Genomic DNA, 57,671 nt, shown 5'->3' with positions numbered 1-57,671 from the left:
GTTGCGCTGATTGCACAGCAGCATCCACCAGAGCGGCATCGGCCTGCTCAACCTGATACAAAACGGCACCCGTCGCCGGGTTGACGACCGGAAAGGTTTCACCGGATTGGCTGGGGCGATAGGCGCCATCGATAAAAGACTGCAACAAAGTAGATGTGGCCGGGGCTGTCATTTCAGGCAGACTCCTTCAATACATTGGGTTTGGATGGAATCGAGGCGATCATCTGGTTGACATGATGACGGCACACCGCGATGCACTGCTCGGCGTCGATGCCTTCCTGTGTAAGGGCACCGCGTAACCACAAGCCGTCAATCAGAGCCGCCAGCGAGGTAGCTGCCAGATGCGGATTGTCGTGACCGAGCGCCTTGAAACTGACTCGCAGATTGCTGTGTAAACGCGATTTGTTGATTTGCTGCAACCGGGCAAAGGCCGGTTCATGCATGGCACTGCTCCAGAACGCCAGCCAGGTTTTGGCCGAGAGGCTGTCGGTCTGAGTTTTTGAAAAGTTGGTGGCAATGATCGCCGCCAAACGATCTTGAGGGGTCGGGTTCTCTGGCAACCGGGTCAGCAGGTCCACTTTGAGCTGCTGCAGCAAGTCCAGCATGGTGGCTTCCAGCAACCCCAGCTTGTTCCCGAAATAATGCGCGATGATGCCGGCCGATACGCCGGCCCGGCGAGCAATGCTCTGCACCGTTGTTGCGCTATAGCCCACCTCACCGATCGACTCGAGCGTCGCGTCGATCAGTTGTTTGCGCCTTATGGGTTCCATTCCGACCTTTGGCATAACGTTTCACTCGTCCTGTCTCAATGAAAAGAATCTCAATTGACCGGATTTTACCACCAAATGATCACCGTTCTTTTTTTGATTGATCGTTCAATATAAAACAAGGTAATGCAACGACCCCTAAAGTTCAAGGACGAAGTTGACACTTTCTTTAATGTTGAAAGAGGTTGTTCGGCGGGAAACAGAGACTCAACCGGCTCGAACATCGTTTCGTGATCGAAACGAATAGTTGAGCCGGAGCACTAGAAGACTGTCAAAGTCAGGAGGGTTGTCGGATGAGGATCAATCTTTTTCCAAATTCAGCGAGGCTGAGTTAATGCAGTAGCGCAACCCGGTTGGTGCCGGACCATCCGGGAATACGTGGCCCAGGTGAGCTTCGCACTGAGCGCAGAGCACCTCGATGCGAGTCATGCCATGCGAACGGTCTTCCCGCTCGATGATGGCATCCCGGTTCAGGGATTCGTAAAAGCTGGGCCAGCCGCAGCCGGCATCGAATTTAGTATCGGACCGGAACAGTTCTGCGCCACAGCACACGCAGCGGTACAACCCCGGGGTTGTGGTGTCCCAGTAGGTGCCGGTAAAGGGGCGTTCAGTGCCGGCATGCCGGGTTACCCGATATTGCTCTGGCGTGAGTTCCGCACGCCATTGGTCATCAGTTTTCACAATTTTATCCGTCATGCGGGTCTCCCATAGGAAAGTGTCTGGCGTCGCCTTATACTCAGCGCAATGAAACAGGTTTTGAGCCCTCAGGGAGGCCGTGGCCGCCGAGGGCAGTACAACAAAGCCCAGTGTACGCTATTCATCCTATTCCGGCTTTCATCCCCGGTTCGATTCAACGCATCCTCAGGAGTGCCATGAAAACGCTGCATAAATCTCACAAGCTGGCCAATGTGTTTTACGACATTCGCGGGCCCGTTCTCGACGAAGCGCGGCGCATGGAGGATGAAGGCCACCGTATTTTAAAGCTGAACATCGGCAATCCCAAACCCTTCGGCTTTGATGCGCCGGACGAGATCATCACCGATGTTATCCGCAACCTGCCTCAGGGTGAGGGCTACAGCGATTCAAAAGGCCTCTACTCAGCGCGCAAGGCGGTGATGCAATACTACCAGCAGCGTGATGTTCAGGGCGTCGAGATCGACGACATTTACCTCGGTAACGGGGTCAGCGAACTGATCCAGCTGGCTTGCATGGGCTTGCTCAATACCGACGACGAAGTACTGGTACCGGCACCCGATTACCCGCTGTGGACCGGCGCCGTTACGCTTTCCGGCGGCAAAGCCGTGCATTACCACTGTGATGAAGGCGCCGACTGGTTTCCGGATCTGGAGGACATTCGCAGCAAGATCACCGAGCGCACCAAGGCAATTGTGCTGATTAACCCGAACAACCCAACCGGAGCGGTCTATTCCAAACAGCTATTGCTGGATGTTGTGGAACTGGCACGCCAGCACAGCCTGGTGATTCTGGCCGATGAGATCTACGACAAAATTCTGTATGACGAGGTCGAACACCACTGCCTCGCAGCCCTGTCTCAGGATGTACTAACGCTGACCTTCAACGGCTTGTCGAAGTCCTACCGACTGGCCGGGTTTCGCTCCGGCTGGCTGGTTGTCAGCGGCCCGAAGCACAAAGCCAGCGACTTTATTGAAGGGCTGAACATGCTCGCCAGTATGCGGCTCTGTGCGAACGTTCCGGCCCAGCATGCCATTCAGACGGCTTTGGGCGGCTACCAGAGTATTAACGACCTGATCATTCCCGGTGGGCGCATGCGCGATCAGCGGGATCTATGCTATGAACGCATTGAAGCCATTCCCGGTCTCAGCTGTGTGCAGCCCAAGGGCGCGCTTTATATGTTTGTTAAAATGGATAAACAGAAATTCAAGCTGACCGACGATGAACGCCTGGTGCTCGACCTGGTGCGTCAGGAAAAAATGCTGGTGGTGCACGGCCGCGGCTTTAACTGGCCTGACGTCGATCACTTCCGGCTGGTGTTCCTGCCGCCGCGCGAAGTGCTGAACGACGCCATGAACCGGCTTGAACGCTTTTTCAGCCACTACACCCAGGCCTGACTCATAAACTCAGGCCTCTTGAATTTGAGCCAGGGGAAATCCGATGCTGGATATTCACATCACGGAATTCTACAACGACATGGCGCGCATTCTGGCGACGCTGTACCGCCATTTCCCGCGTCAGGTGTCGATCTACATAGAAGACATCAGCGGTCCGGACACCCCGGATGAATACGGTCTGCACAGCGACCGCCATATAGCCTGCTTCAATACCGTACTGTGGCTGACCGAAGAAGGCCTGATGCGCTTCAGCGATCACGAACGAACGCTGGCGGTGAACCATTGTGTACTGACGCTCGATGGCTTTCGATTGCTCAGCCACATCGACCCGGTCGAAGGCGGCGTATCGCGCATCGACGAATTGCGCGTTGCGTTACAGGAAGGCTCATCCGACATGACCGAAGCCGTCTTACGCCAGTTGCTAATGGAACACCGGCCCAACCGGTAATTCAGGGTTCTTTTAGCCAGCGCTTTCGGTAGGAACCGTCGGCATCAAACTGGCTAACCTGTTTGTCAAGATTGAACACCCGCCCACCGCGAGGGTCGGCCCCCACCCCGGCTATGTACTGCCAGTTGCCATAGTTGCTGGCGACATCGTAATCCACCAGAAAGTGCTCAAACCAGGCTGCACCCAATCGCCAGTCAAAACGGCCGTCATAAATACAGGCGCTGGCGATGATCTGTCGCATCCGATTCGACAGATAGCCGGTACTTTCCAATTGCACCCGGCCTGCACGCACCAAAGCATGGGTGTCGGCATTCTGCAGCCAGCGTTCGAATTCACCCGCATCTGTGGACCCGCTATGCTGACCTTGACGACCCGGCGAGATGAACAACTCTCGCCCCCGATGTCGGCTGTACCATTGAAAATATTCTCGCCAGAGGAGCTCGAAATACAGCCAGTAGGTCGACTCGTTACGGTCAACCTCCCTCTCGAACCGGGCAATCTCAGCCGCTAACCGCCGGACCGATAAGGCTCCGGCGGATAACCAGGGAGACACCTTGCTGGAGGCAGACACATCATCCAGCGCATTGCGCGTAACCTTGTAGGTCAGGATGGACTGGTCTTTCCAGAGATAACGCGCCAAATGGTCAACACCACTGACCTCCCCGCCCGCAAACGGGGTTTCGGACTGGCCGGTCCCAGGGCCAAATTGTTGCTGATCCGCATCGAATTTGCTCGGTGCAGCGGGTAAAGCGGCGGGCTTGTTGAGTGGCGTTACGGGTGTGAGGCCCGGCTTTTCGATAGCACGCCGGAACTTGGAAAAGGTTTCGGGCAAAGCGTCGAGCCTGAATGGCAGGCCGACTTCATCGAAGAGCGTCAGCGTTTCAACCAGGTCACAGCGGACTAATGGCAAGGCAGCCTCAATAGCCTGCCATTGTCGCATTTCATCAAACGCAGTTGGCCGACTGGTCACCAGCCGCTGAGCGCCCAGGGAGTTTACCACCTCCGGCACACCTTCTTCAGGCCGTTGCCAGCGAATCACGAGCGAATGCCCCAGAGTGTTCAGTGCAGCTTCAAGCGATACTAAGCTGCGCCGGGTAAACGCCCAGCGGTGAGGCCCCATCGGCGACCACCCGAAGGGCCCGGGCTCGAACCAGCGCGGATCGATCATGTACACACACACCAGTGCCGAACCCTTGGCAGCTTCATGCAACGCCGGGTTATCATCAAGACGCAGGTCACGCGTCAGCCAGTAAACGGTGGTCATGCCAGTGCCTTTGGAGAGAGCTTCACAAGCAATACGATGGCAAAACGAATCAGGATGGGTGCCAGATCATTGAGAGCGATGCGACTGCATCACAGACCCCGCAGTCAAACACGACGGTCACTTTTTATGGGTGTGGTACAGATCATCGATCGAGTAATCGAACAATTGCTTCACATAGGTTTTTGCTTCTGCGAGTGACACTTCGTCGACAGTTTTAGAAACTGACTTGCGCCCAACAATCCCCAGAAACCCTTTTTTGGCGATAATGTTGAGTTCCAGAAACCCTTTGTCCACCTCGATCGGCACGAGTTGAAGGCTGACCTGCGCTCCGTTTTCACCCGTTCGTGAAAAGAACAATCCGCCGCCCTCACCCAGCTCTTCGGTCAGCGCGATTTCCGAAGCCCAGGGGTACTGATCGATGAGTTCACGTGCGTCTCCCGCCCCTTTCAGCCGCCGATGGTGTTCGACCAGCTCAGGGCCCTCGATCCGATGTGAGTAAAATACTTCGACCATGCTCAGTCCCTGTTTCTTTGGGTTCAAAGACCCGGTTGGTAAATCCTTCATTAGGTACTGATTATGACATGCAGGGCTTCAAGTTGAAGCCCTGCCCTCGAAACGATGTGTTCAGAAGTGGCTCTTATTTCAGTTCAAATTCAAACTCTAGGCCGACGGCATCACGTTGTTTGAAACCCTTCCAGGTGGTGCCTGCTTCTTCGTCACCGTCCTGTGCCAGAGGGATCAGGTCGAAGTAGGCGCTGCGATCTTCACCTTTCAGGTACTGCTCAAAAAACGCCGTGGCGAAATGCTGCGCGATGTTATTCATCCGGGTATTGTCCCAGACGGCATCGGCATAGTGGTCAAACCCGTCTCCGGTGGCATACACCTCCTGAGGGGCAGGCATGGGGGCCGCCGCATTGTGGTTCGCGTTCTGAAAGGTCAGCAGGTATTTATCGATACCCGACAATCCCTGGTAAAGCGGTTTTATTCCGCCGTCATAATTTGAGACATCGTCGACACTGCCACCGATCACCATCACCGGCACATCGATATTGGCCAATCCAGCCGCATCCCAAAGTCCATATTGATTACCCCACGGACCAATGGCAATAGCAGCCTTAAACCTTGAATCCACGGTATCCTGATACCCCGGATCGCTTAACTGTCGCTGACTCAGCAAGCCCAACTGTGTCGGCGTGCCGCCAAATGGCAAGGACGTAGCACTCTCACTTAGCCCGCCCCCAACAGTATTGATCGCACCATAACCACCCATTGAATACCCGATGATGCCTGCGTTACTGGCATCAACCAGTCCACCGAAAACACTTGAACTGTCATCATTGAGCCGCGCCATTTCCTGGAGCACATAGTTTTGGTCCAGAGACCTGTTGAGCAGGGTACTGGCGAAAACAGACTGGTCTGAATAGGTACTCTCCATATGATCAATCGAGACCACCACAAACCCTTTGGAAGAAAGGTTTTCGCCAAAATGAGACATCAGATACCGGTTACCGGGATACCCATGTGAAACCAGTATCAGTGGAAACGGGCCGCCTGAATACAAGGGTGTGGCATCCCTGGCGGCTCGACCACGCAGTGTGGCGATTGTCTGACCGTCCCGGGTTATGGCTTTCGATGTACGATCGGCAACGTCGTCACTGACGGCTTCAGCCGGGTACCAGATCTCCAATGTCAACGAACGATCATAGGTAGCAAGACCGTCTTCAGAGGAGCTGGCCAAGTCTGTCTGGTTTTCATTGACCACCGTCAGGGTGGTCACCCCGGTTTCATAGCTACCCAGTGCTGCAAGCTCCGGCGCGTCACCTCGAACCACGTCAGTAGGGTTGATACGAGCTTCATGGCTCATGGGTGCGCTGTCACCCTCTGAACTGCTGGTATTACAACCGGTAAGCATCAGCGTTGCGACCGCAAGCGGAAGAAAGAGTGTCTTCATGATTTTCCCTTTTGTTTGGTTTTTTTCTTATTGGAGCCAGAAATCTAGAGAACGCTTTCAGGCTTTACAATAATTTCGCACCATTTGTGCCTTTTTTGAACTAATTAGCAGCTTATATCCGAAGTATTACAATTTAGCGAAAGAAAACGTTTTCATATTAATGTCACACGCTGACTTAAAAAGAAAAAATAAGAACACACCAACACAACATTACGATCACTGTGTTCAGGCGTGAAAGCCACCGCCCCCTTTTCGGACGATTTTCCATTATCATCAGACCGCTCACTCACCGATCAAACCGATCACCACACTGAACACCCGGGAACCCAAATGGCTCCTTACTCTGCACGCGGCCTTTGGCTGAAAGCGACACCTATCCTGTTTGTGGTGCTCTGGAGCACCGGCTTTATCGGCGCCAAATACGGGCTGCCCTACGCCGAGCCATACACCTTTCTGTTTGTACGATTTATCGGCGTACTCGCCGTCTTATTTGTACTGATACAATGTCTGAACGAGCACTGGCCGCAGACACCCCGGCTCTGGGTGCATATTGGCGTTGCTGGCATGCTCGTTCACGGGCTGTATCTCGGTGCAGTGTTTACCGCTATTGGTCTTGGCATGCCCGCCGGGGTGACGGCGCTGATCGTCGGATTGCAGCCACTGGTTACCGCTGTTTTGGCCCGGTTCTGGCTGAATGAGACCATTCGACGCCGGCAATGGCTGGGCATTTTACTGGGGCTTATTGGTATTATTCTGGTGTTATCCGAGCAACTGGATTTGAATAATCCCGGACATATCTTTATCGGTTTTGGCTGGGTCGCCGTGCTGAGTGCCTTGTCAGCCCTACTGGGTATCTCGGTAGGAACCCTCTATCAAAAGCGATACTGCACCGACATGCCGCTGGTTACCGGCACCTTTATCCAGTATCTCGGGGCTTGTTTCATACTCGGCCTTGGTGCCTGGTTGTTTGAAACGCGCATCATCGACTGGACGCCCACCTTCACACTGGCACTGCTCTGGTTGATTTTCGGACTGTCGATAGCGGCCATATTGTTATTGATGACACTGATTCGGCGCGGAGCGGCCTCCCGCGTTGCCAGTCTGTTTTACCTGGTGCCACCCGTCACCGCCATAGAAGCCTGGGTGCTGTTTGGTGAAACCCTGGGGCTCGTTGCACTGGCCGGCATCGCAATAGCGGTCCTAGGCGTGGCCCTGGCAGTGAAGCCACCCAATTAGAGACGATTAACTTACGCGAACACCAAAGGGAAGTTATACTCCCTCGAACAGAGTTTTATCTGGGGGATCCCATCCTCTACTGGGAGGTAGAATGCGGAGTAGATGCAGTAGGCAAGGTTCGGTCATTACCCTGTGTACTGCCACGCTAGTTTGGGCGTTCATTGGCATCGCGACCGCCGCCGTCATTCCAGCCAACGACCTGCCCGGGGATCTTGCGGGCCGGGTAGAGCTGCTTCAGGAACCGGCTGACGCATCGGCATGGGGCCTGAGCACGGCCCTCAACGCCCCCGAGTCAGAGTGGGTACCCATTTCCAACTCCGTTTTAAACTTCAGTTTCAATGCTTCAGCCTACTGGGTTCGGTTTACCCTTTACAACCCGACTGACGCCAATATTCGACTGATATTCGATGTCGCCCAGCCACTGCAAGATTATATTGACGCCTGGCTGGTGGATGAAAACAACACAGCCTTCCGAACCTGGCAAACCGGTGACCGACGTCCAACCTCAGGCCGACCTTTCCCCTACCGGGCGTTTGCGTTTCCAATCAGTATCGAACCCGATCAACGGATTCAATTTATCGCCCGGTTCGATACCCACGACGGCCTCTATGACGCCCTGCCCCTGTCGCTGGTCAGCCAGGGAACCTTTTTCATGCAAAAAGACAGGGAAGCACTCTGGTTTGGATTTTACTACGGCGCAATAACGATATTACTGCTGTACAACCTGCTCGTCGGTATAGCCACTCGCGAACGGGATTTTCTCTTGTATAGCCTGTATTTGGGATGTTTCTTGCTCTGGAATCTGGCATTCCGAGGCTACCTTGCACTGGGCCCACTGGCGAATGCGCCCATCATGAACAACATGGCGACCGCAGTGTTCGGCGGCACCATCTTTATCTCGCTGATTGTTTTCACACGCCGGTTTCTATCGTTGAACACGCGCATGCCACGCACCGACATCACGCTGATGATACTGGCAGCGGCCATGACCATACCGATTACGCTGGCGATGCTGGACCACTACGCCCTGGTCTTCCAACTGATCATTCCGCTGGCACTGATCATCATGCTGGGCGTACTGGCCGTCTCTACCTATCTATCAATAAAGCGTATTCGCACAGCACGCATCTACCTGCTCGCCTGGGTATTGCTGATCGCCTCTGCATTTGCTTATTACGGGCGCGTGCTGTCACTGGTGCCTTCTACCTGGCTTACCGAGAATGCCTTGAACATCGGTTCGTTGATTGAACTGCTGGTTTTGTCTCTCGCTATGGCAGATCGCATTCGAGTACTTAAGCAGGAACGACTGGAAGATCAGACCTACCTGATCGACCGGGAACGCGAGATGAATCAGGAATTGAAAGAGCAAGTTGCACTCAAGACCAGGGAATTAAAGCAACTTGCCGATCGCTTTGAGCAAGAGTCGATTACCGACGCGCTCACCGGCCTGAAAAATCGCAGAACGTTTGAGTCGACTCTGGAGCAGTCAGTCCGCCAGCAAGACCGTGACAACCCATGGCTTTGCCTGGCATTGATCGACCTTGATTACTTCAAGAACTTCAACGACCAGTACGGACATCCGCAAGGTGATAAGCTGCTGGAACAACTTGGCCAGGTGTTATTGCACACCTTTCAGCGCAGTGACGACTGTGTTTTCCGAATGGGTGGAGAAGAGTTTGGGGTTGTGTTCCGAACCGATTCGACCGAGGCGATTACCGCCATGTTGCAGGAATTCCAGAAGGAACTGGCCTCCATTTCTACCCAGGCCAGCACCGAGCCGGTAACGGCCTCCGTTGGCGTTGCCTGTGTGCCCAACGGCAGCGGGGTTTCCCCAAACGAGCTTTACGTACGCGCCGATGAATTGCTGTATCGATGCAAGTCGGAGGGGCGTAACCAGTACCGTATTGAGCAACTTGACGGACCTGCCACAGGAAAAGACTTTGCCCGCTGCTAATTCCTAGCCAGCGGCTAAACTGCCTTATTGAGTTTTCAACAGCACCTTGAATTCTGCTAAACCCAATCAGGAGAGCAACCATGGAGACGATTAACCGATTGCTACTGAACGTGCTGTCAGACAACTTGGAAGCCAGCAAGGCGTTTTATACGACCCTGTTCGATTTCGAGGTGGACTACGACAGCGACTGGTTTGTGCATCTGATCTCAACCAGCCACCGGCTTGAGCTCGGTATCATGAGCGTCAATAGCGACATTCTGCCTACGGGCATTCAGCCGCAGCCCAGGGGGTTCTACGCGACCTTGGTCGTGGGTGATGTGGATGCGGTGTTCGAGACGGCGAAGAACACAGGATTAACCGTGCTCAGCGAACCGGAAGATACCTTCTACGGCCAGCGTCGCCTGGTGCTCGAAAGCCCCGAAGGCAGCATCATCGACGTATCGGCGCCCATACCGGATTTTTCACCGGAACACCTTCAGTGAAATGAACCTTACTTGTGGTCTGGAAAAAATACAGAAAAGTCGACCCATAGCAGCGATGTCGCCCGGCTAAAGTACGAAACCCAGTTTACTTAGCCATTCCCGCGATTCATCAGGCACATTAGCAAGCCTGGACGCTGCCAGTTCGCGACGTTTTGGGTAATGTTTGCGCAGACTGTCGAACGTAGTCGGCTGAATCTGGCCGTTGTCCAGGGCGTAATGCATGGCCACCGTGTCGCGGGCAGGGTCATGCAAAGCCTGAATCAGTTCACTGCCTAGCTGTTCGGGGGTGTCGGCGTCAAAAAAGTGGACGTCGAGCATTGGGCCTTCCGGTAAATCCGGCCCTGACGGTAACCGCTGGCTGGCCCACGGATACAGAGCCTCTGCCAACATGCGAGTACCGGTCCATTTGCCTTCCTGGCTGTAGCCAGCCACATGGGGGCTGGCCTGATAGACCGCACTGAGTAAGGCTTCACTTACCCGGGGTTCGTCTGGCCAGACGTCGAGCACCGCCTTTATCTTGCCAGCCTCAAGCGCCGCTTGCAGCGGGGGTTCCTGGATCACCGGGCCACGGCCGGCGTTGATCAGCCACGCACCCGGCTTTAGCCAGGCAAGCTGTTCCTCACCGATCATGCCTTCGGTCGCATGATCGCCCACCCGGGTCAGGGGGGCGTGCATACAGACAATGTCGGAGGCTTGCAACAGGGTACGCAAGTCCACGAAACCGCCCTGCCCGCCCTGTTCAGCCCGCGGTGGATCACACACCAGCGTGCGAACCCCCAAAGTCTGCAAACGCTCAACCAGCTTGCCGCCGACGTTACCTGCGCCGACGACGCCAATGGTCTGTTGCCACCAGGGCAATTCCAGATTGAGATGCAGACGGGAAAAGACAGACAACACCCAATCGACGACAGACTGAGCATTGCAGCCGGGGGCATGGTGAAACGCGATACCCTGCTCTGCCAACCAGTCCTGATCGATGTGATCGGTACCAATGGTGGCACTGCCCACAAACCGGACGGGCGTACCCTCGAGTAACTCGGCGTTAACCCTGGTAACGGAACGCACCAGCAAAACGTCGGCGTTCATCAGATCTGATCGGGAGACTGTGCGACCCGGCAGCCGGGTCAGGGAAGCAGCGAGCCCTGAGAACCAGGGCTCAACGTGGGGCATGTTCTCGTCTGCTACGATGCGCAGCCCCGGTCGGTCTTGAGCCACTTAGGCAGAACCGTCTTTACGGTTGCCCCGATTATCGTCTTCTTCAACCGGGTCAGCATCGTCGGCGTCTGCCACTGCAGCCGCTTCAGATGTCTGGGCCTCAGCGGTTTCTGCCGTCGGTTCCGTGTCGGAATTTTTGTCATCTGTTTCTTGCTGATCAGCGTTGTCTTTTGCCTGTTCAGCGTCTTCGTCGGCTTTCGACAAGGGAGTCGTCTCGCCAATTTCAGCCAACCACTCTACGGGTGGCTGTTCCAGCTCGATCTTGCGTTTGATGTAGTCTTCAATCGCCGGAATCTGGAAAGAGTCGTCTTCACAGGCAAAGCTGATCGAAACACCCTTGGCGCCAGCACGGCCGGTACGGCCAATGCGGTGCACGTAATCTTCGGCATCTTCCGGCAGGGTGTAGTTGACCACGTGCGAGACGCCTTCAACATGAATGCCCCGGCCGGCGACATCTGTCGCGACCAGCACGGGCACCTTGCCTTCCTTGAAGTTATCGAGCGTTTTGATGCGCTTGGCCTGGGGAACTTCGCCCGACAACACTTCGCACTGAATACCGTCTTTGCCAAGGCGTTCGCTCAGGTCCCGAACGATGTCTCGACGGTTGGCGAATACCATTACCCGGTCGGCGTTTGGCTGACGCAGGACGTGCCGCAACAGGGGGTATTTTTCAGCAGTGGTCACCAGATAAACGTGCTGCTCGACATCTTCAGCGGTTTTCACCGTGGGCTCAACTTCAACCCGAACCGGCTCACGCGTCCAGCGCTCGGCCAGATTGAGGATGTCGTACGAGAACGTCGCCGAGAACAGCAATGTCTGGCGCTCTTCGGTTTTCGGCGTGGCCCGCACAATGGTCTTGATGTCCGGAATAAAGCCCATGTCGAGCATGCGGTCGGCTTCATCGATGACCAGCGTTTCCACCTGATCCAGAAAGACCTGCTTGCGATTCATGAAGTCGATCAGTCGGCCCGGCGTGGCAACGAGGATGTCGAGTCGGCTTTCTTCCAGCTGCTTGCGCTGTTTGTCCATGTCCATGCCACCGACCAGAGCAGCCACTTTCAGGCGGCTGTGCTTGGTCAGGGCTTTGGCATCTTCGGCGATCTGCAGCGCCAGCTCGCGCGTTGGCGCAAGAATCAGAGCGCGGGGCTCACCGGCGTACTGCTCCGGCAAGCGGTGCTCCATCAGATCGGTAATGACGGTGATCAGGAACGCCGCTGTTTTACCGGTACCGGTTTGCGCCTTGCCGATGCAGTCGTGACCGGCCAGCGTATACGGCAGCGTCATCGCCTGAATGGGGCTGCAATACTGGTAGTTCATTTCATGAATGGCGCGCATCAGGGCGATGGGCAAAAACAGATCGTGGAAACGAACTTTGCCGGGTTCTTCGGGGACTTTGAATTGAGAGATGTGCCAACGGGGTTTACGAGGTTTTCTAGCTTGACTTGTCACAGATTCACACAGACCAATATAGTTGGAGGCACTCGGCGATTCACCGGCCGGGCACCTGTTGGTTTTACGGCAACTGACCCGTCCGCCCTGTCAGGACCGGCAATATGGATCGTTACCCTTCGTTTTCCGAAGACCACCCGGTTCTCATACGTCGGGGATGGCAAACTTCGGCGGTAAAGCCTTACTAAAGAACTCAACAAGGGCCACTGGCTCACTCGTTGTTTACACACTTGCCAGCATCAGTCGGGTTTGCCACCCGGGCGTGGCGACGGGCTTCATCGGCCTGTCATACACGGCATCGGTGGCAGGGGCTGGGCCCGCGACACCGATTTCAGACAGGGTGTCACTCCCGCGGCTGCGCAAGCGGTGCCGATTGTAGCGCACTTTTTATGCACTCTCGACTTTTTCAGCTCCGCCGACCCGTTTCTGCGGAAACACTTGGCCAACGGACGGGCGGGCCGCTCACTTAGAGGACCAGTCCGGCGCAAGCCGGCGAATCAGCACCGAGGTATCGCATCGGTTCATGCCCGCATCCTGCAATTGCTGATAGTAGCCATTCACTTCGGTCGCAATGGGCAGATCCAGGCCCAGGCGACCCGCTTCAGCCAGGGCATAGTTCAGGTCCTTGCGCATCCAGTCGATGGCGAAGCCAAAATCGAATTTGTCTTCAGCCATGGTGAGTGCCCGATTGTTCAATTGCCAGCTCTGCGCTGCACCGCCGCCTAATACCTGCTGCACGTCTTCGATATTTAGCCCGGCCGCTTTGGCAAGCGAAATGCCTTCAGCCAGACCTTGCAAAATGCCGGCAATACACACCTGGTTAACCATTTTACACAGCTGGCCACTGCCTGCCGGTCCCAGCAATCGGGATTGCTTGCCCGTGGCATCAAACAAGGGCTGGGCCCGTTCAAAAGCCTCAGACTCGCCGCCGCACATAATACTCAACTGACCGTTTTCAGCCCCAGCCTGACCACCTGACACCGGCGCATCGATAAACCAAAGGCCTTTACCGCGACACGCTGCATCCAGCTCACGCGCCAAATCCGCCGAGGTGGTGGTATGGTCGATGACCAGCGTGCCCGGCCTGGTCTGGCCGAGCGCTCCGTCGTCGCCGAGCAGTACCGACCGAACATCGTCATCGTTTCCCACGCAGACTAAAATGGCATCGGCGTCTTTGGCGGCTGCAGCGGGCGTATCAGCCCGGCGACCACCGTAGGTATCAACCCACTGTGCCGTTTTGCTGGCGGTTCGGTTGTAAACACAGACATCAAACCCGGCTTGCTGCAGATGCCCGGCCATGGGAAACCCCATGACCCCCAGACCCAAAAAGCTGACGCGCTTAATTGCAGCCATTTATTCGCCCTCATTCTTCGTTCAGATTTATCCGACCATAAGCGACGCCTGGTGCGCACGTCCAGTCATAGAATGGTAGGACTAGCGGGGAAGCTCAACAAAACAACAGGCCGACGGCCAGGGCTGGTGAAACTGATCACACAGTTGCTTCACCGCCTCATGTGCCCGAGCGGGCAATCCATCGGTCAGATACCGGGCAGCCTGTCGCTGCACAGCCTGGCGAAAAGGCTGGTTGTCGGTCGGAGTGCCGTTCAGGTTATCGGTACTGGTGCGGAACGACCGGCCCGTCGCCAATGCCAGCCACCACTCAATGGCCTGGGGTTTTACTTCAACCTGCTCAAAGGCCGCCTGCTGCAGGGCATCGCGACCATCCGGGCAGTACCAGTAACCATAATCTTCCTGCAGGCGGCGCTTGGCACCAGCCAGGCACCAGTGAGCCAACTCGTGCAACGCACTGTTGAAGTAGCCATGAGCGAAAACGATACGATTCAGGTCGTTGGCTACGGCTGCCGGCAGGTAAACCGGCTCACCGGAACCGGGCACCAGGTGCGTTTGCCAGTCTCGCGCCAGCCAAGGGTTCAGGCAATCGAGCAGTTCTTTGACACCGGCTTCCCATAGCGCAACCGGCAGCGCATTAACGCTACTGCGTGCGCCGGGCTGGGTGCTTGGGGTATCTGCCTGCATGGGTTCGCCTTCGAATCGTTCGCCGGGCAGTTTACTGTTTGCGAAACACTACGCAAGTCAGGCCTTGCCGATTAGACCCCGCATGGCGAAACGCCCCAAAAGTGCGCATACTGTTGCGCTTTAAAAAACAGCGCCTCTTAAACAACGAACGTCACGTCAAGGATTCCGCAGTGGACCAGAGCCATCAACCCAAACCCATCCGTCAGGCCAGCCTGGTCAGTCGTACACTGAGCGAATGGAAGACACTGGCTTTACTGGGCGGACCCATTCTGGTGGCGCAACTGGCACAGATGGCAAATGGAGTCATCGACACCATCATGGCCGGCCATGCCAGTGCTGAAGATCTCTCAGGCGTGGCAATTGGCACCAGCCTCTGGGTACCCCTGTTCCTGTTTTTCATGGGGGCACTCAGTGCCCTGCAACCCATCATTTCCGGGTACCGGGGCAGTAATTCGCTGAACCGCATCATGCCCATTACCTGGCAAGGACTATACATCGCCGCCGGTGCGGCGGTGCTGATTGTCCTGTTTCTGGTTAATGTGCGCCCCATTCTGGATGCGCTGCAACTGGAAACCAACACGGCCCGCATCACTCAGGGCTATTTATCAGCCTTTGCCTGGGGCATACCCGCCATTCTGGTGTTCGCCGCCCTGCGCGGCCTGACCGACGGCCTTGGCCACACCAAGGCGTTTATGGCCTTTTCCCTGCTCGGCACCGGCATGAACCTGCCGCTGAACTACATTCTGATCTACGGCAAACTCGGCATGCCCGAGCTAGGCGGCATCGGCTGTGGCTGGGCCACGGCAATCTCCAACTGGGTCGCCGTTACTGGCTTCATCATCTACCTGAACCGCAGCCGGCATTACAGCCGCTTTCATTTGATCGACGACTGGGTCAAACCCCACTGGGCCGACATCAAATACGTGCTGAAACTGGGCGTTCCCATTGGCTTTACCATCTTCATCGAAGCCAGCGTCTTCTCGGTAATCGCCCTGTTCCTGGCGCCGCTCGGACCGGTGGTGGTGGCTGGTCATCAGATCGCGTTGAATGTTGTGTCACTGGTGTTCATGGTGCCGTTGAGTCTCGGCATGGCTCTGACCCTGCGCATCAGTTTCCTGATTGGCGCCAAAGCGACAGATGCCGCCCGACTGAATGCCCGCAGCTCCCTGGTTCTGGTCATGGCGATCGCCGCCGTCTACGCAACCCTGTTCTTCCTGGGGTCAGACCTGATCGCCCGCCTGTACACCAGCGATCCGGAGGTGCAAGCTGTTGCCGGGCTCTTGCTAGCCTACGCCGCCATCTTCCAGATCGCCGACGTCATGCAGGTCACCTGCATCAGCGCCCTGCGGGGTTATCGCGACACCCGCATTCCGATGTACATCATGATGCTGTCATTCTGGGCCATTTGCCTGCCCCTGGGCTATGTTCTGACCTTCACCGACTGGATTGTACCGGCCATGGGCGCCGCCGGTTTCTGGATCGGCCTGATTGCCGGTCTGACCAGCGCGGCGACGCTGCTGGTAATACGCCTGTTCTGGTTCAGCCGGCAACCACTGGCCAATCTGGACGTGCCGGCCACCGCTTAAGGGCGCTCAGCGCCCGGCCTTCTGCACCCAGTACCGGTATTCATCGTCCAGCTTGGAATGCTGGACCAGGGTATGATTCAGAAATTCACAAAACTGGGGAATATCGCGCTCGGTTGCCGGATCCGTGGCAACCACACACACCACCTCATCCACCGCCATCTTCCGAATCTGACGATGCAACATCATCACCGGTTCAGGGCAACGCAGTCCGCGCGTATCCAGCAAATGATCAAATTCCGGGTCTGTCATGGGGGCTCCTGGTTTATGACTGTGGCTTGGCCTCGGTTGAATTAGCCCTGTGACTTGGGTTCGGTGGTCAATTAGCCTCTAAAAAAACTGAATACAATGTGACCACCAATATAAGTGCTGGGTACCGGGTAAGCCTGTCTGGGGAAGTCCGCAGCATGGATGCTGCGGTCTAGGCCCCATGGATGGGTTCACGCCGGCCCCAGAGAGGCTTACCCGGTGCCGAGCACGAACCCCTTAGCAGTCGTAGCCCAAGCAACCAACGACCTCGATTATAAAACCGGGCCGCCGGTTTTATAACTTGCTGTTTCCAAACAACCCCGGGCAAACGCCAGTGCCCGGTACTCTGACCAGAGTGACTGATTCAGACGCCAGCGCATAAAGCCAACATGGCCGCCGCGCAGCGGTGTTTCCAGCAGTAAATTGGGGGAAGCATTACTGGGACGGCGGTAACAGGGGCTGGCCAGAAACGGATCGTCGAGCGCATTGACCACCAGGGTTGGGCGGCGCAGCCGGTCGAGCACCTTTCCGCTGGAACAGCGGTGCCAGTAATCTTCCGCGTCTCGATAGCCGTGCAATGGGCCGGTGTAGCGGTCGTCGAACTGTTTGAAGTTTCGAATTTCGTCGTAGCCTGCCAGGCTGATCTGGTCGGGAAAGCGTTCGGCTTTATCGGCAATCTTCCCTTTCAGATCGCGCAGAAAACGGCGCATGTAGATGCCCTGGGCTGGGCGCGCCAGGGCATGGGCGCAGGCCTCCAGATCCAGAGGCACACTAAAGGCAGCGCCACCGATCACTGCTGCAGCCAGATCCGGCTCAGCCAGGGTTAGTACTGTTTGATTGCCGCCCATACTGAAACCGACCAGAAAAACCTTGTCGGCACCCCCAGCCATGCCATGGGCAATCACCGCTTTCAGGTCAGAGATAGCCCCGCTGTGATAAAAGCGCGGCAACCGATTCATTTCGCCACTGCAACTGCGAAAGTTCCAGGCAATGACGCGCCAGCCCGCGTCATGAAAATGGCGCGCCATGCCCTGAACATAAGCACGATGGCTGTTGCCTTCAAGACCATGACTGATGATGACCAGGGGGGCATCCGCAGATTGTGCTGGCAGTTCATCCAAATCCAGAAAGTCGCCGTCCTCCAGCTCCAGTCGTGTGCGCTGGTAGGGTACAGAGACCCGGCGGAAAACCGACGGCACAATGGATTGCAAATGACCGTTGGCCATGCCCCACCCGGCTACATAGGGCGGGAATTCAAGATCGTTGTGAGTCACGGAAATTTATATCGACCCTGGCTGGCGAAGTAAGGGCGGCATTCTACTGAAACAGGCCAGGCAGTGCGAGCTTGCGGGCGCTAATGTGGCCAGAAACCTGGGGTGCACCGGCCTTCAGGTCGTGGCTTTCAGCAACCCGTAAGCCAGTAACAACATGATGACAATCACAAACCCGGAATAGCGGACTTGCTGACAACGCTTGCAGGGCTTTTTGGCCATCAGGCGGCCCGGCGCGGCATATAGCGAGTACTCAGGGCGTCAAAAAAGCTTTCTCGCAACTGGGCAATCTCGCGCTTGACTTCATCGAGGGTGTGCAGCTCCTCGCCACTGAACTGATGCTTGTCGGCGTGGACCTGGCGGCGCAGATTCACGATCTTGGCCCCGTAGATGCGCAAGGCGCGCTCCAGCTTTTTCTCGCCCAGCAGCAGCAATGTACTTTCCGCTTCGGTCAGGTCATGAAACACCGTTACCAGCTCCTGCCCGACTCGGGTGAGCTCATCACGGCGGCTTCTCGGCCATTGCTGGCCGTAGCGGGCAAATTCAGTGGCCAGTGAGAGGTACTGCTGATAGACGTGGTGAACACGGCCCACGTTATTGGCAACCTGCTCCATCAATTCCCGGCGTTTGCGAAGGTCTTCTACCACTTTCTGATCCAGCGACGTATGCCGGCGCAGATACCACCAGAAGAAAAGACCACTGACCAGCATGCCGGTTGCGACTTTGACACCAGCATCGACCATTTCCAATGTGACCATGGGGTACCTCGTTAAATTTTTGACGGTTATCCAGCGATAGTCTCAAATTAGCAAGTTTCGTACCCAAACACCGGACACCCTGAAATGCGCGATTCAGTTGCCGCCAGAAGGCCACTGAATAACCGGCTCAGTTGCAAAAAACCTAAAAAAAACAACGCATTAGTGTTGACACATCAGACCGAATCACTAGAATACAACGCCGTTGCTCCTCGATAGCTCAGTTGGTAGAGCAGTAGACTGTTAATCTATTGGTCGCAGGTTCGAGTCCTGCTCGAGGAGCCAAAAATTTAACACTGGCGTCAAACCACCCAAAAGGGTGTGACGTCAGTTCGAGCTTATTCCTCGATAGCTCAGTTGGTAGAGCAGTAGACTGTTAATCTATTGGTCGCAGGTTCGAGTCCTGCTCGAGGAGCCATATATAAAAAAAGGCGTACCCTGGGGTACGCCTTTTTTTATGCCTGACCGAGTGGTAACGGAAAACCTCGCTCTGGCTGTCAGCCGTTGCCTTCAACTACCCCGAAGACAACGGCCGCCGGACTTACATAACTTCCAGTAATTCGACCTCGAACATCAGCACAGAGCCAGCCGGAATGGTCGGGCTCGGGCTATTGTCGCCATAGGCCAATTCTGCGGGGATGTAGAACTTGTACTTATCGCCTTCGGTCATCAGCTGAACGCCTTCGGTCCAGCCTGCGATGACGCCGCTGAGCGGGAATTCAATGGGCTCGCCACGATCAACGGAGCTGTCGAACACAGTGCCGTCCATCAGCGTGCCGTGATAATGCACACGAACCGTGTCTTCCGCCGTTGGTGATGCCCCGTCGTCAGTTGAGGACATGACTTCGTACTGCAATCCGGAATCGGTTACGGTTACTTCATCACGTTCCGCGTTGTCGGCCAAAAAGGCTTCGCCAGCGGCTTTGTTTTCAGCGACCTGACCTTGTTGCTCGGCTTGCAGCTCAGCCATGGCGGCTTGCTGCTTTTCCTGCAATGCCTGGATAGCGGCATTGATCTCAGTCTGACTCAGCGCTGTTTCAGAGCCGCTCATGGCGGCTTCAATACCGGCAACCAAGGCGTCGGTATCCAGATCCAACCCCTGTGTTTGTTGCATCAGGTTCGATGCAAAGCCAAAGCCAATGCCATAAGACGCTTTCTGCTCATCGGTGTTCAGCTCTTCGGCCATAACCGACCCCACAAAACCCAGCGCGATCGCACCGGCCAACAAACCTTTTTTCAAATGCATTAATATGCCTGCCTTTTCTTGTGTTGAGCGCCGGGTTATACCCGACTCACTATGTATTGCCAGGGTGGGCCATGCCCTTCCCGAGAGTTCCTTTCGACGCCTGCCTCATATCAACACCTGTGTTTGGTATCCGGGTTTTTGTTACCCGGTCAACCGAAGACACTGGCCCCAACACTCCGGGACGCACCCGGCGTGCCCGCTCAGGCACCGTCGAAAGACAAACCCCAGTCTAACTGGGGGCTAGAGCAGAAACCACAGCGTTTACCGGTAATTGACCGGAAATGGGGGCTGTTAGCACCACACCCACTGCAGCGCTACCACTACACCGGCTTACGAATTTCCGCCGCAGCCTCCTGATGCTCCACGGCCTTGGCAGACCTTGGTCTGAGTCTCGAAGCGGCCCATAAGGGCAAGCCAATAAAGACATCGTACACGGCCTGGACGGCACGGTTCAGGTACCACAACCAACCGGCCGTCAACCGCAACACCCAGGCCAACAGCCGCAATGCCAGTGACAGGGCAACCACCACGACAATACGCAAACTGTGCATCAGCCGCTCAAACGGTACCGCAAAGAAAATCAGGATAAAGGGCAGTACAAACGCCAGCATCATGCGTGCGCCCAGAACCAGACCCTGATCCAGCAGTGGCGCCTCATAGACGATGACCGGGTATTGAATCAGTCGCTCAAGCTCGGTTGCCGGCAAGCCTGCTCGTTGGTGCAGGTAGACCAGCCCGGCCTGAGTGAGGGCCAGTACAAGCAGCAACGCCGTTAATGCCCAGACCAGACGGCGCCTGACCAGTGCATCCAGCCCATAAAGACCGTCGAACACACGGGTTATGCGCAGCAACTCCATCAGTACCCAGCCCAGCACAACACTTGCCCCAATCAGCATCAAGCCGGCCCAGTCGGTCATTGACAGACCAACCAGGGATTCGCCGGGCGCCATCAGGGTTTGCAGCGGTGCATTCATCAGGTCAAAGCTGAGCCAGGCAACACCCCCCCATAACGCCATCAGCACTGCAGACAACAGCCCCTCAACCAACAGGGAAACCTGCAGGCCCCGGCTGGCTTGGTCTCCGGCGGTCACCAGGCGCTGATATTGATCCATGTGACGGTCAATGTCGCGTGCCATGTCGAGCAAACCACGGATGCCCGACCTCACCCGTTCGATGGCGTGACTGAGCTTACGCCACTGCGGCATCATGCTGTGCAGCAGCCGATGCCTGTGACTCATGCTCTTTCGATAATCATGCAACGCCTGCTCATGCTGCCGGTTCAGGTTCGATTCGAGATCCTTCAGCACGCCGGAGAACGCCGGATTGCCACTCTGCGTTTCTTTCAGGCGCACAACAGCGGCAATGGAATCCAGCCAATCCGGGGCTGGCGGCGGTGTCTCAGCCGTCTTGTGATAATCCTCTTCAAGCTGGCTGATGTGCTGACTGATCTGACGCTGCCAGTGCGGGAACTGGGCAAGATCCCGGTCGATCAGGTGCCATACCTGGTGAAACTCACGGTCCAGCCGTCGCTCCAGCCGCTGCTGGCCCATTTCGAACAACACAACCCGGTTACGGCGGTCCAGCTGATCCGCTGCGGCCACCAGCGCTTTCGCGTGGGCACGCAGTAGCAGCCGCACAGATCCGGTCAGAGCGTTTAACAGGCGCATTACCGAGGCCCGCGCTACATAGCCCGCCACCATGGCAATCGCCACCCACACCATCGCTGACAGCAATGGCTGGTTGGGTATAATGATCCAACTCACATTATTCTCACTGTTTTGATTGCGCGCTCAAGTTCGTTCACGCGGGGTGTTGCCAGCATAGCCTTAACCCGGTCATCCGCAAACTCAGGCTCAAGCGACGCAGTTTAGCGAAAAAGCGGTTTCAGGTCAGCGACCCTCAAGTTCCGGGCTGCGCGTCCGATGTATTAACGACCACCTGGTGGCTGCCTGATCCGGAGTTTTCTGTGCCCCGACACCTTACGCTGATCCTAACTGTCGCCCTGCTTTGCCTGGCGCTGTCCGCTTGCAGCCAGTCAGGCGACGATGGCCAGGGCCACTCTGAAAGCACCACCCAACTGTATCGGCTGACCGGAACCGTGGCGATAGGCCGGCCAGGCGCCTGGGCAGAGGTCTGTATTGAAACCGATTGCAGCCGGGCGAACCAGGAAGGCGTCTATCGATTATTATCGGAGCGTCAACGCTCAGCCCTGATACAGGCAACGATTGAAAACGCCGATCAGTCCGTCACCGAACTGACGAGTCTGTACCGCCACGAACCGGAGCAGACCGTCGCTCTGGTTAATATTAACCCGACCACCGACGCCCTGCTCGATAGCTGGAGCCGGTATCAACTGGGCCAGACGCTGGATGTTTGCACCACCAACCCCGGGTGCCGCAACGACCTGATCAGCCGTTTTACACCGGACCGTCAGCAAGCCGCCCAGCAACAGCTGCAAACTTGGCTGGCGCCTGAGTGGCAAACCGCTCGCAACCCTTTCTCCGACCCTTATATTGCCGACCCCGGCCTGGATTGGCTTGATGACCTCCACGACCATGTGCAACTGGAAGCAACGCCCACCGGCTTGAACGCCCTGGACAACGAAGGCGACATACTCGACACGCTCAACTACGCGACGCTGTTTGATGAAAACACCGCGCTCATTGCCATAGGGGGTGATGCACTTACCGCCACTTTCGAGATCCCGCCACCGGTACCAGCAAGCAACAACCCGATCGCCATCGATTATCAGGCCATTCCCTCGTCTCCCTTTACCGTGCCGCTTGACTGGCAAGTCGATGTCAGTGGTACTCGCTCCGACTTCCAGGGTGCGCTGTCGTTTCAGCACACCCTGGTGGGCCCCACCGGACGCATCACAACCGGCAGCGGCGCGCTGTTTGCCGCATCGCTGACAGACCCCGGCCCCTACACTTGGGTCGTTGTGGCGACCGACAGCGAAGGCAACCAGGCAACCGATGGCCTGGCCCTGCAAGCCAGTGCCAATGATGTGATCAGCCAGCCCAGCTTTGGCGCCGAGGGCAGCTGCAGCACCTCACCATTAACCGCCAATGCCAGCAATATCTGTATCAGCACCGTTGACGGGGGCTCTCTGGGCGCTTGTGAGGCGAGTGACAGCGGCAGCACCCAAACGCAGTTCAGCCCGGCGCCCTGCTCTCCGGCATCGCAACAGGGCGGTGTGTTTCTGGGCTCCTGCACCTCGGTACTGAACCAGGTTCGGGTTTACCACTACGACAATCCACAACGCAACACAGGTGAAACCCTAACCGAGCAACGCGCCCGTTTGCGCAACCAATGCGTCAATGATCTCGGGCGGGACTGGTCGGCTGAGCCGCCTGAATAAGGGGTAACAGGTCGGTCGCCAGCACAATACGCTGCTGGCTCGCCAGTGACTGCGCCAGGGCAGCATGCCACCAGGTGGCCGATTGAGCCGCTTGCAGGGGTGAAAAGCCCTGGGCCATCAGTCCGCCTATCCACCCGGCCAGGGTATCGCCCATGCCCGGGGTTGCCATGGCTACTGTACCCGGGTGACTGAACCAGAGCTGCCCTGCTTCTGCGATGACACTTCCTGCCCCTTTCAGCACAACCACTGCCTGATAGCGTTTGCTCAGCGTCAGCGCTGCCGCGCAGCGATCCGCCTGCACCTCTGCGGCAGAGAGCCCCAATAGCGCACCGGCTTCGCCCGGATGGGGTGTCAGCACCCAGCCTGGCACGGCTCGGGGGTGTGCCGCCAGCCAGGCCAGACCATCGGCATCGAGCACTCCGGATGGGCACCTCCCAGTCAAGGCGTTGCAACAAGCCTGCGCTTGCGAACCACGGCCCAACCCCGGCCCCAACACAAGGATGGCTGAGTCGGATACGGCACTGGCGTCCGGCGCTGCCGTCATCAGTTCAGGCTGCACTGCCAACGCCGCCTGCGCATGCTCCGGCGTGGTATGCCAGACCACCTTACCGGCCCCGGCCGCCAACGCTGCCCGGGCCGACAGCAGCCCAGCACCGCCCATACCTTGCGAACCGGCGACAACGCTGACCTGCCCAAAACGCCCCTTGTGGTAATTGGCGAGACGCGCTGGCCAGGCTGGCGCTGCCTCCAGGTACCCATGCAACGCCAGATCCATCGACGTTGCCCGGCGAGTTGCATCGACGCCGAGCGTCTCCAACCTCAGACTCCCGACACAGCCAGGGCCATCGCCGGTCAATAAGCCGGGCTTGAACGCAATGAAACTCAGGGTTTGATCAGCCTGAAAGACAACGCCCTCAGTAACACCAGTATCAGCGTTTAAACCAGTAGGGACATCAACAGCAAGGCGATAGGTGGCCTGTTGATTGACGGCGGCCACCATGCCGGCCAGCGGCTCTGCAAGAGCTCCTCGCTGACCTGACCCCAGCAATGCATCGACGACCACGACAGGGGCTGTCTCTGGCAAAACCGCCTGTTCGCTACCTACACTGAGCCACCGCTGCCGGGCTCGCTCGGCATCCGAACCCGGTCGCGAGGACCCCAGGGGCGCTATGACACAGACATCGAACCCCATCTGATCAAGGTGCCAGGCGGCTACATAGCCGTCCCCACCATTATTACCCTTGCCTGCCAGCACCCAGATAACACCCTGGGATACCAGCGCTTCCAGTTCACGCGCAATGGCTTTGCCGGCAGCCTCCATTAACGGCCAGGTACCCCGGTCACCGCCCTGATCCGATGCCCAGGCTTTTTCAACGGTCGCCACATCAGCTGCGGCTAAAACAGGATTCATTGTCGGCTTTCTCGATCCATTGGCCTGCTGCACAGACTAACCCAGTCAGGCTAAAACAAAAAAGCCTCCGCAGGGAGGCTTTCGAGGGTCTCTTGGTGTCAGACACTGGCTAAGTCAGATTAGAAGCTCAGCGCGGCACCGGCAAAGAAACCGGAATAGTTCACGTCAGAGGCAAAATCTGACGTATCGGCACCCAGTGTTGATTCACCAATGGTCAGTCCGTAGTTACGGTAGCCTGCTTCAACGCCCAGCTTGACCAGCATGTTGGTCGGCAGCGGTGCAAACCAGGTACCCTTCAATTCCAGATCAGTGATGTTGGTATCGCCGATCGGCAAGGTTTTCAGCTCACCACCCAGGCGAACATCGGCGACGGGGATGTCAAAGTGACCTCCCAGATACAGCATGGGTACGATAATCGGTGTGCCACCAACTTCAAAAGCGGTATCAATTGACTGATTGGTGCCATCAACTTCTGCACTAAAGCCACCGATTAAAGATCGGAAGTTGAGACCAAAATCTACTGAAGCTGAAGGCAGAGGGATTCCATAGGTCAATGACAGGTCAAAATAGCTCAGATCAAATTCTGACTCCAACTCACCGGTAAACGTCTGAGTCTCCCCACCGTATTCGACGGTTTGTGCAACCGTGTTTGTACCAGTGCTGTACAGATTCTGATATTTCAATCCAACATCAGGAAAAATAGGCACTGATATTTTAGTCCAGGCATAAAGGCCATTTTCAGCATCCTGATTCAACCCGACTGGTTCGGTTGCACTGTTGGTTCCCTGCAGGTCAATCGAATCATTTGCCAGCGACCCTTCATTCAGAGAGTTAAAGCTGTACCCCAACCCGCCATCAATATCGATCAGCACCTTGGCAGACGCCAGAGGCGCAAACAAAACAGTAGCCGCAGCAGCGGTGGCCATCCAAATTTTCATAGTGATTCCTCATGTGCATGTTTCACAGACAGAGTCTGCACCAACAATTGACTATTCTTGAGTTTTAAAACCTGACGCTGGCACCTGATAGAGTGCCAGGTGCCGGGTGTGCCTATCCGGGGCAGTCCGCAACAAGGATGTTGCGGTCTAGGCCCCATGGATGGGTTCACGCCGACCCCGGATAGGCACACCCGGTGCCTGGCACGGACTCAAGGCACCGAATAAAACGGAGCCTAGGCTTAAGTCCCAGCCTAGTTCAAGACTGAAACTCGATGCCAATACGGCGACCGACTTCTTCATAGCTTTCGATAACATTACCTAAATTCTGGCGAAAACGGTCTTTATCCATCTTTTCGCCGGTACCGGCATCCCACAGGCGGCAGCCATCCGGTGAAAATTCGTCGCCGAGTACGATCTTGCCTTCGAAACGCCCGAATTCGAGCTTATAGTCAACCAGCACCAGCCCACCATCGGCAAACAATTTCGTCAGCACTTCGTTGACCTGCAGTGTCAGCGTTTTCATGGCCTCAACTTCAGCTTCCGTCGCCCAGCCAAAGGTCGCAATGTGCGAATCGTTGATCATCGGATCGTGCAGGGCGTCGTTCTTAAGGAAGAACTCGAACACAGCCGGTGTCAGCTCCTGACCCTCAGTCACACCCAGACGACGCACCAGACTGCCTGCCGCACGGTTACGCACCACACACTCTACCGGAATCATGTCGAGGTTGCGTACCAGGCTTTCATTGATTGAGAGCTGGTCTACAAAATGGGTCGCAATGCCCGCCTGTTCCAGCGCTTTCATGATGAAGGCATTGAACTGGTTGTTCACCTGGCCCTTGCGCTCCAATTGCTCCATTTTTTCACCGTCGAACGCCGAGGTGTCGTTGCGAAACGCCAACACCAGCAGTGAGGGATCGTCGGTGGTATAAACGGTTTTTGCCTTGCCGGCGTAGAGCTCACCCGTTTTTTTCATTGCTTGGCCTCGTCAGTTAGGCGGGTTGTAATGGGATCCAGGGGCAGCCTTCGTCCTGGGTCAGGGTATGGACTTGCAACGCTTTGTTGCTTTGCAGCACGGGGGCCAGTGCTGCCATGGCCAGATCAGGGTGGTTATTATGCTCACTGATGTGCGAAATCATTAAATGCTGCAAGCCTCCCAGTTCGATGCTCGATAGCAACTGCGCCGCTTGCTGGTTGCTCAAATGCCCCCAATCACCCCCAACGCGACGCTTCAGACTGGCCGGATAGGGCCCGTTTGCCAGCATCTCCGGGTCATGGTTGCATTCTAGCAGTAATGCCTGGCAACGTTGATAGCTGCGAGTAACCAGGGGGGTAATGCTGCCGAGGTCCGTTAATACGCCCATGCAGTATTGCTGAAACGTGAAAACGAATTGTACGGGCTCGCGCGCATCGTGAGGCACCGTGACTGGCTCTATCTCAACATCACCAATTCGAAACGGCCGGTGCACATTAATGGGTTTGAACAGGGGAACAGGCGTTTTGAACGACCGGGCGGTACCCGGTGTCGTGTACACCGGCACTCCATGCTTGCGGCTGAGCATCGGCGCGCCGCGCAGGTGATCGCCATGTTCGTGCGTTACCATGATCGCCGTCAACTGCGCCGGGTCGATGCCCCGGGCCTGCAAGCGTGCTTCCGCTTCTTTCAGGCCAAAGCCACAGTCTACCAGCAGCGTGGTCTCGCCCGCCTGGATCAGCGTGGCGTTGCCCTTACTGCCGCTGCCCAGAGAGGTAAACCGCATTACCGTTACTCCTGAACAGCAGATTGACCACTGGTTGACGCCCGGCCTTCGAGCAGAGCGTCTCGAAGCTCGTTCATGAGCCGACGGTTCTCCTCCGCACTCAGCACCAGATCATCCGGGTATTCGGCGGCAATGCCGGTACCACTGACTCTGGGAACCAGTATCAGATAAACCGTCTGGCGCTCACCGCTAAAAAAGGCGCCTATGCGCCCAAACAGATTGCGCCCGGCGACATCGGCATCTTCCAGCTCCAGGCGGTACTGACTGCGATTCCGGTCGGCCACCGGCCAACCCAGCTCTGCCACTGCGCCTTCCAGCAACTCCCAGGTCAGGCTGGCGCTGCGATTCACTTGCAACGACACATTGCCAAAACTGTCAGTGTTGTCAGTGATGATCAGATCGGTGGTGGCACTGCGTTCAAACAGGGAATCGTCGATCGTCACCGGCGGGCGGGCGACGGCCCGGTTAGCATTGGTAACGGTGCGAGGCTCTTCGACCGGTATCGGGTACCAGTCTGAAGGGGCTTCCGCTTCGGGGTTATAGTCGATGTTGATCTCGCGCTGGCCGCAAGCGGCCAGCGCGAGCGTGGCACTCAGTAGAAGCAGAAGAAGTCTCACGTCAGACAACACCCGATTCCATCAGCGCCTTGCGGACGATGTCGTGCATGGGTTCGGACAACGGCGTTAATGGCAACCGAATGCCCGCCGGAATCAGACCCATTAAATTCAGAGCCCATTTCACCGGAATCGGGTTCGCTTCAACGAACAGGTTGGTATGCAAGGGCATCAGCAAATCGTTCAGCCGAGTCGCCAGCTCCCGGTCGCCGCCCATCGCAGCAGCGCACAGGCTCGACATGGCTTTGGGAGAGACATTGGCGGTTACTGAGATATCACCATGGCCACCCATCAGCATCAGTTCCATGGCCGTGGCGTCATCACCACTGTAAATGGCAAAGCCCTCGGGGGCGTTATCGATCAGGAAGCGAGCGCGTTCGAGATCACCCGTGGCTTCTTTAATACCGACAATATTGTCGACTTCGGCCAGACGCAGCGCCGTCTCCGGCAACATGTCGCAGGCCGTTCGGCCGGGCACGTTATACAGAATTTGCGGTATATCGACGTTTTCAGCGATGTAGCAATAGTGCTGATACAGGCCTTCCTGGGTAGGCTTGTTGTAGTAAGGCGTTACCAACAAAGCCGCGTCGGCGCCTGCTGCTTTGGCGGCCCGGGTCAGGTGCATGGCTTCACGCGTTGAATTGCCGCCGGTACCGGCGACTACCGGTATACGACCGGCGCATTTATCCACAGCAAACCGGATCACTTCCTCGTGCTCTTTCATATCGAGCGTAGAAGCTTCACCCGTTGTGCCAACGGCGCCAATAGCGGCGGTGCCATTGTCGATATGAAACTCGATGAGCTGCTCAAGGCTGGTCCAATCGACAGCACCATCTGGGTGCATCGGTGTAACCATGGCGACAATACTGCCTGTGATCATGAAACTAACGTCTCCGGCTGTGCTCTTAATTCGATCGCCTCGGCTGACAGGAGTCATTCCGGACGCTGGGACTGCTACCGTCTAAACCGGCAATGGTACTGGCGCGCCAGCACCGACACAAGCCCGGCCAGCGCCCTTTCCATCACCTGACCGGACGGTCAACTGGTATTGTTCAAAAAATGAGCCATACTTGATAAAGCTGTGTCCCGGCTGTGCCTGCTTACGCAACGCTGACGGCCAGGCTGAACACCCATGCGACATACGAAGGCTCGCTTTCGCATGAACAACCGTACAAGGAGTACCCATATGACCGTCGAACCAGGTCGGCCTGTCCCTGATTTTGTGGTGCCGGCAACCAGCAACAAAAACGTTCATCTGCGCGCCCTGCGCGGGTACCGGATACTGCTGTATTTTTATCCGAAAAATAACACCCCGGCGTGCACCATTGAGAGCCAGGACTTCGGTGCCAACTATAATCGTTTTCGCCAGCAGAACATTCTTCTGTTCGGGGTAAGCCGGGACAGTCTCGACAGCCACGAAGCGTTCAAGCGGGCGCAAAGCCTGCCGTTTGAACTGATTTCAGATTCCAACGAAGCGCTGTGCAACCTCTTTGGTGTGCTGCGGGAAAAAGAGCTACTGGGGCGCACCATTACCGGCCTGGTACGCAGTACCTTTCTAATCGACGAGCAAGGCATACTGGCGCGCGCCTGGATCGACGTCGATGCGCGCAACCATGTCCACCGCATTCTCGATGAACTGGATGCCAGGCCCCGGCGAACCGGCTAAGCCGCTTATTGTTCAGGCCCCTGCTGCGCTGAATCCTGATGCTCAACCCCACCTTCGACACTGGCTTCCTCGGCGGCTCTGGCCTCCTGGTGTTTGGGCCAGGCGTTGAAGATGGCTTTTACCAGGGTGGCCAGCGGAATCGCAAAAAAGACCCCCCAAAAGCCCCAGATGCCTCCGAACAGCAAGACAGCAACAATGATCGAAACCGGGTTCAGGTTAACCGCTTCCGAGAACAGCAACGGCACCAGAACATTGCCATCCAGAATCTGAATGATCAGATAGGCGATCATGACGTAGTACAGCTCATTGGTGAAGCCGAACTGAAAGGCACCAATGGCAAAGACCGGTATGGTAACGATGGTCGCCCCGATATAGGGAATCAGCACCGACACGCCAACCAGCACAGCAAGCAGGGCCGAATAATTCAGGCCAAACATTTCGAAAGTGACAAAGGAAATGCTGCCGATGATCAGAATTTCGATCACCTTGCCGCGAATGTAATTGGCAATCTGCTGGTTCATTTCCAGAGCAATCTGATTCATCAAGCTGCGCCGGGCGGGCAAAGTGGCCTTGAAACTGTCCCAGAGCACTACCCTGTCCTTCAGCATGAAAAACACCATCAACGGCACGACGATCAGATAAATCAGGACGCCAACCGCACTGGGCAGGGTGTTTAATGAAAAGGTAAGCACCCTGGGTAGAAAACCGGTCAGTTGCTGACTGATACCGCGCAAGTCGATGCCCAACAGCCACTGCTGTGCCAGCTCATTGGAAATAAGTTCCGGGTAGCGCTCCGGCAACGCCTGAATCTGTTCCTGCATCAGTCGGATCATGACCGGCATTTCGCTGACCAGGCTGGTGATCTGCCGCAACAGCGCCGGTACGATGATCAGCATGGCGACGACCAGCAATCCGAAGAAAGCCAGACAGACCGCAGTAACCGACAACAGGTGGGGAATCCTGAGATTATTCAGCCTATCGACAAAGGGCGACAGCAAATAAGCCAGAATAACCGCAGTGAATACCGGTGCAAGCACCTGCCCAAGGCCATAGACCAGCAAGATCGACAACATCAGCAAGATAAAGAAGATAACCGCTTCTTCATCTGAAAAATAACGTGAAAAGAATCCCTGTACGACGCGATACAGTTTCAAATCAATCTTCTCCTCGCTGAATCAGGAACCGAAACAAGCCTGCTTCGGAATCGTCCTGCTCCAGTAACTGGTGGGGGGCTCGGCTCAGGTAAGCGGGAATATCCCGCCAGGAACCAGCATCAGTCGCCAATACTTCCAGAATCTCTCCTGACTTCATAGCAGCAAGTGCTTGTTTGGTGCGCAGCAATGGTAACGGGCATCGCAATCCGCAGGCATCCAATTGCCGTGACGGGGTACTTTTACAAGTCAATTACAACGCCTCACTGTCGGGACTCCAAAGAGCTCGTATTATAGGGCAACACATCTTCGTTGTATGGATTTCACGTGCATTCCAGGCATGACCGACCCCATCGTTACTCACCTTTTTCAGTGCAATGCCTACTGTTTAACAGGCTCCCCCGGCTCAAACAGCTCATTGCCTGGGTATGCCTGTGCCTGGCCGTCGGGTTACCCGCTCGTGCTGAATTTGGCGACTCATCTCTGGGTTGGACCCAGGAACAGGAGCGCGCTGTTGCCGGATATCTGCAGCGCAGATTACAGCGACAGGGCAACGTCATCAATGATGTTTGGCTTGAATACTGGTTGGCTGAACGCGCCGAGCGATTAAGACAAACCTCAACCTCGAGTCTGGGGCCGGTCAGCGTGGTCCTGCTGCGGCAAAAAGCCTTCAACGCTTTCGCCTTGCCGGGCAATGTCATGGGGTTCAATCTCGGGCTCTGGGAAAATGCTCGAACCGAAGACGAATTCACTTCGGTGGTCGCCCACGAAATTGCTCATCTGAGCCTCCGACACTTTAACCGGCTGTCCGACAACAACCGTCAGCAAGCCTGGCTGGCAATCAGCGGCGCCCTGCTCGGTGTTGCCCTGGCCAGCATGGACACTGAGATTGGCGGTGCGACGCTGATTGGCTCGCAAATGGGCGCCGCACAACAGAGCCTGTCGTTCAGCCGGTCGATGGAAAGCGAAGCCGACCGCTACGCGACCGATATGCTGCGCGAGGCCGGTTACAACCCGTCGGCAGGCGCTGCTGTCTTTGCCCGGCTACAGCAATCACTGGGCGGGCGTTCGGGATCCGATTACTGGCAAACGCACCCGCGGGCTATCACCCGCTCTGCCCAACTGGAGGCACTGCAAGGCAGCGCTACCGGAGCCACGGGACAGACGAGCAATCAGTACGACACGCTACGCTGGTACATTAACGCACGCTATGCCGCCGATGACGACTTTGCACCCGACCCGGCCTGGCAAAGCCTGACGGCAACGTCAGACCCACTGTTACCACAGCAGCTGCTGGACAATCCGGACCCGAATAGCCTGCTGGGCTGGATCCGTTTTCAAACGAATGCTGACGACAGCCTGACTCTGGAGCGACTGTCACTGCTGCTGACGCTCTTTCCGGATTTTGACCCGGCCTGGTATCTCAGCGCCGAAATAACGGCGCGTTCGGGCAGCGCCAACGCCTGCCGCGAGGCACTCGGTGCGCTCGACCGGATCAACGGAGAGTATCTGGATGTCTTTGAACTGCGTCACCGACTCAGTAGCGAATGCCTGCAAAGCCGGGAAGCAGAAGCGACAGCCGCCTGGTACTGGCATCGTGGAGAAGAATCCCGCGCCCTGACTCTGTTAAGGCGCGCCATCGAACAGCCCGGAGATGCGAGTCAGCTGGCACGTTTGCGCGCAAAAGTGTCTGACTACGAACGCCAGCTGGCTTTGTTGCCCAGCTAACATCCAGGCAGAGGGCTCGATCAACCCTGTTTGAAGGCCAGCATGCGGTCGAGCGGGATCCGCGCCTGGCGAATCAGTTCGGGGGAAACGTGAATCTCCTCGCCGCCCTGAACCAAAACCTGCCGTAACCGCTGTAAATCGTTCATCGCCATCCACGGGCAATGGGCGCAACTGCGGCAGCTGGCGCCCTGACCCGCCGTAGGCGCTTCAATAAAGGTTTTACCAGGGGAGCGCTGCTGCATCTTGTAAAAAATGCCGCGATCGGTCGCCACAATGAACTGCTGATTGGGCAAACGCTCGGAAGCGGCAATGAGCTGGGTGGTGGACCCCACGACATCCGCCAGCGCCACAACCGACTCCGGCGATTCCGGGTGTACTAGCACAGCAGCGTCAGGGTACATGGCTTTCATATCCTGCAGCCCCTTTGCCCTGAATTCTTCATGAACAATACAGGAGCCATTCCAGAGCAACATATCCGCACCGGTTTCCCGTTGAATATAGCGCCCCAAATGCTGGTCAGGTGCCCAGAGAATCTTCTCACCGGCCCGGTCGAGATGGTCAATCACATCCAGCGCAATGCTGGAGGTGACGACCCAATCCGCACGGGCTTTGACCGCTGCAGACGTATTGGCGTAGACGACGACGGTCCTGTCCGGATGCTGGTCACAAAACGCGGCGAACTCTTCGGCCGGGCAACCCAGGTCGAGCGAACAGGTCGCCTCCAGTGTCGGCATCAGCACCCGTTTGTCGGGGCTCAGGATTTTGGCGGTTTCGCCCATAAACCGAACCCCGGCCACCACCACGGTCTCGGCATCCACATCGCGCCCGTAGCGCGCCATTTCCAGTGAATCACCAATAAAGCCCCCACTCGACTCAGCCAGCGCCTGGATCAGCGGGTCAGTGTAATAGTGCGCAACCAGAACGGCATTCTGCTCGCGCAGCAGCGCTTCGATCTCAGTGCTCAGCGTCTTCACCTGATCCGGCGTCAGACTACTGGCCTGCTCGGTCACTGGTATTTCGAAATTGATTGTCAGTTCAGACAATTCAACAGCATCAGTCATGGCTACCCGGTCACTCAGTCATAGTGGATACAGTGTAACGACAAACTGCACCATCGCGAAGGACGATACTTGCCTGCCCGGGCAATGTGGGGGTGGCAGGCACAAACAACAATGCCTCACCTCACCCCAACCTGCCCCTCACTGGCCTGCACCCGGCTTCAACGGCCGGGCGGGAGAACATTCAGGTATAAAAAAAGGAGAGCCTGGGCTCTCCTTTTTCGGTATTTGGTGGGTCGTGCAGGATTCGAACCTGCGACCAATTGGTTAAAAGCCAACTGCTCTACCAACTGAGCTAACGACCCTCAACTGGTTGGACTATTTTACCTATGACCTACAAAAAAACAAATTAAAACAACAACTTAGCTTCAACTTGCTGACTTGTCTGCCTTACTCCCCCGAACAAACCGGTCCAATGAGAAAGTGGTGGGTCGTGCAGGATTCGAACCTGCGACCAATTGGTTAAAAGCCAACTGCTCTACCAACTGAGCTAACGACCCTAAGGAGGCGCATATAATATGTATTTTTCGAGTCGGCGCAACCCCGGCGACCGACTTTTTTTCTCCAAGCCTTTGATCTACAAAGACTTTGAATTCACTGTGCCGCCACGTAACGGGTCGGATCGGCCACGCCAGCCTGCTCGAAACCGATTTTCCGCAACCGACAACTGTCGCACAGACCACAGGCCTCGCCCGCAACATTCGCCTGATAACAGCTGACCGTCATGCTGTAGTCGACCCCGAGCGAAAGCCCCAGGTTAACCGTCGCGGCCTTGGTAAGATTCAACAAGGGGGCCTGCACCGTAATCACCTGCCCCTCCACCCCCATTCGGGTGGCCAGATTAGCCAGGCGCTCAAAGGCGGAAATAAACTCCGGGCGGCAATCCGGATAGCCTGAATAATCAACCGCACTGACCCCGATAAACAGGGTCTGTGCCTCCAGCACTTCAGCCCAGCCCAGCGCAATGGACAAAAAAACCGTGTTTCTGGCGGGGACATAGGTCGCTGGAATGCCATCGGTCTCGGTCGTGGGTACGTCGATACTGTCGTCCGTCAAGGCCGAGCCACCCAGTGAACGCAGCTCCATGGGGATCACCTTGTGCGCTTTCACGCCCATAGCGGTCGCAATGCGCCGGGCCGCTTCCAATTCCACATCGTGGCGCTGGCCATAATCGAAACTCAGTGCATAGGTGTCATAACCATCGGCAATTGCCTTGGCCAGAACAGTGGTCGAGTCAAGCCCGCCCGATAGCAGTACTACGGCCTTTTTGTTCAATGTTCATGCATCCTGTTCATCACTGCCCTGGCTCGGGCTTTCGGGGCTTGATCACCCGCCAGCCGACCATCGTCGACCCGCTGTGATTGAGTAAGGGGTAATAAAAAATCGCGACAACCCGCCTGGACTCGCCTGTGGGCTTAAGAGCTCTCAGTTACTATCAAGCCTGGCCTGTGCCAGCTTGGCACTCTGGCTGCCCGGGTACTCGCTGATCACCCGATTGAATAACTCTGTCGCCTGTGACCCCCGCTCTTGTTGCTGCGCAATAACACCCAACTTGTAGAGGGAATCCGGCACCTTGGCGTGCCCTCCGAAGTCATCGACAACGGTTTCGAATGCAGCCTGAGCCTGCGTAACTTCCCGACTGACCAGATGCACCTCGCCAAGCCAGTACCAGGCATTGGGCGTCAGTTCATGGTTCGGGTGTGCCTGGGCAAAGTCAGCCAGCGCTGTAATGGCGCCCGGGAAATCCCGGTTACGAATAAGGTCCCTGGCGGCGTTGTATTCCGCAAGGATATCTTCATCGCTGACGGCGCTTTCACTGAGGGAGGGTGACACTTCACGCTCAGCAGGGGCCACGGCTTGCATGTCCAGCTGCTGTTGCATGTTCAACAGACGCTGATCTAGGTCGACATAGCGCTCTTTCTGCTCTTGCTGAAGCATCTGAATCTGGTAGTTCAACTCTTCGACCAAGCCACGCTGTTCAGCCACTTGTTGTTCAAGGTCACGCACCTGAAACATCAGGTTTTCAACAAAGGCAGGATCGGGACCGGGTGACGAGGAAATGCCTCGCGAAGACGAGTTGGCTACGTGGTCGGGCTGCGACTGAATAACAACGGGTTCAGCCATGACCGGTACAACAAAACCAAAAGTGCTGCCGATCACGGCAGCACTTGTTATTACCATTTTTTTAAACATGGTGTCTCGATTACGGATAGACAATCTCTACACGACGGTTTTCTGCGTAGTCGCTTTCGGTGCTACCCAGTGCCAGCGGCATTTCTTCACCGTAGCTTACGGTATCGATCTGGCTAGAAGCCACACCGCGCAGCATCAGGTAATCAGCAACGGCTTTTGCACGACGCTCACCCAGTGCCAGGTTGTACTCGCGAGTACCGCGCTCATCAGCGTGACCTTCCAGTACAACGCTCATGTTCGGGTTTGCAGCCAGGTTCATCGCATGGGCGTTCAGCACAGTGCGGAACTCTGAACGGATAGCAGACTCGTCAAAATCAAAATAGATCAGGGTCTGGTCCAACAGGTCCATGAACTCACTTGTCACGGCATCTGCCATTTCGTCATCGGCAGAGGTGTCCATTTGAACAGGCTCTTGCTGTTCAACTTCGAGGGTCAGGTCGCCCAGACCTTCGTCTTCCATTTCTGTGCCAGTTTCAGTTGTTTCAGCACCACTGGTTTCTTCTACGTCGTTGGACGCACAACCTGCCAGGAATACCGCAAACGTGATAGCAGCAACATGAATCAGTTTGGTTTTAGCCATTTTCCTTTTCCCATCTGTTGTCGATCATTATTATCAGGTGCTCAGCTCAGCACGAGGCCTTATCTGCATCTTGCCTTGCTTGATCACCTAGTTCAAGTACACCGTTAAAAGTGTCACTAGTTCAGGTAAGGAGACCATGATGGTTCAATCACATCCCCATGAATCGAGGGCATTTCACTGGTGACCTGGCCATCCAGTGATACCCAAGCCAATACACCCTGACCCCTGGACTTAGTAGCATAGACCAGCATTGTGCCGTTGGGAGCAATGCTGGGCGATTCGTCCAGGTTCGTCTCCGTCAGTATTCGAATTTCCCGGCTTGCCAGGTCCATCGCAGCGACGTGGAAACGCCCGTTAAGCTGGTGCACAAACACCAGATACTCCCCGTCACTGCTGTACTGAGCCTTCAGGTTCTGGCTTCCTTCAAAGGTTAAGCGCTGCGCACGCTTACTGGCAAGGTCCATTTGATAAATTTGTGGACTCCCGCCCCTTTCTGAGGTGTATACGAGTGATTTTGAGTCTGGAGAGAAGCTCGGCTCCGTATCAATGTAGTTGTTTTGCGTCAGCCGGGTGCTGTCTCCACTGGAAAAATCGTAGAGATAAAGCTCCGGGTTACCCGCCGTACTGGATACATAGGCCAGGTAACGCCCGTCGGGAGAGAATGACGGTGCCGATGTATAACCACGCGGTCCATTGATCGAATTTGACCGCCCGGTCGACAATTCCTGCACAAAGACTTTCCAGCGATCACCCACTTTATTGGCGAAGGCAATTCGCCGGCCGCTGTGCGACCAGGTCGGGGAGATTATCGGCTCGTTGGAGCGATAGACCGTACGCGCGCGCTGACCATCTGCATCGGCCACTTGCAGCCGGTACTCGAAGTTGTTGTCGGTCGTCGGCCGACGCGTTACGAAGGCGATTTTGGTCGAGAAAATACCCTTCACACCCGTAATACGCTCGTGAATCAGATCGGAGATCGAGTGAGCCAGATCTCGAAGCTGGAACACCCCAACGGTCTGGTTGCCAGCAACGACCCGCTGGCCTTCTACAACGTCATACAGCGCAAAATTGACCTTAACCCGCTCATTGCCCGCAGGCTCAATCGAGCCGATCACCAGATACTCCTGGTTCAGCAGCCGCCAGTCACGATAGAAGACCGCCTCTTCAGAAGTCGGCTGCGTCAGCATATTACGCGGTGGTAGCGCTTCGAACCGCCCGGTGCGGGTCAGGTTCTGGTCGATGATGCTGTGCACGTCTTCAGGCAGCGCCGAGCCACCTTCCCAGTAGAAAGGCACAATGGCGATTTTGGTTTTGGTGTCGTAACCCCGGGTGACAACAATATCGAGGTCTTCCGCCTGAATCAGGCCCGAGCAAAACACCGATATCAGGGCGACCAGGCTGACAATCACTGAATCTTTTATTCTCACTACATCAGATCCTCTGGTTTGAACGTAATGGTAAAACTGCGAAAATTCTGGTTAAACGCCTGCATGTCATCGGGAACTTCAAAGCGCCGTATCCTCTGCAGAGCTCTGAGAGCCGACTGATCCAGACTGGGAATGCCACTGCTGGATACGATAACAGGTTCACCCTGCATTTCCCCGGTTGGCAACAGATTAATCCGCACAACGGTTTCCCGGTCGCGCAGATCCATCACTCTTATTTCCATAGGCCGTGACCAGGCTCTTTGAACTTGCTGGCCAATACGGCCTTTATAATCCTCAGTCACTGAGGCGACCCGCGCCTCTGTAGCGCGGCGTTGTTCGGCCTGCTCCTGTTGTTGCTCTATAACCGCATCTTCTTCATCCAGTCCGGCCAATAAGTCACTGAACGCATCCTCGGGCGTAGCCGGTTCTGGCTGTGGCGCTGGTTGCGGCTCTGGCTCGGGGGCCAGTTCAGGTTGAGGCTCCGGCTCGGGAGCTGGTTCTGGTTCCGGCTCAGGTTCCGGAACTAGCTCTGGTTGTGGTTCCGGTTCGGGAGCAGGTTCAGGTTCAGGTTCTGGAGCTGGCTCTGGTTGTGGCTCAGGCGCAGGCTCTGGTTCCGGTTGAGGCTCTGGCTCGGGGGCCGGTTCAGGCTCCGGTTCGGGCCGAGGCGCTGATTCAGGTTTTGGCTGAGGTGCTGCCTGCTGTCGCGGTTCAACCCGCAAGCTCGCCTGCATGGCGGGAGGCAATTCAAAGCTGTCGGGCGTTGGTGTGGTGAAACTGAACCCCGCCAGCAACACGAAACCAATCACCGCGTGCAATACCAGAGCCGAACTGACAGGCCCTGCCAGGGATTTCCACTGATCGAACTCAGCTTTCATCCGGTGCCTCGGTGATCAGCCCGACCGAGCTGATGCCAGCCTGCTGCAAGGCCGCCATCACCTGCATGACGGAACCGTATGAGACGCGATTATCGCCCCGGATATAGACCTCCAGGCTGGGCTGTTGTTGCAATACTCGCAAGGCGTACTCGCCCACAGCACCCACCTGAACCAATTCGGGAGGCTCTTCACCGCGCTCAATGAATATCTGCCCTTGCTCATCCACGGCGACAATCAGGTATTCCTGTTCATCATCACGGTCCAGAGGACCGGACACCACCTGGGGAACATCAACCTCAACACCCTGCATCATCATTGGTGCGGTTACCATGAAGATGATCAGCAACACCAGCATGACGTCGATGTAGGGCACGACGTTAATGTCTGACATCGGCTTACGGCCACGGCGAACGGAAATCATGCCGGCACTTCTCGCTGCCGGGCTGGCTGGTTACCCAGCAAATGCGCCTGGCGGTGCAGAATGGCCGAGAACTCTTCAGCGAAGGTCTCGTAGTTGCCTACCAGTTTGTCAGCCTGAGCCGAGAAGCGGTTGTAGGCGATAACGGCAGGAATGGCCGCAAACAGGCCCATGGCCGTCGCAATCAGCGCTTCGGAAATGCCAGGTGCGACCGTGGCCAGCGTAACCTGGGGTACAGAGGCCAGCCCGCGGAAGGAGTTCATGATGCCCCAGACCGTGCCGAAGAGGCCGATATAAGGGCTGGTCGAACCGACCGTTGCCAGAAACGGCAAGTGATGGTCCAGCTTTTCCATTTCCTTGCTGCAAGCTACGCGCATGGCTCGCTGACAGCCGGCCATAATGGCGTCGGCATCGGTCATGTTTTGCTGGCGCAGCCGGTTAAACTCTTTGAAACCGACCCGAAAGATATGCTCGCCGCCATTCTGCGGATCCGGATTGGCATTCACCTGACGGTACAATTGCGCCAGATCCATGCCGGACCAGAACCGTTCTTCAAAGCCGGCGAAGCGGCGATAGGCGGCGCGCAGAACCTTGCGCCGCTCGAAAATAAAGATCCAGGTCGCGACGGACGCTGCCAGCAATGTCAACATGACCAACTGCACTAACAGCGAGGCTTCGCTGACCAATTCCCAGATTGACAATTGACTGCCCACACCCAATTCCTCTTGAAAACGATGGGCGCTAGGCTAAAGAGTTTTCAGGCCAAATACTAGCAGTGTCCGAAACGGCCTTTGGGCTTTTCGATCCCTTTGCACAGCCCCGGGAACGGGTTTGCGAGGCCGTTAACCGGAGCGTTCCAGGTCAAAATGCAGGTAAGCCAAATCGGTCACCATCCGGCCTCGGGGAGTGCGAATCAGATACCCCTGCTGAATCAAGTAGGGCTCGACGACGTCTTCGATGGTATCGCGTTCTTCGCTGAGCGCAGCAGCGAGGCTCTCCACCCCCACCGGCCCGCCGGCAAACTTCTCGATCAGCATGAGCAGCAGTCGCCGGTCCAGATGATCGAAGCCGGCTTTGTCGACATTGAGCATGTCCAACGCCAGATCAGCAATCTCATGGTCGACCGAGCCGCTGTGCTTGACCTCGGCGTAATCACGAACCCGGCGCAACAAGCGGTTGGCGATACGGGGCGTACCCCTCGAACGACGTGCAATCTCGGTGGCACCCTCTGGGTTGATGGTGACACCCAGCTTGCCCGCTGAACGCTCGATAATCTGGGTCAGTTCAGAAACACTGTAGAACTCCAGCCGTTCGACAATCCCGAAGCGATCGCGCAACGGCGAGGTCAGCAGCCCCGCCCGGGTGGTGGCGCCAACCAGGGTAAAGGGCGGCAGATCGAGTTTGATGCTGCGTGCCGCCGGGCCCTCACCGATCATGATGTCGAGCTGGTAGTCCTCCATGGCCGGATACAGCACTTCTTCGATGTGCGGTGCCAGGCGATGAATTTCATCGATGAACAGTATGTCGCCAGATTCCAGGTTGGTCAGCATCGCCGCCAGATCACCCGCTTTTTCCAGCACAGGGCCTGAGGTCGTCTTGATGCTCACCCCCATTTCATGGGCGATGATATTGGCCAGCGTGGTTTTACCCAAACCCGGCGGGCCAAACACCAGGGTGTGATCCAGTGGCTCCTGACGCATGCGGGCAGCACTGATGAAGATGTCCATCTTCTCACGCACCACCGCCTGGCCAATGTATTCCGCCAGGCTGGTAGGCCGTATAGCGCGGTCATATTGCTCTTCGCGCGGGCTCTGGGGTTCTGGCGCTATAAATCGATCGGTTTCAATCATGGTCGGGTGTCCGGTTCGGGGGTGAGACCCGTTACATCATGTGTTTCAGAGCGGCGCGAATCAGGCTTTGCGAGTCCATTCCGGGTTCGGTCACCCGAGCAATGGCTTTGGCGGCCTGCACCGGCTTGTAGCCCAGGGCGACCAGGGCGCTTTCGGCATCTTCCTCGGGTCTTGGCTCACCGGATTCAGGCTCACCCACAACCGGCATGGCCAACAAACGTTCGGCCCCCCCAAGGTCGTTGATGCGATCGCGCATTTCGACAATCAGTCGCTCTGCGGTTTTTTTGCCAACCCCCGGAATCTTCACCAACGTGCTTGGATCATCATCATGAATGCACTGAACGAAGCGATCCGGCTCCATACCGCTCAGAATGGCAAGCGCCAGCTTGGGGCCGACACCGCTGGTTTTGATCAGCGCACGAAACAGGCTGCGCTCTTTCTGGCTACCAAACCCGAACAACAGGTGCGCGTCTTCCCGCACCGCCAGGTGAGTATGCAACACCACGGTCTGCCCAACTGGTGGGAGTTTGAAGGCGGTCGACAGCGGCGCCTGTACGTCATAGCCGACGCCGTGCACGTCGACCAGCAAATCCGGCGCGCGGTTTTCGAGCAATACACCTTGCAGTCGCCCTATCATAAATCCCTCGGGTGGTTGTCTTTTCGATACGCTACGGTACTGAGAAAGCCGGGTAACGACAATCGCCAGTGAATGGCGGCAGCCCGTACGGCCAGCACCAGGGCAAACCCGGCCACCCATATCCAGGGCGAGCCGGGCCAGACCTGGTGGCCCAGCCAGACCAGAACGGCCCCGCAAAAACTGGCGGTGGCGTAGATGTCGCGCCGGAAAATCAGCGGCACTTCGTTGGCCATGATATCGCGCAGAATGCCTCCGAAAATGCCGGACGCCATGCCCATCATCACCACGATAAGCCCGGGCAGTTCGAGCGCCAGTGCCGCCTGGGTGCCGGAGACCGTGAACGCCGCCAGGCCAATGGCATCGGCATAAAGCAACACCTTGAACGGAACGGCAAAATAGCGTGCCAGAAAAAACATCAGCAGCCCGCCACCGAACGCGGTATAGGCCAGATTAACATCACCGATCCAGGCCAGCGGAGAAACATTCAACAGCAGGTCTCTGAGCGTTCCTCCGCCGAGCGCCGATACAAACGCCAACACCAACACGCCAAACAGGTCGAGACGGTTGCGCGCAGCTTCCAGCGCCCCGGCCATGGCGAAAACAGCGACACCAAATAATTCGATGGCATAGAGCACGGTCATTCGAGCCAGCGCCCCCGGCGCGAATGACGACTGCCAGCCACACGAATCAACCCGGCCTGTGTGTTGGCGTGACACAAAGCCACAGCCAGTGCATCAGCGGCATCTTCCTGTGGCAGCCCCGGCAACTTGAGCAGAAACTGAACCATATGCTGCACCTGCACCTTGTCGGCACCGCCCTTTCCCACCACCGCTTGCTTGATCTTGCGTGCCGCATATTCACTGACCGGCAACTTCGATTGTGTGGCCGCGAGCATGGCAACACCCCGGGCCTGCCCCAGTTTCAAAGCCGAACTGGCACTGCGCCCCATAAACACCTGTTCTATGGCGGCTTCCTGTGGCGACCACTGCCCGATAACCTCCATCAGACAGGTATAAAGGTTATCGAGCCGTTCGGGAAAGGTGGGGAAAGACTCCAGGCGAATCACCCCGGAGGTTACGTACTCTTGCCGCGAACCGACCTGGCTGATGATGCCAAAGCCGGTTTTGCGCGACCCCGGATCAATGCCGATGATCAGACTCACAGACTGGCTCCCGGGCCCATCGGCAAGAGGTTCAAGCTTCCGCTGATTCAGGAAAAGCCGCGTTGGAATACACAGCCTGAACATCATCCAGATCTTCCAGCATGTCGATCAGGCGCTGCACTTTCTCGGCGGTATCAGGGTCGAGCTCGGTTTCAGTGCTGGGGATCATGGTGACCTCCCCTTCCACGTCATAACCGGCTTCGATGAGCGCTTCTTTGACGGTCAGAAATTCTTCGGCGCTGGTACGCACCTCGAAACTGCCGTCTTCATGATTGATGACGTCCTCGGCACCAGCCTCGAGCGCCGCTTCAAGCACGGCTTCTTCACTGCCCGTCTCGATAAACAGCTGACCGGCGTTGCTAAACAAATAGGCTACTGAGCCATCGGTACCGAGATTGCCACCGCACTTGGTAAAGGCGTGGCGGACTTCAGAGACCGTGCGGTTACGGTTGTCGGACAGACATTTAACATAGATCGCCACGCCGCCAGCACCGTACCCTTCATAGGTCATGGGCTCGTAGTCGTCGCCCTCACCGGCACCCACGCCACGGGCAATGGCCTTATCGATCGTGTCGCGCTTCATGTTAGCGGTCAGCGCTTTATCCATCACGCTGCGCAGCGCCGGATTATCCTCCGGCGCCGGACCGCCGTTGCGAGCCGCAACGACGAGTTCACGAATCAATTTGGTGAAAATCTTGCCACGCTTGGCATCCTGGGCCGCTTTGCGGTGCTTAATGTTGGCCCACTTACTATGACCTGCCATAAGTTACCTCGTCATTTCAGCCACCGGTGCCTCGCCCCTCAGGACTCGGCAACCGGTTTGCGCACACGAATGTTCAGTTCTTTAAGTTGCTCGTTGCTCACTTCGCCAGGAGCCCGGGTCAGCAAACAAGCGGCCGTCTGGGTTTTCGGAAAAGCGATGACTTCACGAATCGATTCAGCACCGGTCATCAGCATTACCAGCCGGTCCAGACCAAACGCCAGACCACCGTGCGGAGGCGCACCAAAGCGCAGGGCTGACAACAGGAAGCCGAACTTCTCTTCCTGCTCCTCCGGGCTGATGCCAAGCACATCGAACACCACATGCTGCATGGCTTCGTCGTGAATACGAATGGAACCGCCACCGAGCTCAGTACCGTTGAGTACCATGTCGTAGGCACGAGACAGCGCCTCTGCCGGGTTGGCTTTCAGCTCTTCAGCTGAGCAGGAGGGTGATGTAAACGGGTGATGCAACGCTGCCAGGCGGCCTTCGCCGGTCACTTCAAACATTGGGAAGTCAACGACCCACAGAGGGGCCCAATCCGACGTAAACAGGTTCAGGTCTTCACCCAGCTTGCAACGCAACGCGCCCAGCGCATCGTTCACCACACCGGCCTTGTCAGCGCCAAAGAAAATGATGTCACCGTTTTGCGCATCAAGACGGCTCATCAGCTCTTTCAGGATCGGCTCGGGAATGAACTTGACGATGGGCGACTGCAGGCCGTCTGGCAACTGAGTCACGTCGTTGACCTTGATCCAGGCCAGGCCGCGAGCACCGTATATACTGACAAACTTGGTGTAATCGTCGATTTGTTTGCGCGTCAGCTCAGCGCCCCCGGTTACCTTCAAGGCAGCAACCCGCCCTTTTGGGTCATTGGCCGGGCCAGAGAACACCTTGAAATCAACCTCGCTCATCAGATCGCTGACCGTTACCAGTTCCAGCGGGATTCGCAGGTCGGGCTTATCGCTGCCATAACGCTCCATCGCTTCGGCGTAGGGCATACGTGGAAAATCGCCAAGATCGACCTTCAGTACATCGTTGAACAAGCCTCGAATCATATGCTCGGTGATGCCCATGATGGTTTGCTCATCGGCGAACCCCAGCTCCATATCGATCTGGGTAAACTCGGGCTGACGATCGGCCCGCAGGTCTTCGTCACGAAAGCATTTGGCGATTTGATAGTAGCGATCAAAGCCGGAAATCATCAGCAGTTGCTTGAACAGCTGCGGGGATTGCGGCAACGCAAAGAATTCGCCCGGGTGCGTGCGGCTTGGCACCAGGTAGTCGCGCGCGCCTTCGGGGGTCGCCCGCGTCAGAATCGGTGTTTCAATGTCCAGAAAGCCCTGGTCTTCCAGGTGCCGGCGGATGCTGGAGGTGATTTTGCTGCGCAGAATCAGCTTCTGCTGCATCTCCGGCCGGCGCAAATCCATAAAACGGTACCGCAGGCGAACGTCCTCACCCACATCCGAATATTCGTCAAGCGGGAACGGCGGCGTCTTGGCGGCGTTCAATACCGTGATCTCGCGGCCTAGCAACTCGATTTCGCCGGTGGCCATATTCTTGTTGATGGTGCCTTCAGGACGTGCCCGCACCAGGCCGGTCACTTCAATAACGTATTCACTGCGCACCCGGTCGGCGGTATTGAAGCTGGCTTCGAGGTCAGGATCGAATACGACCTGCAGAATGCCCGCGCGATCACGCACATCCAGAAAAATCACGCCGCCGTGATCGCGACGACGGTGCACCCAGCCGCTGATGGTAACGGTTTGGTCGATCGAGGCGCTGTCCAGCTCCCCACAGTATTGGCTTCGCATAAGATATCCTGATCTGGCGGTTCAAATTCGAAAAGGGCGGCATTATACCGATTGCGCACTGGATAGACTACCACGGGCTCGCGTTGAATTAAGCGGCAAACATTCCGGCTGGACAGCCCACCTTATATTACCCAAGTGTCGGCGTTCAGAGGCGGTTGTCTGGCACTCTCTTGGCAAAACGCCGTGCTTTTCGGCTAAACTCCGCCAGTGTGTTGCCACTCCCGAGCCAGGATTTGCCGTGATACGACCGATGATATTCACCCTTGTGTGCCTGCTGTGGCTGGCACCGGTGCAAGCGGAAGAAAACCCCGACCCGCAACTCCTGGCCTCCCTGGAAACGGCCCTGGCGCAGGACGGTTCGTTTGAGGACCGTTATGTCGGACAGGTCTGGCTGGCCAGCATGTCGACGCCGTTGGGTCGCTGGGTCAAACCGGCCGATGAGCGCATTGACTTGCTCAGCCGCATCCATCGTGAAGCAACGGCGGCCGGACTCGACCCCGGGCTGGTGCTGGCACTGATACAGGTTGAAAGTAATTTTGACCAGTACGCCATTTCATCAGCCGGGGCTCGCGGCATGATGCAGATCATGCCTTTCTGGACCCGGGAGATCGGTCGGGAAGACGATAACCTCTTTGATCTGGATACCAACCTTCGCTACGGCTGTACCATTCTTGCGCACTATCTTGATATAGAAGATGGCAGCCTGATTCGTGCCCTGGCACGCTACAATGGCAGCCGCGGCCAGACCTGGTACCCGGAAAGAGTCTTGCGTTACTGGCACGAACGCTGGCGCTTTAACGCTGGTTAACCCAGCATAAACCCCTCAGGAGGTGGATCGCCCGGGTCTACCCGCTCTACATCGACACCCAATACCTGAGAGAAGCGGGGCCCTTCGTGGAGCGCCTCCAGCATGGCGGCCAGTTGCGGCTCATCTCCCATCATCATGACCTCCACGCGGCCATCGTCCAGATTAATGGCATAGCCCTGAATACCCAGATCCCGCGCCTGGCGCCGACAAAACATCCGGTAGCCAACGCCCTGAACCTTGCCGTATACCCAGGCTTTCATACACAACATAGCAATGCACCCCAGTGCCAATTCGAGAACAGTCCCACAGTCCGGGCAAAGTTTATCGGGTCAGGCGACGATCTGTCTTCTGTTCATCGTCACTTTCGACCAGAAGCGCTAACAGCGTGCGAAAAAATTAACAGCGTTCGTTATGTGATCTGCATCACATCTCAGAAAGAATGGCTCCTGAAAATGCGAATTGGAACATTGATCTTTCGTTGCACCGACTATGTTCAGTCTGGGAGATCGAGCCCAACGGGTAGTAACCGATCAGAGGGAGAGTGTAAATGAGTTTCGCGGCCTTGCACCTTACGCTGCCAAATCAGGCATTGCACCTAAGCCAGGATACGCTGGCACTGTACCGTGATGTCCTGGTTAACCAGGTCATGGAAGCGGAGCACGTTGGCGCCAGACTGGAAAAAATTGCCTCTTATCTGCACAACCTGAACCGGGTTCCGCTGCAGGGTGAAATACGCCAGGAACTGACCGAGAACCTGATACAGCATTACCTCATCTATATGCAGCAAGCACCGGTTATGGCCGACCGGGGGCTTTCCACGACGTTGCTGTCGGAATGCAACCGGGAACTGTCGTATGCGACCAAGCTGTTGTTGCGTGACTGCACACCCCGATCCAAAGAAGAGTGGGCCCGTTTTGTGTATTGGGCCATATCGGCCCTGTCGATCCATCTCAATGACTTTTCATCCCAGTACCGCAGCCAGCCTGGCGCCCTTTGGGGTGAAATGCACCGGTTGTTTCAATTCGCCAGCCAGCGAAGACTGACTGATTTTCAGGCGCTGGCACCGGACCGCGGCGATATAGAGACGCGCTACAAGCATGCGCTGCTGTTGTCAGCCAGTCAGACGGAACACCTCAGCCATACCGAGCGCATGATTCTGGATGTTTACCTCGGCCACTGGGCATTCCGCGCCCGGCTCAGCCATCAGGAACGGCGAGACTTCAACACACGCTACTTCTATATTGATACCGAAGCCAACCGGGGTATACAAACCGCCCGCCAAATCCAGGGGGCCGGAAACGACGAGTCCATTCTGGTACTCAATCCCTTGCCGGTCATCGAACAGGCACGACAGCACATGAAAAACCAGCGCCAGGGTCTTTCTCCCGAAAAACTGGGATTGCCCGCCGACATTGACAGCATTGACCTGTTCATGACGCTTAAGAAAGCCATTTCCGCCTGGAAACAAGTGGGCTCACGCCGTTTCGAGCGGGATCTGCTTGAACAGCAAACCCAGGCCGCCATCGGCCTGCATTCGGTGCACCAGTACTTGCGGGTTAACGGTAGCCGTGAAGAACAACTGGCGAGCGTCACCACGCTCAATACCAGTAAACAAGGGGCCTGTATTCGCCTCAGGGACGACACCGTCTCACTGAACGTTGGCGACGTGCTGATGCACCGCGATCAGGACGATGGCCCCGATAGTGAAGGCCGGCTCGGGATCGTTCGCTGGATGCACCGCGACAGCCGGGGGCGAATTTGCGGCCTTGAGTATCTGACCGGCAACCTGCAGCCGGTTGCGGTGCGCATAAAAGACCGCTTGTCTGAAGCCCTGCTGATCAGCACTCAGGGCAACGATTCACTCATCACGCACAAAGGTTACTGCACCAGCAACAGCTCCATTCGCCTGAAAAACTTTCGCCATGGACTGGCGCTGGAAGCAAGAGCACAGTCTCTGTTGCAACGTGGTGAAACCACCGATCAGATCAGATTGAAGCGCAGTGCTGTCTAAACACTGACGGTAAAACCTCTGCCAGCCCGATCAAATTCTGTTCAGGATTCGAGCAGGACTGGCACAGTGTTCTACACTCTCTGGAAAGAATCGCAATAAATCGACAAAACAATAACTTATGGCGATGTTATTGACCTGTGTCATTTGCAAATGGCATATCGACTCAGCATACTTTCGCCGCCTAATCCTTTTAACCCTTACACACCCTATCGGAAGCTGATCCATGAGCAACTCTACTACCGTGCCTGAGGAGCAGACGACGTACAATTATACGGTTGTGCGTCAATTCTCCATCATGACTGTTGTCTGGGGGATTGTCGGTATGCTGGTTGGCGTCATCATCGCCGCCCAGATGGCATTCCCGGAATTGAACTTCGGCCCCTATTTCCATTTTGGCCGGTTGCGTCCGCTGCACACCAACGCCGTTATTTTTGCGTTTGGTGGCTCTGCGTTGTTTGCGACCTCCTATTACGTTGTTCAACGCACCACCCAGGCCCGGCTGGCTTTCGAAGGGTTGGTTAAATTTACCTTCTGGGGTTGGCAGGCCGTCATCGTTGCCGCGGTAGCGACCTTGCCGCTGGGTTTAACCTCATCAAAGGAATACGCCGAACTGGAATGGCCCATCGACATACTGATCGCACTGGTCTGGTTGTCTTACCTGGCCGTCTTCGTGGGTACCATCAGCCGCCGCAAGATGTCACACATCTACGTCGGCAACTGGTTCTACCTGGCGTTCATTATTACCGTTGCGGTCTTGCATGTCGTTAACAGTGCCGCCATCCCGGTGTCGATGTTCAAATCCTACTCGGCCTATGCTGGCACCATGGATGCCATGGTCCAGTGGTGGTATGGCCACAACGCGGTGGGCTTTTTCCTGACCGCTGGCTTCCTTGGCATGATGTACTACTACGTGCCCAAGCAGGCTGAACGCCCCATCTACTCCTACCGTCTGTCGATTGTTCACTTCTGGGCGCTGATCTCCGTCTATATGTGGGCCGGTGGCCACCACTTGCACTACTCGTCACTGCCAGACTGGGCTCAGAACCTCGGCATGGTCATGTCTCTGATTCTGCTGGCACCGAGCTGGGGTGGCATGATCAACGGCATGATGACCATGAGCGGTGCCTGGCACAAACTGCGTACCGACCCGATTCTGCGGTTCCTGGTGGTGTCTCTGTCGTTCTACGGCATGGCCACCTTTGAAGGCCCGATGATGGCCATCAAGACGGTGAATGCGCTGTCGCACAATACCGACTGGACCATTGGCCACGTACACTCCGGTGCACTTGGCTGGGTGGCGATGATCTCCATCGGCGCGCTGTACCACACCATTCCGCGCCTCTACGGTCAGACGCAGATGTACAGCATCTCCCTGATCAACGCTCACTTCTGGCTAGCAACCATCGGTACCGTTCTGTACATCGCTGCCATGTGGGTCAACGGCATTGCCCAGGGCCTGATGTGGCGCGCGGTCAATACCGACGGCACGCTGATGTACAGCTTCGTACAAGGCGTTGAAGTCAGTTGGCCTGGCTATGTCGTGCGCATGATCGGCGGCATGGTATTTCTGTCTGGCATGTTCCTGATGGCCTACAACGTCTGGATGACCATCCGGAGCGAACAAAAAACCAGTGCGGCTGACACCGCCGCTCAGCCCGCTTAACGGTTAGGACGGATACAATGCAACACGAAACGGTTGAAAAGAACGTCGGCCTGATGGTCGCGCTGGTGTTGGTAGCCATCAGTTTCGGCGGTCTGGTCGAGATTGTTCCCCTGTTCTCGCAGGACGAAGTCACCGAGCCCATCGAAGGCCTGGAACCCCACAGCGCCCTGGTACTGGAAGGCCGGGATATTTACATTCGCGAAGGCTGCCATGTGTGCCACACCCAGATGGTGCGGCCATTGCGCGCTGAAGTCGAACGCTATGGCCCCTACTCCCAGGCAGGTGAAGATGTGTATGAACACCCTTTCCTCTGGGGTTCAAAACGCACCGGGCCAGACCTGGCACGAGTCGGCCAGCGCTACAGTGACGAGTGGCAGAAAGCGCATCTGTATGACCCACGCTCGGTCGTTCCCGAGTCCAACATGCCCGCCTTTCCCTGGTTGTTCGAATGGACAGTCGATGGCTCTAAAACCGGTGCAAAAATGGCCGCCCTGCGTCGCGTAGGTGTGCCCTATACCGATGAGCAGATTGCCAATGCTGAAAGTGAAGTTGATGGCGTCACTGAAATCGATGCATTGGTAGCCTATCTGCAACAGCTCGGCACCCTTGTGACAGGCCGTTAACCCTATGGATATCAACGATTTCAGAGGTCTGGCCACAATATTCACCATGATTGCGTTCTTTGGCATTGTGATTTGGGCCTACAGCAGCAAGCGCAAAAAGACATTCGACGAAGCGGCCAACCTGCCGTTCGAAGACGAAGCGCTGCATGAAAAGACCCAAGCCAGGACAGGAGACGACAAATAATGAGCAGTTTCTGGAGTGCTTACATCTTTATCCTGACGGGTATTTCGATCGTCGGGCTGGCTATTCTGATCACCCTGACCCGGCGCATGAAAGATCCGGGTGGCGAAGGGGCGTCAACAACTGGCCACAGCTTCGATGGCATCGAAGAGTTCAACAACCCCCTGCCTAAATGGTGGTTGAACCTGTTCTGGATCACCATTGTCTTCGCAGTCGGTTATCTGATTGCGTATCCCGTTGGTAACTGGGACGGCCTTCTGAACTGGACATCGCAGAAAGAGCTCACCAATGCTCAGATCGCGCACGACCGTCGCTACGGCGAGATATACGAGCGCCTGGCCAGCATGCCAGTGGAAGATTTACCCGACAATCCTCAGGCCATGCGTATCGGTCAGCGCCTGTTTGAAGATAACTGCGCTTTGTGCCACGGCCAGGCGGGTCAAGGCGGTTATGGCTTCCCCAACCTGACCGACGATGACTGGCTGTACGGTGGCAGTGGCGAAACCATCAAAGCCACCCTGATCAACGGTCGCCGTGGCCAGATGCCGGCCTGGGGCGATGCTTTGGGTGCCCAGGGCGTGCGCGCGGTGACGGAATATGTGATGCAGCTGTCTGAACAGGATAACGTCAACGCATCGCTCGCCCGCCAGGGTGAGGCGCTGTACAACGCCTCCTGCGTGGCCTGCCATGGCGAAACCGGAACGGGCAACCAGGCCCTGGGCGCGCCCAATCTTACGGATGACATCTGGCTGTACCGGATTCCCGGCGAATCCGTTCGGGATTCCGTACAATACACCCTGAACAATGGCCGGGCGGGCAACATGCCTGCGTGGCAAAACATTCTGGGTGAAGAGCGAGTGCACATTCTGTCTGGCTATGTTTATGACCTGAGTAATCAATAAGCAGCACAGCCCGGGGGAGCAGAGCCATCTGCTCCCCGTTAATGGGTTTCGGAAACCGGCCAGCCTGTTCCCCAAGCCTATTAGTAAGTTCGGACAATGACCCAAAAAATTGAAGTCAAAGACGTCACGGACAACACCGTCAAAACGGTCGACCTTTACCAGGAACGTGAGAAAATTTATGTGCGCCGCATTAAGGGGTTCTATCGCTCCCTGCGTGTCTATGGCGGTGCTTTCCTGTTTGCTGCCTATTTCGGCACACTCTGGCTGAACTGGAATGGCCGCCAGGCCGTCTGGTTCGACCTGCCTAGCCGACAGTTTCATGTGTTCGGCATCACCTTCTGGCCACAGGACTTCATGCTGCTTTCCTGGGCGCTGATCATTTGTGCCTTTGCCCTGTTCTTCGTCACGGTGTTCGCTGGCCGGGTCTGGTGTGGCTATACCTGCCCGCAGAGTGCCTGGACCTGGATTTTCATGTTCATCGAAGAGAAAACCGAGGGCAAGCGCAATGCCCGGATCAAGCTGGATGAACAACCCATGACACTGATAAAGTTTGGCCGTAAATTCGCCAAGCATCTGTTATGGGTATTGGTCGCGCTGGCTACGGCGATCACCTTTGTCGGCTACTTCACCCCGATTCGCCAACTGATCCCCGACCTCTTTACGTTCAGTACCAGTGCCTGGGCGGTGTTCTGGATTGCTTTTTTCACTCTGGCGACCTATGGCAACGCTGGCTGGTTGCGCGAGCAAGTATGCATTTACATGTGCCCCTATGCTCGCTTTCAGGCGGTGATGTTCGACCAGGACACGCTGATCGTCAGCTACGATGAAAAACGCGGTGAGCCCCGGGGTTCTCGCCGTCGGGGTATTGACCCGCAGGAGCTGAATCTGGGCGATTGCATCGACTGCGATCTGTGTGTTCAGGTCTGTCCAACCGGTATCGACATCCGCGATGGCCTTCAGTACGAGTGCATCGGTTGTGCTGCCTGTATCGACGCCTGCGACAGTGTCATGGACAAAATGGGCTATGAACCGGGGCTGATTCGCTACACCACCGAACACGCACTGGAAGGCAAGCCATCGCATATTTTGCGCCCCCGCCTGATTGGTTATGCCGCTGCACTGACCATTATGGTGGTGTTGTTTGCCTGGGTAATTGCCACCCGGGTGCCGCTGGAGATGTCCATCGAGCGTGGACGCGGTGCCTTGCACCGAATTACCCCTCAAGGCCAGATAGAAAACAGCTACAACATCCAATTGATGAACATGTCGCAGGTAGATCGCAGCTATGCCCTGAGTGTCACTGGTCTCGAAGGCGTTGAACTGATCGCACCCGAGCAAATCGAAATCAGTGCAGGCGGTGAAGCTGAGTTTACCGTTCGTCTGGTGCTGCCACCCGAAGACCTGGCCTTGCCCAACAACGATGTGTTCTTTACCGCTACGGCACTGGATGATTCACAGGTCAGCACCGAAACCGAGAGCCGTTTCTTTGGCCCGGCCAACTTCTGATCCCGGGCACCTCCCATTTCAAGCCTTGCAGCGGCGTGTAAACGCCGCCTATTTTTTGGAGATACAACGTGAATCACACTGAGATAACCCCCTGGTACCGGCAGTTTTGGCCCTGGCTGGTATTCAGCCCCATGTTATTCGTCGTGCCCGCCGGTATCTGGATGATTTACATCTCGGTTGTCACCAGCGACGGATCAGTTATCGACGATGTCTACAAGGACGGTCGAAGCTACATCGTGAGTACCGAAGCAGACGATCTGGCGATGGAACTGCAACTGGGCGCTCAAATGCAGATGATCGGTGACCGCATCAGCGTACGTCTGGACGGCAATCTCGACACGCCGCCGCAGGCGCTGACATTGCTGTTCGTTTTCGATACCCATGCTCAGCGGGATGTTGAAGTAACGCTGAGCAGAACACCGGATGGCCGCTTCACCGGTCAATTGCCCGAGCGCATTGAAGGCGAACGCTCATTGCTGCTGCAACCGCTGGATAGCGACACCAACTGGCGCTTACACGGTCGTGTAACCTTGCCCAGCAGCACCATCCAGACCTTGCTACCCAGGGTGCGATGAATCCGGATTGTTTTCACTGCGGCTTACCGGTTTACGATGACCGATACCGCCTGACCGTCGCTGGCGAGCCCCGTCCATTCTGTTGCGTCGGCTGCCTGGCAGCCGCGCAAACCATTCTCGACAATGGCCTGGAAGCCTACTACCGCTTCCACGACCCGGCTCAGGCGCCGGCAGCACCGCCCGTTACTGACTCCGATCGGGAAAAACTGCTGCTCTATGACCGCGCCGATGTCCAGGCGGAGTTTGTCAGCCAGCCCAACCCTGGCCAACTGACGGCCACCCTGATGATTGAAGGCGTCAGTTGCTCTGCTTGCAGCTGGCTGATTGAAAAACACCTTGCCCGTCTGCCCGGCGTTACCAGTGTTCACTTTAACCAGACCAGCCACCGTTGCCAGGTGAGCTGGAACCCGGATCAACTGCCACTGAGCGATGTCTTTCTGGCGGTATTTGGTCTGGGTTACCGCGCCCACCCTTACCGCCCGGATCAGGAAGAGCTGCTGCGCCAGAAAGAACAGCGCCAATATGTATTGCGTCTGGGTATTGCCGGCCTTGGCATGATGCAGGCCATGATGAATGCCGTGGCCATCTACAGCGGCAACATGACGGGCAGTACCGAACTGCTGGTTCGCTGGGCCAGCCTGGTCCTGACCATTCCCGTTGTGGTTATTGCCGCTGGGCCATTCTTCCGATCGGCCTGGCGCAGCCTGAAAGTAAGACACCTGTCGATGGACGTTTCGGTAGCGCTTGCCATCGGCTCGGCCTTTGTTGCCAGTGTCTGGGCAACCCTGACCGGCGGCGGCGAGGTCTATTATGAATCGGTCAATATGTTCACCTTCTTTCTGGTGCTTGGCCGCTTTCTGGAATTTCGGGCTCGTACCTCAGTGCATGCCAGCGGCAATGCGCTGGCCAGCCATCTGCCAGCAACCTGCCAGGTCTGGCGGGAGGGACACTGGCAACGTCAGGCGCTGCGCGACATTCACGCCGGTGAACGCATTCTGATTCAGGCCGGAGAGCTGTGCCCGGTGGATGGTGTGGTTCGATCAGGCTGCAGCGAATTCGATGAGTCCCGGCTGACCGGCGAATTCAAACCGCGTTCCAAGGCACCAGGTGATGCCGTTCTCGCCGGCACTCTCAACCAAAGCCAGGCCGTCGAAGTCGACGTTGAGCGCACCGGGCAGGACAGCTCAGCCTCCAGCCTGATGCAACTACTAGAACGGGCCGCCAGTGAAAAACCGCGCCTGGCCGAACTGGCCGACCGGGGAGCCCACCATTTTGTCGCCTCGACTTTATTGATCACCGCCATTATTGGCCTGGTCTGGCTTTGGGTAGCGCCGGACCGGGCTTTCTGGGTCGTCATCAGCGTGCTGGTGGTCACCTGCCCCTGCGCGCTGAGTCTTGCTACCCCGACGGTGCTGGCTCAGGCCACCAACAGTTTGCGCCAGCGCGGACTGATTATTACCCGCGGTCATACACTCGATCAATTGGCGTCAGTCACCGACCTGGCCTTCGACAAAACCGGCACCCTGACCGAAGGCCACTTCGTGCTGACGGGCGTCTACCCTGAAGCCGAAGCAGAGCGCCTGGGCTTTACTGAAGCTGACCTGATCGCGATTGCAGCCGAACTCGAACGCACCAGCGAACACCCCATTGCCCGGGCGTTCCGACAGGCTCAGCCACCTGGTACACCAGTACGCAAACTCCGGGATCACCAACGCCACCCGGGGGCCGGACAGTCTGCACGGGACGCCGCCGGAACCTGGCGCCTTGGCCACTGGGACTTTGCCAGCGAGGGGTCAGCAGCAACCCCAACATCCGCCTCCGGCCGTATCTGGCTTAGCCTGAACGGCCGTGCACTGGCCGCCTTTTCCGTCAACGACGACCTGCGTGGTAGCGCTCTGCCGGGCCTGGAGTCCCTTGAAACACTCGGCGTACGCTGCCATATCCTCACCGGTGATCCCAACGGCGAGCTGGATCCGAGACTGGCGTACCTAAGCCTTAATGGCCGGTTTCATTTTGGTCTCAGTGCCGAGCAAAAGCTGGGCTGGGTCAACCAGCAAACCAGCCAGGGCGCCCGCGTCGCGGTGGTGGGCGACGGGATAAACGATGCCCCGGTTCTGGCCGGTGCGCCCGTGTCCGTGGCGATGTCATCCGGAACCGATCTTGCCAAGCAGGCCGCCGATGCTCTGCTGTTGAATGAAAACCTGACCACGCTGGCGCTGGCCATTCAGGCCGCCCGAAAGACCCGGCGAGTGATCCGTCAGAACCTGGTCTGGGCCTTGCTGTACAATGGCCTGGCCTTACCATTGGCGGCCCTGGGTTGGGTTGCCCCCTGGCAAGCCGCTATTGGCATGTCGCTCAGTTCATTGCTGGTGGTGGGAAACGCCCTGCGTCTGCGCCGCTTGTCCTGAACCAACCAGCAAACACCCTGTAAATGGAGCACGATCATGGACATTCTACTGTTGTTGATTCCGGTGAGCCTGTTGCTGCTGCTCCTAGGTGGCGGCTTGTTCTGGTGGACGGTCAACAGCGGCCAGTACGACGACCTGGACAGCCCGGCACAGCGTATCCTGTTCGATGATGACAGCGACATGGTGCCTAACCGGCCCGATCGCTCCCGCTCCGGGAGCGGGCCGGCAAAACCCGATGAACCCGTATCAGCCGATCCGCAGGACTCCTCGCCATTATGATGATTGATGCCCTGTCCGCTGTGCTGATCGGGATCATCTCAGCCGGTCACTGCCTGGGCATGTGCGGCGGCCTGACCGTGGCTTTCGGCGTCAACAGCAAGGGAGCGCCTGTTCTGGCCGCCTACAACCTGGGCCGAATTACCACCTATACCGGACTGGGCTTTCTGATCGGTGCTGGTCTGTCCTGGTTACCGGCCAGTACCATCCCGGTACTAAGGCTTATTGCTGCGGCCTTGCTGGTGCTGATCGCCCTGTATTATCTGAACATCGCCGCCTGGATCACCCGGGTAGAACTGCTGGCACTGCCGCTGTGGAGACGCCTGCAGCCACTGGCAAAACGCTGGCTGCCGGTCACAACCGTTCGACGAGCCTACCCGCTGGGGGTGATTTGGGGGTTCTTACCCTGTGGATTGGTCTATTCAGCCCTCGGTTTCGCGGCAACCGCCGCCAACCCCTGGGCCAGCGCCGGCCTGATGCTCTGCTTCGGGTTTGGCACTCTACCAGCCATGATGCTGACTGGCGCCGCCGCAAAACCTTTTCAGCGTGGACTGAACAGACCCTGGGTGCGCCGGGTGTTGGGTGGCAGTCTGCTGGTCTTTGCCGCCTGGTTGGCGTTTCAGGCGGTTTCCATGGGGCACTAGCAGGCGGTTGAAACTCGAAGAATGTCAGCCGCCTGCTGCCGGAATAAGGACGCTCCGGCAACATTGATGACCATCAAGTCATCGATTTTGTGAGAGAAGCAAAAATCGCAATTTTTTGGTTCTAGGGAGTCTCTGAATAACTCCCCCGGGGCTCTGGCTTATCCGAGGGACGTTGCCACAAGGCGGACTCATGCAGGAATGTCTAGACCTTTCAAATGAGTCCAACGCGGTGGCTACGTTCCTCGGAAAGCCCCGGAGGGCGCGGCCAAAACGTCCTGCCCCGGCGTTGCACTTCTTGACAAGGGCTACGGCCATTGCGCTGCGAAGTGCGCCTTGTGGCAGAACGTTTTGGCTCGCGCAGAGCCCTGGGGGAGTTGTTCAGAGGCTCCCTAGTGTTTTGAAAAAGGCAGGGAGCCTTTTCCAACAACCTGCCAGGAGGACATTCATGCACTGCATCTTTGGCTATGGCAGCCTCATCTGTGCCGAGAGCCGCAGCCGAACCGGGGTCAGTGGTCTGGCCTATCCCGTCGATGTCAGCGGTATCGCACGACGCTGGTCCGTTCCGGTCCCGGATTACGGCGCCACGGCCCTGGGCGCGCACCAGGACCACCAGGCCCGCTGCAATGGCGTGGTGTTTGCCGTCGATAATGACAACCTGGCCCGGTTTGATCAGCGCG

59 protein-coding genes and 4 tRNA genes (2 of these 63 cut by a window edge) are annotated in these 57,671 nt (G+C 56.8%); 23 read left to right on the top strand and 40 right to left on the bottom strand.

The features are described from left to right. From betB to msrB, 3 genes are all read right to left on the bottom strand, one after another. Positions 1–172, bottom strand: the beginning of a protein-coding gene (gene betB / locus EP166_RS00880) for a betaine-aldehyde dehydrogenase (protein ID WP_127554923.1). It extends 1,304 nt beyond the left edge of the window; 172 of the gene's 1,476 nt are visible here — the first part of the coding sequence; it begins with the start codon at positions 170–172; the stop codon falls past the left edge of the window. A gap of 1 nt (position 173) precedes the next feature. After that, positions 174–785: a transcriptional regulator BetI gene (gene betI / locus EP166_RS00875; protein ID WP_127554922.1), complete on the bottom strand. Its 612-nt coding sequence runs from the start codon at positions 783–785 to the stop codon at positions 174–176. Positions 786–1,067: 282 nt separating this feature from the next. Beyond that, positions 1,068–1,463 (bottom strand): peptide-methionine (R)-S-oxide reductase MsrB, encoded by a 396-nt coding sequence (gene msrB, locus EP166_RS00870; RefSeq protein ID WP_127554921.1) that lies wholly within the window; start codon positions 1,461–1,463, stop codon positions 1,068–1,070. Positions 1,464–1,639: 176 nt separating this feature from the next. On the opposite strand from msrB, the gene EP166_RS00865 reads away from it, so the two are divergent. Both EP166_RS00865 and EP166_RS00860 read left to right on the top strand, forming a co-directional pair. After that, complete coding sequence (locus EP166_RS00865) at positions 1,640–2,857, top strand: pyridoxal phosphate-dependent aminotransferase (protein ID WP_127554920.1); 1,218 nt, start codon at positions 1,640–1,642, stop codon at positions 2,855–2,857. A 43-nt stretch (positions 2,858–2,900) separates the two neighbouring features. Continuing rightward, a complete protein-coding gene (locus tag EP166_RS00860; protein WP_127554919.1) occupies positions 2,901–3,305 on the top strand; it encodes a hypothetical protein in 405 nt (134 codons plus the stop codon). A 1-nt stretch (position 3,306) separates the two neighbouring features. Here the strand turns inward: EP166_RS00860 and EP166_RS00855 are convergent, their stop codons facing one another. The 3 genes from EP166_RS00855 to EP166_RS00845 form a co-directional block, all read right to left on the bottom strand. Further along, on the bottom strand, positions 3,307–4,569 hold the full coding sequence (locus EP166_RS00855; RefSeq protein WP_127554918.1) for a DASH family cryptochrome: 1,263 nt from the start codon (positions 4,567–4,569) through the stop codon (positions 3,307–3,309). Between the two features lie 117 nt (positions 4,570–4,686). Beyond that, positions 4,687–5,082, bottom strand: coding sequence for a hypothetical protein (locus EP166_RS00850; RefSeq protein ID WP_127554917.1), 396 nt, complete (start codon positions 5,080–5,082; stop codon positions 4,687–4,689). Positions 5,083–5,206: 124 nt separating this feature from the next. Continuing rightward, complete coding sequence (locus tag EP166_RS00845) at positions 5,207–6,520, bottom strand: alpha/beta hydrolase family protein (RefSeq protein ID WP_246026193.1); 1,314 nt, start codon at positions 6,518–6,520, stop codon at positions 5,207–5,209. Between the two features lie 330 nt (positions 6,521–6,850). On the opposite strand from EP166_RS00845, the gene EP166_RS00840 reads away from it, so the two are divergent. From EP166_RS00840 to EP166_RS00830, 3 genes are all read left to right on the top strand, one after another. After that, complete coding sequence (locus EP166_RS00840; RefSeq protein ID WP_127554916.1) at positions 6,851–7,756, top strand: DMT family transporter; 906 nt, start codon at positions 6,851–6,853, stop codon at positions 7,754–7,756. A 91-nt stretch (positions 7,757–7,847) separates the two neighbouring features. After that, positions 7,848–9,710 (top strand): sensor domain-containing diguanylate cyclase, encoded by a 1,863-nt coding sequence (locus EP166_RS00835; protein WP_127554915.1) that lies wholly within the window; start codon positions 7,848–7,850, stop codon positions 9,708–9,710. Between the two features lie 80 nt (positions 9,711–9,790). Further along, complete coding sequence (locus EP166_RS00830; protein WP_127554914.1) at positions 9,791–10,192, top strand: VOC family protein; 402 nt, start codon at positions 9,791–9,793, stop codon at positions 10,190–10,192. A gap of 66 nt (positions 10,193–10,258) precedes the next feature. Here the strand turns inward: EP166_RS00830 and EP166_RS00825 are convergent, their stop codons facing one another. The 4 genes from EP166_RS00825 to EP166_RS00810 all read right to left on the bottom strand — a co-directional run bounded on the left by EP166_RS00825 (position 10,259) and on the right by EP166_RS00810 (position 14,893). Continuing rightward, entirely contained in the window at positions 10,259–11,407 is a 1,149-nt protein-coding gene (locus EP166_RS00825) for a 4-phosphoerythronate dehydrogenase (RefSeq protein WP_127554913.1), read from the bottom strand. Continuing rightward, positions 11,408–12,874, bottom strand: coding sequence for an ATP-dependent RNA helicase RhlB (gene rhlB, locus EP166_RS00820; protein WP_246026232.1), 1,467 nt, complete (start codon positions 12,872–12,874; stop codon positions 11,408–11,410). It abuts the gene before it with no gap. A gap of 444 nt (positions 12,875–13,318) precedes the next feature. Then, positions 13,319–14,209: an NAD(P)-dependent oxidoreductase gene (locus tag EP166_RS00815; RefSeq protein WP_127554911.1), complete on the bottom strand. Its 891-nt coding sequence runs from the start codon at positions 14,207–14,209 to the stop codon at positions 13,319–13,321. An 81-nt stretch (positions 14,210–14,290) separates the two neighbouring features. Then, positions 14,291–14,893 (bottom strand): elongation factor P hydroxylase, encoded by a 603-nt coding sequence (locus EP166_RS00810; RefSeq protein WP_127554910.1) that lies wholly within the window; start codon positions 14,891–14,893, stop codon positions 14,291–14,293. Positions 14,894–15,063: 170 nt separating this feature from the next. On the opposite strand from EP166_RS00810, the gene EP166_RS00805 reads away from it, so the two are divergent. Beyond that, on the top strand, positions 15,064–16,479 hold the full coding sequence (locus EP166_RS00805; protein WP_127554909.1) for an MATE family efflux transporter: 1,416 nt from the start codon (positions 15,064–15,066) through the stop codon (positions 16,477–16,479). Positions 16,480–16,485: 6 nt separating this feature from the next. Here EP166_RS00805 and tusA read toward each other — a convergent pair whose 3' ends face one another. From tusA to EP166_RS00790, 3 genes are all read right to left on the bottom strand, one after another. After that, a complete protein-coding gene (tusA, locus tag EP166_RS00800) occupies positions 16,486–16,728 on the bottom strand; it encodes a sulfurtransferase TusA (RefSeq protein ID WP_127554908.1) in 243 nt (80 codons plus the stop codon). Between the two features lie 269 nt (positions 16,729–16,997). Next, positions 16,998–17,999 (bottom strand): YheT family hydrolase, encoded by a 1,002-nt coding sequence (locus tag EP166_RS00795; protein ID WP_220432466.1) that lies wholly within the window; start codon positions 17,997–17,999, stop codon positions 16,998–17,000. Between the two features lie 218 nt (positions 18,000–18,217). Then, the gene (locus EP166_RS00790; RefSeq protein WP_127554907.1) at positions 18,218–18,754 is read right to left on the bottom strand and encodes an energy transducer TonB; all 537 of its coding nucleotides are present in this window, start codon (positions 18,752–18,754) and stop codon (positions 18,218–18,220) included. A gap of 206 nt (positions 18,755–18,960) precedes the next feature. Here EP166_RS00790 and EP166_RS00785 point away from each other — a divergent pair. After that, a tRNA-Asn gene (locus tag EP166_RS00785) sits at positions 18,961–19,036 on the top strand. Positions 19,037–19,093: 57 nt separating this feature from the next. After that, positions 19,094–19,169 (top strand) — tRNA-Asn (locus EP166_RS00780). A 123-nt stretch (positions 19,170–19,292) separates the two neighbouring features. Here the strand turns inward: EP166_RS00780 and bamJ are convergent. Then, complete coding sequence (bamJ, locus tag EP166_RS00775) at positions 19,293–19,997, bottom strand: BamJ family beta-barrel-assembly machinery protein (protein ID WP_127554906.1); 705 nt, start codon at positions 19,995–19,997, stop codon at positions 19,293–19,295. A 320-nt stretch (positions 19,998–20,317) separates the two neighbouring features. Continuing rightward, a complete protein-coding gene (locus EP166_RS00770; RefSeq protein WP_127554905.1) occupies positions 20,318–21,760 on the bottom strand; it encodes a hypothetical protein in 1,443 nt (480 codons plus the stop codon). Between the two features lie 203 nt (positions 21,761–21,963). Between EP166_RS00770 and EP166_RS00765 the strand changes: the two genes are divergently transcribed. After that, positions 21,964–23,358: a hypothetical protein gene (locus tag EP166_RS00765; protein ID WP_127554904.1), complete on the top strand. Its 1,395-nt coding sequence runs from the start codon at positions 21,964–21,966 to the stop codon at positions 23,356–23,358. Here the strand turns inward: EP166_RS00765 and EP166_RS00760 are convergent. The 6 genes from EP166_RS00760 to dapA all read right to left on the bottom strand — a co-directional run bounded on the left by EP166_RS00760 (position 23,315) and on the right by dapA (position 28,958). Further along, positions 23,315–24,769, bottom strand: a complete 1,455-nt coding sequence (locus EP166_RS00760) for an NAD(P)H-hydrate dehydratase (protein WP_127554903.1) — start codon at positions 24,767–24,769, stop codon at positions 23,315–23,317. The genes EP166_RS00765 and EP166_RS00760 overlap by 44 nt on opposite strands. Positions 24,770–24,888: 119 nt before the next feature. After that, complete coding sequence (locus tag EP166_RS00755; protein WP_127554902.1) at positions 24,889–25,707, bottom strand: porin family protein; 819 nt, start codon at positions 25,705–25,707, stop codon at positions 24,889–24,891. A 256-nt stretch (positions 25,708–25,963) separates the two neighbouring features. Then, positions 25,964–26,680, bottom strand: a complete 717-nt coding sequence (gene purC, locus EP166_RS00750; RefSeq protein WP_127554901.1) for a phosphoribosylaminoimidazolesuccinocarboxamide synthase — start codon at positions 26,678–26,680, stop codon at positions 25,964–25,966. Positions 26,681–26,696: 16 nt separating this feature from the next. Next, complete coding sequence (locus tag EP166_RS00745; protein WP_127554900.1) at positions 26,697–27,464, bottom strand: MBL fold metallo-hydrolase; 768 nt, start codon at positions 27,462–27,464, stop codon at positions 26,697–26,699. 5 nt (positions 27,465–27,469) lie between these two features. Beyond that, complete coding sequence (locus EP166_RS00740) at positions 27,470–28,081, bottom strand: hypothetical protein (RefSeq protein WP_127554899.1); 612 nt, start codon at positions 28,079–28,081, stop codon at positions 27,470–27,472. Position 28,082: 1 nt separating this feature from the next. Then, a complete protein-coding gene (gene dapA, locus EP166_RS00735; protein ID WP_127554898.1) occupies positions 28,083–28,958 on the bottom strand; it encodes a 4-hydroxy-tetrahydrodipicolinate synthase in 876 nt (291 codons plus the stop codon). Between the two features lie 306 nt (positions 28,959–29,264). Here dapA and EP166_RS00730 point away from each other — a divergent pair, with 306 nt between their 5' ends. Further along, positions 29,265–29,744 (top strand): peroxiredoxin, encoded by a 480-nt coding sequence (locus tag EP166_RS00730; protein WP_127554897.1) that lies wholly within the window; start codon positions 29,265–29,267, stop codon positions 29,742–29,744. 5 nt (positions 29,745–29,749) lie between these two features. Here the strand turns inward: EP166_RS00730 and EP166_RS00725 are convergent, their stop codons facing one another. Together EP166_RS00725 and EP166_RS00720 are read right to left on the bottom strand one after the other, a co-directional pair. After that, the gene (locus tag EP166_RS00725) at positions 29,750–30,898 is read right to left on the bottom strand and encodes an AI-2E family transporter (RefSeq protein WP_342775566.1); all 1,149 of its coding nucleotides are present in this window, start codon (positions 30,896–30,898) and stop codon (positions 29,750–29,752) included. A 1-nt stretch (position 30,899) separates the two neighbouring features. Then, positions 30,900–31,085: a sulfurtransferase TusA family protein gene (locus EP166_RS00720; protein WP_425470006.1), complete on the bottom strand. Its 186-nt coding sequence runs from the start codon at positions 31,083–31,085 to the stop codon at positions 30,900–30,902. Between the two features lie 137 nt (positions 31,086–31,222). Between EP166_RS00720 and EP166_RS00715 the strand changes: the two genes are divergently transcribed. Further along, positions 31,223–32,623, top strand: coding sequence for a M48 family metallopeptidase (locus EP166_RS00715; protein WP_164743769.1), 1,401 nt, complete (start codon positions 31,223–31,225; stop codon positions 32,621–32,623). A gap of 20 nt (positions 32,624–32,643) precedes the next feature. Here the strand turns inward: EP166_RS00715 and nadA are convergent, their stop codons facing one another. From nadA to aspS, 16 genes are all read right to left on the bottom strand, one after another. Then, positions 32,644–33,684, bottom strand: a complete 1,041-nt coding sequence (gene nadA, locus EP166_RS00710) for a quinolinate synthase NadA (RefSeq protein WP_127554894.1) — start codon at positions 33,682–33,684, stop codon at positions 32,644–32,646. A gap of 226 nt (positions 33,685–33,910) precedes the next feature. Next, positions 33,911–33,986 (bottom strand) — tRNA-Lys (locus EP166_RS00705). Positions 33,987–34,105: 119 nt separating this feature from the next. Then, positions 34,106–34,181: transfer RNA gene (locus EP166_RS00700), tRNA-Lys, on the bottom strand. Between the two features lie 94 nt (positions 34,182–34,275). Then, positions 34,276–34,956 (bottom strand): 7-cyano-7-deazaguanine synthase QueC, encoded by a 681-nt coding sequence (gene queC, locus EP166_RS00695; RefSeq protein WP_127554893.1) that lies wholly within the window; start codon positions 34,954–34,956, stop codon positions 34,276–34,278. Between the two features lie 150 nt (positions 34,957–35,106). Further along, complete coding sequence (gene ybgF, locus EP166_RS00690; protein ID WP_127554892.1) at positions 35,107–35,874, bottom strand: tol-pal system protein YbgF; 768 nt, start codon at positions 35,872–35,874, stop codon at positions 35,107–35,109. Between the two features lie 10 nt (positions 35,875–35,884). Then, on the bottom strand, positions 35,885–36,454 hold the full coding sequence (gene pal / locus EP166_RS00685) for a peptidoglycan-associated lipoprotein Pal (RefSeq protein WP_127554891.1): 570 nt from the start codon (positions 36,452–36,454) through the stop codon (positions 35,885–35,887). 116 nt (positions 36,455–36,570) lie between these two features. Beyond that, the gene (gene tolB, locus EP166_RS00680; RefSeq protein WP_220432465.1) at positions 36,571–37,881 is read right to left on the bottom strand and encodes a Tol-Pal system beta propeller repeat protein TolB; all 1,311 of its coding nucleotides are present in this window, start codon (positions 37,879–37,881) and stop codon (positions 36,571–36,573) included. Further along, complete coding sequence (gene tolA, locus EP166_RS00675) at positions 37,881–38,756, bottom strand: cell envelope integrity protein TolA (RefSeq protein WP_127554890.1); 876 nt, start codon at positions 38,754–38,756, stop codon at positions 37,881–37,883. Before tolA ends, tolB begins: the two co-directional genes overlap by 1 nt. Continuing rightward, on the bottom strand, positions 38,746–39,177 hold the full coding sequence (gene tolR / locus EP166_RS00670; protein WP_127554889.1) for a protein TolR: 432 nt from the start codon (positions 39,175–39,177) through the stop codon (positions 38,746–38,748). The genes tolA and tolR overlap by 11 nt, the downstream gene beginning before the upstream one ends. After that, positions 39,174–39,887 (bottom strand): protein TolQ, encoded by a 714-nt coding sequence (gene tolQ, locus EP166_RS00665; RefSeq protein ID WP_220432464.1) that lies wholly within the window; start codon positions 39,885–39,887, stop codon positions 39,174–39,176. The genes tolR and tolQ overlap by 4 nt, the downstream gene beginning before the upstream one ends. Positions 39,888–40,016: 129 nt before the next feature. After that, on the bottom strand, positions 40,017–41,024 hold the full coding sequence (gene ruvB / locus EP166_RS00660; RefSeq protein ID WP_127554888.1) for a Holliday junction branch migration DNA helicase RuvB: 1,008 nt from the start codon (positions 41,022–41,024) through the stop codon (positions 40,017–40,019). Positions 41,025–41,055: 31 nt separating this feature from the next. After that, positions 41,056–41,661 (bottom strand): Holliday junction branch migration protein RuvA, encoded by a 606-nt coding sequence (gene ruvA / locus EP166_RS00655; RefSeq protein ID WP_127554887.1) that lies wholly within the window; start codon positions 41,659–41,661, stop codon positions 41,056–41,058. After that, the gene (locus EP166_RS00650; RefSeq protein ID WP_127554886.1) at positions 41,658–42,302 is read right to left on the bottom strand and encodes a trimeric intracellular cation channel family protein; all 645 of its coding nucleotides are present in this window, start codon (positions 42,300–42,302) and stop codon (positions 41,658–41,660) included. The genes ruvA and EP166_RS00650 overlap by 4 nt, the downstream gene beginning before the upstream one ends. Next, positions 42,299–42,823, bottom strand: a complete 525-nt coding sequence (gene ruvC, locus EP166_RS00645) for a crossover junction endodeoxyribonuclease RuvC (RefSeq protein ID WP_246026192.1) — start codon at positions 42,821–42,823, stop codon at positions 42,299–42,301. The genes EP166_RS00650 and ruvC overlap by 4 nt, the downstream gene beginning before the upstream one ends. A gap of 31 nt (positions 42,824–42,854) precedes the next feature. Continuing rightward, a complete protein-coding gene (locus EP166_RS00640; RefSeq protein ID WP_127554885.1) occupies positions 42,855–43,586 on the bottom strand; it encodes a YebC/PmpR family DNA-binding transcriptional regulator in 732 nt (243 codons plus the stop codon). A 38-nt stretch (positions 43,587–43,624) separates the two neighbouring features. Further along, a complete protein-coding gene (gene aspS / locus EP166_RS00635; protein WP_127554884.1) occupies positions 43,625–45,397 on the bottom strand; it encodes an aspartate--tRNA ligase in 1,773 nt (590 codons plus the stop codon). Positions 45,398–45,647: 250 nt separating this feature from the next. Here aspS and EP166_RS00630 point away from each other — a divergent pair, with 250 nt between their 5' ends. After that, the gene (locus EP166_RS00630) at positions 45,648–46,205 is read left to right on the top strand and encodes a lytic transglycosylase domain-containing protein (RefSeq protein ID WP_127554883.1); all 558 of its coding nucleotides are present in this window, start codon (positions 45,648–45,650) and stop codon (positions 46,203–46,205) included. Here the strand turns inward: EP166_RS00630 and EP166_RS00625 are convergent. Next, a complete protein-coding gene (locus EP166_RS00625; RefSeq protein ID WP_213678365.1) occupies positions 46,202–46,474 on the bottom strand; it encodes an acylphosphatase in 273 nt (90 codons plus the stop codon). The genes EP166_RS00630 and EP166_RS00625 overlap by 4 nt on opposite strands. Before the next feature lie 278 nt (positions 46,475–46,752). Between EP166_RS00625 and EP166_RS00620 the strand changes: the two genes are divergently transcribed. The 11 genes from EP166_RS00620 to EP166_RS00570 all read left to right on the top strand — a co-directional run. Then, complete coding sequence (locus EP166_RS00620) at positions 46,753–48,216, top strand: hypothetical protein (RefSeq protein ID WP_127554882.1); 1,464 nt, start codon at positions 46,753–46,755, stop codon at positions 48,214–48,216. 223 nt (positions 48,217–48,439) lie between these two features. Beyond that, positions 48,440–49,879, top strand: a complete 1,440-nt coding sequence (gene ccoN, locus EP166_RS00615; protein ID WP_127554881.1) for a cytochrome-c oxidase, cbb3-type subunit I — start codon at positions 48,440–48,442, stop codon at positions 49,877–49,879. Between the two features lie 17 nt (positions 49,880–49,896). Next, on the top strand, positions 49,897–50,502 hold the full coding sequence (ccoO, locus tag EP166_RS00610) for a cytochrome-c oxidase, cbb3-type subunit II (RefSeq protein ID WP_127554880.1): 606 nt from the start codon (positions 49,897–49,899) through the stop codon (positions 50,500–50,502). Positions 50,503–50,506: 4 nt separating this feature from the next. Continuing rightward, positions 50,507–50,686: a cbb3-type cytochrome oxidase subunit 3 gene (locus tag EP166_RS00605; protein WP_127554879.1), complete on the top strand. Its 180-nt coding sequence runs from the start codon at positions 50,507–50,509 to the stop codon at positions 50,684–50,686. After that, a complete protein-coding gene (ccoP, locus tag EP166_RS00600; RefSeq protein WP_127554878.1) occupies positions 50,686–51,585 on the top strand; it encodes a cytochrome-c oxidase, cbb3-type subunit III in 900 nt (299 codons plus the stop codon). Before EP166_RS00605 ends, ccoP begins: the two co-directional genes overlap by 1 nt. 96 nt (positions 51,586–51,681) lie before the next feature. Continuing rightward, positions 51,682–53,091 (top strand): cytochrome c oxidase accessory protein CcoG, encoded by a 1,410-nt coding sequence (gene ccoG, locus EP166_RS00595; protein ID WP_127554877.1) that lies wholly within the window; start codon positions 51,682–51,684, stop codon positions 53,089–53,091. 68 nt (positions 53,092–53,159) lie between these two features. Further along, entirely contained in the window at positions 53,160–53,666 is a 507-nt protein-coding gene (locus EP166_RS00590; protein WP_127554876.1) for a FixH family protein, read from the top strand. Further along, positions 53,663–56,074, top strand: a complete 2,412-nt coding sequence (locus EP166_RS00585; protein ID WP_127554875.1) for a heavy metal translocating P-type ATPase — start codon at positions 53,663–53,665, stop codon at positions 56,072–56,074. Before EP166_RS00590 ends, EP166_RS00585 begins: the two co-directional genes overlap by 4 nt. A 36-nt stretch (positions 56,075–56,110) precedes the next feature. Next, positions 56,111–56,353, top strand: coding sequence for a cbb3-type cytochrome oxidase assembly protein CcoS (gene ccoS / locus EP166_RS00580; RefSeq protein ID WP_127554874.1), 243 nt, complete (start codon positions 56,111–56,113; stop codon positions 56,351–56,353). Next, on the top strand, positions 56,350–56,994 hold the full coding sequence (locus EP166_RS00575; RefSeq protein ID WP_127554873.1) for a sulfite exporter TauE/SafE family protein: 645 nt from the start codon (positions 56,350–56,352) through the stop codon (positions 56,992–56,994). The genes ccoS and EP166_RS00575 overlap by 4 nt, the downstream gene beginning before the upstream one ends. A gap of 445 nt (positions 56,995–57,439) precedes the next feature. Further along, positions 57,440–57,671: the 5' portion of a gamma-glutamylcyclotransferase family protein gene (locus tag EP166_RS00570; RefSeq protein WP_127554872.1), read on the top strand. Its footprint extends 350 nt past the window's final position; only the first 232 of its 582 coding nucleotides appear in the window; it begins with the start codon at positions 57,440–57,442; its stop codon lies beyond the right edge, outside the window.

This window comes from Saccharospirillum alexandrii, assembly GCF_004000275.1.
In the GTDB taxonomy this organism is placed as follows: Bacteria; Pseudomonadota; Gammaproteobacteria; order Pseudomonadales; family Natronospirillaceae; genus Saccharospirillum; species Saccharospirillum alexandrii.
The sequence above is the reverse complement of the archived record's forward strand: the minus strand, read 5'-3'. Positions and strand labels throughout refer to the sequence as shown.

Bases quoted from the DNA above. Each gene is read 5' to 3' on its own strand.
- EP166_RS00830 (WP_127554914.1), top strand. From the start codon at position 9,791: ATGGAGACGATTAACCGATTGCTACTGAACGTGCTGTCAGACAACTTG.
- EP166_RS00850 (WP_127554917.1), bottom strand. From the start codon at position 5,082: ATGGTCGAAGTATTTTACTCACATCGGATCGAGGGCCCTGAGCTGGTC.
- EP166_RS00840 (WP_127554916.1), top strand. From the start codon at position 6,851: ATGGCTCCTTACTCTGCACGCGGCCTTTGGCTGAAAGCGACACCTATC.
- purC (WP_127554901.1), bottom strand. From the start codon at position 26,680: ATGAAAAAAACGGGTGAGCTCTACGCCGGCAAGGCAAAAACCGTTTAT.
- pal (WP_127554891.1), bottom strand. From the start codon at position 36,454: ATGGCTAAAACCAAACTGATTCATGTTGCTGCTATCACGTTTGCGGTA.
- EP166_RS00835 (WP_127554915.1), top strand. From the start codon at position 7,848: ATGCGGAGTAGATGCAGTAGGCAAGGTTCGGTCATTACCCTGTGTACT.
- EP166_RS00640 (WP_127554885.1), bottom strand. From the start codon at position 43,586: ATGGCAGGTCATAGTAAGTGGGCCAACATTAAGCACCGCAAAGCGGCC.
- nadA (WP_127554894.1), bottom strand. From the start codon at position 33,684: ATGACTGATGCTGTTGAATTGTCTGAACTGACAATCAATTTCGAAATA.
- ccoP (WP_127554878.1), top strand. From the start codon at position 50,686: ATGAGCAGTTTCTGGAGTGCTTACATCTTTATCCTGACGGGTATTTCG.
- EP166_RS00860 (WP_127554919.1), top strand. From the start codon at position 2,901: ATGCTGGATATTCACATCACGGAATTCTACAACGACATGGCGCGCATT.
- tolA (WP_127554890.1), bottom strand. From the start codon at position 38,756: ATGAAAGCTGAGTTCGATCAGTGGAAATCCCTGGCAGGGCCTGTCAGT.
- EP166_RS00755 (WP_127554902.1), bottom strand. From the start codon at position 25,707: ATGAAAATTTGGATGGCCACCGCTGCTGCGGCTACTGTTTTGTTTGCG.
- ccoG (WP_127554877.1), top strand. From the start codon at position 51,682: ATGACCCAAAAAATTGAAGTCAAAGACGTCACGGACAACACCGTCAAA.
- tusA (WP_127554908.1), bottom strand. From the start codon at position 16,728: ATGACAGACCCGGAATTTGATCATTTGCTGGATACGCGCGGACTGCGT.
- EP166_RS00745 (WP_127554900.1), bottom strand. From the start codon at position 27,464: ATGCGGTTTACCTCTCTGGGCAGCGGCAGTAAGGGCAACGCCACGCTG.
- EP166_RS00810 (WP_127554910.1), bottom strand. From the start codon at position 14,893: ATGCAGGCAGATACCCCAAGCACCCAGCCCGGCGCACGCAGTAGCGTT.
- EP166_RS00575 (WP_127554873.1), top strand. From the start codon at position 56,350: ATGATGATTGATGCCCTGTCCGCTGTGCTGATCGGGATCATCTCAGCC.
- EP166_RS00620 (WP_127554882.1), top strand. From the start codon at position 46,753: ATGAGTTTCGCGGCCTTGCACCTTACGCTGCCAAATCAGGCATTGCAC.
- aspS (WP_127554884.1), bottom strand. From the start codon at position 45,397: ATGCGAAGCCAATACTGTGGGGAGCTGGACAGCGCCTCGATCGACCAA.
- ruvA (WP_127554887.1), bottom strand. From the start codon at position 41,661: ATGATAGGGCGACTGCAAGGTGTATTGCTCGAAAACCGCGCGCCGGAT.
- EP166_RS00625 (WP_213678365.1), bottom strand. From the start codon at position 46,474: ATGTTGTGTATGAAAGCCTGGGTATACGGCAAGGTTCAGGGCGTTGGC.
- EP166_RS00585 (WP_127554875.1), top strand. From the start codon at position 53,663: ATGAATCCGGATTGTTTTCACTGCGGCTTACCGGTTTACGATGACCGA.
- EP166_RS00760 (WP_127554903.1), bottom strand. From the start codon at position 24,769: ATGAATCCTGTTTTAGCCGCAGCTGATGTGGCGACCGTTGAAAAAGCC.
- EP166_RS00845 (WP_246026193.1), bottom strand. From the start codon at position 6,520: ATGAAGACACTCTTTCTTCCGCTTGCGGTCGCAACGCTGATGCTTACC.
- EP166_RS00865 (WP_127554920.1), top strand. From the start codon at position 1,640: ATGAAAACGCTGCATAAATCTCACAAGCTGGCCAATGTGTTTTACGAC.
- tolR (WP_127554889.1), bottom strand. From the start codon at position 39,177: ATGATTTCCGTTCGCCGTGGCCGTAAGCCGATGTCAGACATTAACGTC.
- msrB (WP_127554921.1), bottom strand. From the start codon at position 1,463: ATGACGGATAAAATTGTGAAAACTGATGACCAATGGCGTGCGGAACTC.
- EP166_RS00605 (WP_127554879.1), top strand. From the start codon at position 50,507: ATGGATATCAACGATTTCAGAGGTCTGGCCACAATATTCACCATGATT.
- betI (WP_127554922.1), bottom strand. From the start codon at position 785: ATGCCAAAGGTCGGAATGGAACCCATAAGGCGCAAACAACTGATCGAC.
- EP166_RS00855 (WP_127554918.1), bottom strand. From the start codon at position 4,569: ATGACCACCGTTTACTGGCTGACGCGTGACCTGCGTCTTGATGATAAC.
- EP166_RS00630 (WP_127554883.1), top strand. From the start codon at position 45,648: ATGATATTCACCCTTGTGTGCCTGCTGTGGCTGGCACCGGTGCAAGCG.
- dapA (WP_127554898.1), bottom strand. From the start codon at position 28,958: ATGATCACAGGCAGTATTGTCGCCATGGTTACACCGATGCACCCAGAT.
- EP166_RS00730 (WP_127554897.1), top strand. From the start codon at position 29,265: ATGACCGTCGAACCAGGTCGGCCTGTCCCTGATTTTGTGGTGCCGGCA.
- EP166_RS00650 (WP_127554886.1), bottom strand. From the start codon at position 42,302: ATGACCGTGCTCTATGCCATCGAATTATTTGGTGTCGCTGTTTTCGCC.
- ybgF (WP_127554892.1), bottom strand. From the start codon at position 35,874: ATGTTTAAAAAAATGGTAATAACAAGTGCTGCCGTGATCGGCAGCACT.
- bamJ (WP_127554906.1), bottom strand. From the start codon at position 19,997: ATGCATTTGAAAAAAGGTTTGTTGGCCGGTGCGATCGCGCTGGGTTTT.
- EP166_RS00815 (WP_127554911.1), bottom strand. From the start codon at position 14,209: ATGGCTGCAATTAAGCGCGTCAGCTTTTTGGGTCTGGGGGTCATGGGG.
- ccoN (WP_127554881.1), top strand. From the start codon at position 48,440: ATGAGCAACTCTACTACCGTGCCTGAGGAGCAGACGACGTACAATTAT.
- EP166_RS00790 (WP_127554907.1), bottom strand. From the start codon at position 18,754: ATGGTCACATTGGAAATGGTCGATGCTGGTGTCAAAGTCGCAACCGGC.
- ccoO (WP_127554880.1), top strand. From the start codon at position 49,897: ATGCAACACGAAACGGTTGAAAAGAACGTCGGCCTGATGGTCGCGCTG.
- ccoS (WP_127554874.1), top strand. From the start codon at position 56,111: ATGGACATTCTACTGTTGTTGATTCCGGTGAGCCTGTTGCTGCTGCTC.
- ruvB (WP_127554888.1), bottom strand. From the start codon at position 41,024: ATGATTGAAACCGATCGATTTATAGCGCCAGAACCCCAGAGCCCGCGC.